The organism is Humitalea rosea (assembly GCF_003253705.1).
GTDB lineage: Bacteria > Pseudomonadota > Alphaproteobacteria > Acetobacterales > Acetobacteraceae > Humitalea > Humitalea rosea.
The window spans coordinates 167,929-224,675 of record NZ_QKYU01000001.1; the positions used below are offsets into that span (position 1 = coordinate 167,929).

Below are 56,747 nucleotides of genomic sequence, written 5' to 3' on the forward strand. Positions count from 1 at the left end.
CGGCACGCCAGTCATGCAGCGGGTCGCCGTCGCCCCAGCTTCCCTTCCAGGGTTCATTGTGCAGATCGGCACCGATGACGGTCGGATTGCCGGCATAGCGGCCGGCCAGCATCTGCCAATCGGAGATCCAGCGCGCTTCGTCATAGGCCGAGGAATACCAGAGGCCGGAGTCATCGGCGCCATTGCCCGCGATGCCGCGGTGCCGGTCCAGGATGATCCGGATCCCGAGCGTCGCGGCATAGCCCACGATCTTGTCGATCAGCGCGATGCCATAGACCCCGCGCAGGTCGGGGTTCAGGGCGTAGTTGATATTGGTGGGGGTCACCCGCCCATCCAGCAATTCGGTGGAGAAGGGCAGGCGGATGGCGTTGAAGCCGGTCTCCGCGATCTGGTCCATCATCTCCCGCCAGTTGCGGGTGTAGAGCCCGTCCGGGGCGAAGCTCCGGGTTTCCAGCCCGAACCAGTTGACGGCGGTGAGCCGCACCGCCTGGCCGGCGCTGTCGATGATGTCCCCGCCCCGGGTTGCGAAATAGCCGGGGGCGGCGCTGCCGGGCGGATGGTCGTCGTTGCGCAGGGTGCCGGTCGCCACCGTGTCGCCCTGCAAGGCGCCGCTCATGTCCGTCACGCGCAGGATCAGCGTCTCGGCGGGCTCGAAGCCGGCATCGCCATGCACGATGACCGTCACATCGGCGCTGCGGGCGCCGGCCGCGATGGTGCCGCTGCCGGAGGCCGGTTCGTAATCCGTGCCCGGGGTGGCGGTGCCGTCCTCGGTCCGCCAGGTGAAGCGGACGGGCACCGTGGTGGCATGGTCGAGGCTGATGGTGAAGACCATCGCCGTCAGCCCCTCCTGGCCCTCCAGCACCGTGGTATCGGCGATCGAGGCCACGGCCTCAGCCAACGCCGCCTGGCCATTGGCGGTGACGCTGGCGGGGGCGAGGGAGGCACCGACCCCGGTGAGCCCGAAGCTGACAGAGCCCCCGGCCGGGATGACGGCATTGTACCCGGCGTCGGTGAAGGTGAGCCCGCCGAGGCTCCGCGCCTCATACACAGCACCCAGGGTGAAGCCGGCGGCGAGGCCGAGCGTCCAGCCGGTGACGGCCTGCGTGCCATCGTTGAACAGCGTGACCCGGGCGCGAAAGCCGTTGGAATAGATGTCCTCGAAGGCGAAGCGGTAGCGGAAGCTCATGCCCCCGGCACCAGCCCTGGGGCGAGGCCGGCGACGTGGTCGAACACCTGCCCGGCGGTGCAGAGCCAGACCTCCTCCCGATGCCCGGCGACATGGGCCAGCGCCCGGCGCAGCGCCCGCATCCGGTAGGGCTGGCCGATGATGTAGGGATGCAGGGCGATGCCCATCACCTGGGGCAGGCCATCGCGCGTCTGGCGCAGGCGTTCGTCGAAATCATCCACGATCATGCGGGCGAACTGCTCCGCCCCGTCGCGTCGCACGGCGATGGCGGGGATGTCGTTCACCTCCTGCGGATAGGGGATGGCGAGGAGCGGGCCATGCGCGGTGCGGTGCCAGATCGGCGCGTCGTCGCTGCACCAGTTCAGCGTGTAGCGGTAGCCGGCCGCGGCCAGCAGGTCGGGCGTCGCATGGCTCTCGGCGATCCAGGGGGAGAGCCAGCCGCGCGGGGCGATGCCGTCATCGGCGGCCATCCGGGCGGTGGCCTCGGCGATCAGGGCTGCCTCCGCCTCGGGCGGCAGGGTGGACTGGCGTTCGCTGTTGGTGCGGCCATGGCCCGCCATCTCGTCGCCGCGCGCGCGATGGGCCGCGATCAGGCTGGGGGCGAGGTCGTACATCGCGCTATTGGCCAGCACGGTCGCGGCGAGGCCCAACTCATCCAGGGTCTCGACCAGCCGCCAGGCGCCGACCCGGTTGCCATAGTCGCGCCAGGCGAAATTCAGCACATCCGGCGCGGGGCCGCCGGGGGCGAGTTCCGCGCCCAGCCCCTCACCGAACGCGAAATCCTCAAGGTTCACGCCGAGATAGACCGCAAGCCGCGCCCCGCCGGGCCAGGAATAGGCGGGCCGCCCGCGCCAGGGGTGGTGGTCATAGCGCCCATGGCGTTTCAGCATCGGATGGTCCATCGAACGCGAGAGGCACTTTTGGCGTCTTGTGTGCGCTGCCGCAATGCGCGACGCCCCGGCGCATGGTGACGTCTCGACGAATGCGCTAACGGGGTTGGCATGAACCAAGCTTTGACGGAGCGCCCGGCCAAGCCGGCCCGGCGGCGGAGATCCGGGGCGAATGCGGCCCGTGGCCTGCTCGCCGCGACGGCGCGCGGACAGCGTCGCACGCTGTCGCTGGCGGTGGCGCTCGGCACCTGCGGCATCCTGGTGGCGCTGGCGCAGGCCTTGCTGACGGCGCGGCTGCTGGCCGCACTTCTCGGGCATGGGGCCGCGGAGTGGGGCGACCTTGCGGCCATCGCGGCGCTGGTGCTGGTGCAGGCGGGGCTCGCGATCGCGCAGGACCGGATGCAGACCGCGGCCGGGGCGGCGGCCCGCGCCGGGCTGCGGGGGCGGGCGATGGCCGCCCTCTTCGCCGCGGGGCCGGCGGATTCCCGCCAGATCGGTGAGAAGGCCTCCCTCGTCATCGACCGGATCGAGGCGCTGGATGGGCATTTCGCCCGCTGGCTGCCGGCGGCGGCGCTGGCGATCCTCGGCCCGTTGCTCGCGGTCGCGCTGGCCACCTGGGCCGATCCGCTGTCGGGGCTGATCCTCGCGGTCGCGGTGCTGCTGGTGCCGGTCGCCATGGCCTTCACCGGGATCGGCGCGGCGGTGGCCAGCCGAAGGCAGTTCGCCGCCCTTGAGGCGCTGTCGGGCCGCTTCCTGGACCGCATGCGCGGCCTGCCCGCCATCGTGCTGTTCCGCCGCGAGGCGGCCGAGGCCGGAGCGATGGCCGAGGCCGCCGATGATCTGCGCCGCCGCACCATGAAGGTGTTGCGCGTCGCCTTCCTCTCCGCCACGGCGCTGGAGGCTCTGTTCGCCGCCGCCTTGGCCTGCATGGCCTTCCGCCACGCCGCCTTGCTGACGGGCGGGCATCCCGATCCGGTCGCGGCGATCCTCTGCCTGCTGCTGGTGCCGGTGGCCTTCGCGCCGCTGCGGGCCTTCTCGGCGGCCTATCACGAACGCTCGGCGGCCGAGGGGGCCGCGACCGCGCTGGCGCCGTTGCTCGCGACCCCGGAGACGCATGGGCTGCTGCTGGAGGAGATTCCGCCCTCGGTGGTGGTCACCTTCGACCGGGTCGGGCTGCGCCATGATCCGGGCCTGCCGCCGGCGCTGGAGGATATCTCCTTCCGCGTGCTGCCCGGTGAATCGCTGGTGCTGGTGGGGCCTTCAGGGGCGGGGAAATCCTCGATCCTGCGGCTGCTGATGGGGTTTTCGGCGCCGAGTTCGGGGCGCATCGCGCTGAACGGGCGGGAGGCCGCCGCACTTCGCCCGGCCGAGGTGCGCAGGCTTTCGGCCTGGGTCGGCCAGCGCGCGCATCTGTTCCGCGCCACCATCGCCGAGAATATCGCCTTGGCCCGGCCGGGCGCGACCCGCGCCGCCGTCGAGGCCGCCGCCCGCGATGCCCGCGTCATCGATTTCGCCAAAGGGCTGCCGCGGGGGCTGGATACCATGGTGGGCGAGGGCGGCTTCGGCCTCTCCGGCGGGCAGGCGCAGCGCGTCGCGATCGCCCGCGCCTTCCTGCGCGACGCGCCGCTGCTGCTGCTGGACGAGCCGACCGCGCATCTGGACCCGGGCACCGAGGCGGAGGTGCTGGACAGCCTGCGCCGCCTCGCCGCCGGGCGGACCACGGTGATGGCCACACACTCCCCCGCCGTCGCCGCGCGCTTCGGCCGGGTGATGCGGCTGGAGGAAGGCCGCTTCGTGGAGCAGGCGAAATGGGCGTGATGGCGATGGGCACAATGCTGGCCGATCTGTGCCGGGTGCTGGGGCTGTGGCGCCGGCGCTGGCCGGTGCTGCTGCTCGCGGTGGGCGTCACCGTGGTTTCGGCGCTGGCGGGGCTGGCGCTGATGACGCTGGCCGGGCGGGCGGTGTCGCATGAGGTCGCGGCGCTGTCCGGGGCTGCGGCCGGCGGCGCCGGGCTGCTGCTGTTGCCCTGGCTGCGGCCGCTGCTGATCGGCCGCCCGGGCTTGCGCTGGGGCGAGCGCATGGCGACCCATGCCGCCGCCTTCCGGGCACTGGCCGATACAAGGGTCTGGTTCTTCTCGCGCCTGGCCGAGCGCCTGCCGGGCGGGATCGGCCACGGGCGGGCCGGCGACCTGCTTGGGCGGATCGTGGCGGATGTGGAGGCGCTGGACGGGCTCTATCTGCGCGCGCTGGTCCCACTCGCGGCGGGGGCCGCCGTGGTGGTGGCCGCGGCGCTGATCCTGGGCGCGATCTCGCCGCTGCTGGCGGTGCTGGTGACGCTGCCGCTCGCCTGCGCCTTGGCGCTGCCGCCGCTGCTGGCGCCGATCGCCGCACGCGCCGCCAAGGGCGCGGCCGCGGCCGAGGGGCGGCTGCGCGATGCCGTGGTCGATCCGTTGGCCGGGCTGGAGGACACGCTGGCCAACAATGCCGAAGCCACCGCGATCCTGCGGGTCGAGGCCGCCGCCGCACGCCTGACGGCCGCCCAGCGCGGCCTCGCCCGGCGCAACGCGCTGGCGGGGGCGGCCGGGGCGCTGCTGGGGCAGGGCGCGCTGCTGGGCGCGCTCGGCTTCGGCATCGCGGGGGGCGAGGGCGCGTTGTGGGGGGCGGTGCTCGGCGCCTTCCTCGCCCTGGCCGCGGCCGAGCCCTTTGCCGGGCTGCCGCGCGCGGGCATCGCCATCGCCACGGCCGGGGCCTCGGCGCGGCGGTTGTTTCTCGCCGCCGACCGGCCGGTGCCGGTGCCTGACCCGGTGGCGACGGTGGCGGCGCCCGCCGGCCATGCGCTGCGGATCGAGGGGGTGCGGTTCGCCTGGGCCGCGGATCGTGGCGAGGTCTTCGCGGGGCTGGATATGGAGGTGCCGGAAGGCGCGCATGTCGCCCTGCTCGGCCCCTCCGGCGCCGGCAAATCGAGCCTGATCGCGCTGCTGACCAAGCTCGCGGCCCCCAGCGCCGGGCGGATCCTGATCGGCGGGGTCGATATCGCGGGCCTGCCGGCCGCGGCGGTGCGGGGGAAATTCGCGGTGCTGAGCCAGGATGCGCGGCTGTTCGACGACAGCATTGCCGCCAACCTGCGCCTCGCGGCCCCCGATGCCGATGACGCCGCGCTGTTCGGGGCGCTGGACCGCGCCGGGATCGGCGATTTGATCCGCGCCTTGCCGGAAGGCTTGCAGACCCGCTGCGGTGAGGGCGGCGCGCGGTTCTCCGGCGGGCAGGTGCGGCGTATCGCGCTGGCGCGGGCGCTGGTCTGCGCCGCGCCCATCCTGCTGCTGGACGAGCCGGCGGCGGGGCTGGATGCGGCGGCGGAACTCGCCTTCCTCGCGACCTTGGAGACGGCGGCGGCGGGGCGGACGGTGCTGCTGCTGCAACACCGGCTGATCGGCCCGTTCCGGCCGCAGAAGCTGTTCCGGCTGGTGGCCGGGCGGGCCTTGCCGGGGCTGGGCTAGCCTCGGCAGCGCCCGCCGCTCACATCATCGGCGACCAGCGCGCGATCTCGATGAAGATGTCGCGCACCGCCGAGGACAGCGCGCGGTTCAGCTCCTCCAGATCCGCCACCTGGTCGATGCGCGGCTGGGCGCGGTCCAGCTCCTCCGGCGACAGGATCAGCCCGAACAGCCCGGCGGCGCGGCAGAGCCCGATCAGCAGCGCGTCATGCGGCTCGGGGATCTCATCGTCGAAGATCACGCCGAGCAGGCGGGCCTTCACCTCGCGCTCGGCCTTGTCGGAGACGACCGGATAGCGGCGCTCGCTGAAGAACCACAGGAACTTGCCATCCTCGACCCGCAGGATGCCGCGCGCGACCAGCCGGTCGAACAGGCTGGCGCGGTAGGATTCGGCGTTGCGCGCCAGGGTCTCGATCCACCAGCGGCTCGCTTCCTCGCGCGGGGAGCCCGCGATCTCGCTGAGCACGCCATCCAGCAGCGCATCGCCCGTGGGCGCGGGATCGGCGACGAAGAGGCGGGTGGTGTCGCTGTCCAGCCGGTTGCGCATGGCAAGCTCGGCCAGGATGGCGCCGGCCAGGGCATAGTCGCCGGCCGGGGCGGCGCGGACATGCAGCCGCCCCGTCGTGTCGTCCAGCATCAGCAGCAGGAGTTCCTCGGGGATCGTCAGCGCCATGGTGGTGTCTCTCGCGTCATTAATTGCGCTGAGAGTCCGCTGCGGCGTGGGGCGTGTCAACGCGCGCGTGGCACGATCATGCCGCAGCCATGAAGGCGGCCAGCCCCTGTTCCACCACGGCCCGGTCCAGGTCCCGCAGCACGAAGACCAGTGCCGAGCGGCGCGGCGTGCCGGCGGGCCAGGCGGCCAGCCGCACCGGCGGATGCCAGACATGCTGCACGCCATGCAGCACCAGCGGCAGCACCTCGCCGGCGACATCCAGCAGCCCCTTCACCCGCAGCAGGCTGGCGCCGCGCGTTGCGGTCAGCATCTCCAGGAAGGTCGCCATGCCCTGCCAGGCAACGGGTTGCTCCCAGGTCAGGCAGAAGGCGTGGATGCGGTCCGAATGGCGGTTGGCGTCATGGTGGTGGTCGTGGCGATGGGCATGGGCCTCGGCGGCCAGCCAGCGCACCACATCCTCGCCGCGCGCGGCGGGGTCGAAGGGGCCGGCGGCGAGCACCGCCTCCGGCGTCGCCCCGGCGGCCGGGATCGGCACCGCGGCGGGGTTCAGCGCGCGCAGCCGCGCCAGCAGGGCCGTGGTGTCGGGGGCGAGGTCGGTCTTGCTCAGCACGATGCGGTCGGCGACGGCGGCCTGCTTCACCGCCTCGGGCTGGCTGTCCAGCGTCGCCAGACCGTTCACCGCATCGACCAGCGTCACCACCCCATCCAGCACGAAACGCCGGGCGATCGCGGGGTCGGTCATCAGCGTGTGCAGGATCGGCGCGGGATCGGCGAGGCCGGTGGTCTCGATCACCACCCGCGCGACCGGCTGGCCCGCCGCGATGCGTGCCGCCAGATCGGTCAACGCCCGCACCAGGTCGCCGCGCACGGTGCAGCACAGGCAGCCGGCGTTCAGCAGCACCGTCTCCTCATCCAGCCGCTCGACCAGCAGATGGTCGAGGCCGATCTCGCCGAACTCGTTCACCAGCACGGCGGTGTCGCGCAGCCCCGGGTGCTTCAGCAGGGCGTTGAGCAAGGTGGTCTTGCCCGCCCCCAGGAAGCCGGTGAGCAAAGTGACCGGGATCATGGGCCCCGGGATCATTGGCCGTACAGCGCCTTGGGGTCGGCCAGCACCGGGGCGATGGAGGTGAGCTCGCCATCGCGCAGCGCCCAGGAGAAGCAGGACCGCCGCCCGGTGTGGCAGGCGACCCCGGCCTGGTCGACCAGCAGCAGCACGGCATCGCCGTCGCAATCCATCCGCAGGTCGATCAGCCGCTGGGTCTGGCCGGAGGTCTCGCCCTTGCGCCACAAGGCCTTGCGCGAGCGGCTGTAATAGACGGCGCGGCCGGTCGCGAGGCTCTCCTCGACCGCGGCGCGATCCATCCAGGCGAGCATCAGCACCTCGCCGGTGTCATGCTGCTGGGCGATGGCGGCGATGAGCCCATTGGCGTCGAAGCGCAGGGCATCGAGCAGTCTTTCCCGCGAGGGGGCAGAAATTGGTTCCATGGCAGGGACTCCGGCGGCCGGTTTCCGTTACCATATAACGTGCGGCATCGGGGATCGGCAGAGTGGGGCAGGACATGGCAGCTGCGACGGAACATGCGCTGGAGGCCGCCGAGGCCGCCTGCACCCTGCGCGGCGCGCGGCTGACGGAACTGCGGCGGGAGGTCTTGCGCCTGGTGCTGGAGGCGGGGCAGCCGGTCGGCGCCTATGCGTTGCTGGACCGGCTGCGGGCCGGGCGCGCGGGGGCGGCGCCGCCCACGGTCTATCGCGCGCTGGATTTCCTGCTGGAACAGGGGCTGATCCACAAGGTCGAGCGGCTGAACGCCTTCATCGCCTGCGCGGATGCGCATGACCACGCCCCGCATGCGGGCCATGGCCATGCGCATCCGCACCAGTTCTTCATCTGCGGCCGCTGCGGGGACGCGGCCGAGATCGCCGATGCCTCCATTGCCGCCGCGATCGCCGAGGCGGCGCGGAGGATCGGCTTTCGGCCGCGCGGCGCGACCGTGGAGGTCGAGGGCCTCTGCGCCGCCTGCGCCGAGGCCGGCTGACACAAGAGAGCACATCAACAACAGCGCCTCGGCCATCCAGAGCGACATCCCGGCGCAATACGGGGTCCTGTTCGCCTGGGCGGGGTGCGGGGCTACTCCACCACGATCATCGGCGCCGCGGGCTTGGGCGCCTGCGCCTTCTCCCAGATGCGGGCGGCCATGGCGCGATAGGCGCCGGCCTCCTCCGTCTCCGGCCGCGCCATCACGATCGGCGTGCCGGCATCGGCCAGCTCCCGGATCGCGAGCGTCAGCGGCAATTCGCCGAGGAATTCGACGCCGAGGCGCGCGGCCTCGGTCTTCGCGCCGCCATGGCCGAAGATGTTGCTGCGATGGCCGCAGTTCGGGCAGCAGAAGACCGACATGTTCTCGATCAGCCCGAGCACGGGCACGCCCACCTTCTCGAACATCCGCACCCCGCGCCGCGCGTCGATCAGTGCCACATCCTGCGGCGTGGAGACGATCACCGCACCGGCCAGCGGCACCCGCTGGCTGATGGTGAGCTGCGCGTCCCCGGTGCCGGGCGGCATGTCGATGATCATGATGTCGAGCGGGCCCCAATCGACCTGGCCCATCATCTGCTCCAGCGCGCCCATCACCATGGGGCCGCGCCAGACCATCGGCGTCTCCTCCTCGACCAGGAAGCCGATCGACATCGCCTTCAGCCCCCAGCGGGAGAGGGTCTGGATGCGTCCGTTCACCGCGCGCGGTTTTTCGCGGGTGCCCAGCATCTGGGGCAGGGAGGGGCCGTAGATGTCGGCATCCAGCAGCCCGACCTTGAGCCCCATCGCGGCCAGCGCCACGGCGATGTTCACCGCGGTGGTGGATTTGCCGACGCCGCCCTTGCCCGAGGCGATGGCGACGATCGCCGTCACCTCGGGCAGCAGCATCGCGCCCTGGCCGGCCGGCGCGCGGCGGCCATGGCCGTGCGGGGCGGGGGCAGGAGGGGCGGCAGCGGCGGGGGCCTCGCGATGCGCGGTCAGGATCACGGTCGCGGAGACCACGCCCCGCACCGCCGCCGCGGCCTTCTCGGCCTCGGCCCGCATCGGTTCCAGCGCGCGGGCACGTTCGCGGGGCACCTCCAGCGTCACCTGCACCAGCCCATCGCGGGCCGCGATATCGCCGATCCACCCCATGGATGCGAGGTCCCGCCCGCTTTCGGGGTCGCGTACCAGGGAGAGCGCCACGCGCACCGCTTCGGCCAAGGCTTCGCCCATAGCTTGAAAATCCTTCATGTCTGGCCGATATGCGCGGGGGACGCCGACCGGTTTACGGTCGCGATATGGCGCGGTCGGCGCCGGGCGGTAAGCCCATGCCGCCGTGTCTCTCTATTTGGCGCCAGTTCATCTGGTGCTGGGGGATCAGGATGCGCGGGCGGATCGCCTGGGCATCTGCAACAGGGAGGCCGGCCTCTTACATGGCGTGGAACAACAATGGCGGGCCCAGCCCGTGGGGCACACCGCGCCCCGGCGGGAGTGGTGGCGGTCCTGGCGGTCCCTGGGGCACGCCGCCCCAAGGCGGCCCTGGCGGCAATCGGGGTGGCCCCCCGGATCTGGATGACCTGATCCGTCAGGCGCAGGAGGCGGTGCGCCGCTTCCTGCCGCGCGGCGGCAGCGGCGGCGGCTTCGGCACCAAGGGCATCGGCTTGCTGGCCGTGCTGGTCGTCGGCGTCTGGGCCGCGAGCGGCTTCTTCCGCGTCCAGCCGGATGAGCAGGGCGTGGTCATGCGCTTCGGCGCCTTCAGCCGCACCACCCCGCCCGGGTTGAACTATCATCTGCCCTGGCCGGTCGAGGCGGTGACCACACCGCGCGTCACCCGCATCAACCGCGTCGATGTCGGCTTCCGCGCCAACCCCGAGCAGATCGCGCCCCGGCCCGTTCCCTCCAGGGATGTGCTTGAGGAATCGCTGATGCTGACCGGCGATGAAAACATCATCGACATCGATTTCGCCGTGTTCTGGCGCATCCGCGATGCCGGCGAGTTCCTGTTCAACACGCGCAACCCGGAAAGCACCGTGAAATCGGTCGCCGAGAGCACGATGCGCGAGATGATCGGCCGCACCCCGATCCAGCCCGCCCTCACCGAGGCGCGTGCCCAGATCGAGGCCGAGGTGCTGAGCACGACCCAGGCGATCATGGACCAGTACAAGTCCGGCATCGAGATCACCCAGGTGCAGTTGCAGAAGGTCGATCCGCCGGCGACGGTCATCGATGCCTTCCGCGACGTGCAGCGCGCCAATGCCGACCGCGAGCGCGTCCGCAACGAGGCGGAATCCTACCGCAACGACATCATCCCCCGGGCCCGTGGCGAGGCCGAGCGCGTTGTCCAGGAAGCCCAGGGCGTGCGCGAAAGCACCATCGCCCGCGCGGGTGGTGAGGCGGCACGCTTCCTCTCGGTGCTGGGCGCCTACGAGTTGGCCAAGGACGTGACCGTGCGGCGCATGTACCTCGAAACCATGGAGGAAATCCTGCGGCGCAACCCCAAGACCATCATCGATGACCGCCTGACCGGGATCGTGCCCTTCCTGCAACTGGGCGGGACGCAGGGTGAGGGGGCCGCGGCATCCGCGGCCGGTGCCACCCCGTCCTCCCAGGGCCAGGGCCAGGGCCAGGGCCAGGGCCAGGGCCAGGGCCGCACGGCGCCGCCGGCGGCCTTGTTGGCGCCGGGCGCGCTGCCCAGCCGAACCCAGACCCAGGGGGTGCCGCGATGACCCGCCTCAGCATTTTCATCGGCGCCGTCTTCGTCGCGATCGTCCTGGTCGCCTCCACCCTGTTCACCGTGCAGCAGACGCAGCAGGTGCTGATCACCCAGTTCGGCCAGCCGATCCGGGTCATCCGGGAGCCGGGGCTGCATTACAAGGTGCCGTTCATCCAGACCGTGATCCCCTTCGACCGCCGCCTGCTCGACTACGACATGGCGGGCGAGGAGGTGATCCTGGGCGACCAGCGCCGGCTGATCGTGGACAGCTTCACCCGCTTCCGCATCACCGACCCGCTGGTCTTCTTCCAGACCGCGGGCGCGGCCGAGACCGGCATCCGCGGGCGGCTCGGCTCCATCGTCAGCTCGGCGCTGCGCCGGGTGCTGGGCAATGAGCCGCTGCTGGCCGTGCTGTCCGCCGACCGCACCCGGGTCATGACCGGCATCCGCCGGCAGGTGAACGAGGAGGCGCGCCGCTTCGGCATCGAGGTCGAGGATGTCCGCATCCGCCGCGCCGACCTGCCGGAGGAGAACACCCAGGCGATTCTGGCCCGGATGCAGTCCGAACGCGAGCGCGTGGCCCGCGAGGCCCGCGCCGAGGGTGCGGAGGTGGCGGCCCGCGTCCGGGCCGGCGCCGATCGCGAGCGCACGGTGATCCTGGCGGAAGCCCAGGCGCAATCGGATGTGCTGCGTGGCCAGGGCGAGCAGGAATCCATCCGCGTCTTCGCCGATGCCTTCCAGCGCGACCCGCAGTTCTACCAGTTCTACCGGACCATGCAGGCCTATCGCGAGGCCTTCAGCGACGGTGACACCCGTCTGGTGCTCTCGCCGGACAGTGAGTTCTTCCGGTTCTTCCGGGAAAGTTCACCGGCGCCGCGTTAGGTCCGCCGGATGGCCGGCCGGGTGCGCGGGGGAGAAACCCCTTCGCGCACCCAGCCGTTACCGGGCGAAACCCACCGGGCCCTTTGCGACGGCCCGGTCGCGTGACCATCCTAAGATCATCGATCCGGAACCCTTGCCCATGCGCCTTGCTGCCCTCTTCCTGACCGGCTTCGTGGCCGCGGCCACGCCGGCCATCGTGCTTGCCCCGGCGCCCGCCCTGGCGCAGCGCGCCCCCGATACCTTCGCGCCGCTGGCCCGCCGGCTGCTCCCCGCCGTGGTGAACATCCAGACGACGCAGACGGTCCAGGCCCGCGCCGGCCGGCCGGATGCGCCGGATGTGCCGCAGGCCCCGCCCGGCAGCCCGTTCGAGGAATTCTTCCGTGACTTCCTGGAGCGCAACCGCCCCCAGGGTCCGGGGTCCCAGGGTCCGGGGTCCCAGGGTCCGGGGTCCCAGGGTCCGGGAGCCCAGCCGGGCCGCCCCGGCCAGCCCGCGCCGCCGCGCCGCGCCCAGTCGCTGGGCTCGGGCTTCATCATCGATGCCTCGGGGCTGATCGTCACCAACAACCACGTCATCGACGGCGCGGATGAGATCAATGTCGTGCTCGCCGACAACACCACCTTGCGCGCCGAGCTGGTCGGCGCCGACACGCGCACCGACATCGCCCTGCTGCGGGTGAAGACCGAGCACCCGCTTTCGGCGGCGGTCCAGTTCGGTGACAGCGATACCGCGGCGGTCGGCGACTGGGTGGTTGCGATCGGCAACCCCTTCGGCCTCGGCGGTTCCGTCACGGCGGGCATCGTCTCCGCCCGCGGCCGCGACATCCGCCAGGGCCTGTACGACGACTTCATCCAGACCGATGCCGCGATCAACCGCGGCAATTCGGGCGGCCCGCTGTTCAACCTGGCCGGCGAGGTCATCGGCATCAACACCGCGATCTACTCGCCCTCGGGCGGCTCGATCGGCATCGGCTTCTCCATCCCCTCGAACCTCGCCAAGACCATCGTCGCGCAGCTGCGCGACGGCGGGCGGGTGCGTCGCGGCTGGCTCGGCGTGAACATCCAGCAGGTTACGGAGGAGATCGCCGAGAGCCTGCGCCTGCTGGGCGGCGCCCGTGGCGCCCTGGTCGCGCGTGCGCAGGAGGGCGGCCCGGCCGCCACCGGCGGCATCCAGAACGGCGACATCGTGCTGAGCTTCAACGGCCAGGCGGTGGCGGAAATGCGCAACCTGCCGCGCATCGTCGCCGAAACCCCCGTCGGCACCAATGCCCCGGTGGTGGTCTGGCGGAATGGCGCGGAGGTCACCGTGCAGGTGATGGTCGCCGAACTGCCGACCGAGGCGCAGCAGGCCGCGACCTCTCCGAATGCGCCGCGTCCGCAGCCCAGCACCGTCGAGCTGACCGGTCTCGGCATGAAGGCCATGGCCATCACGCCGGAGGTGCGTGAGCGCTTCAGCCTCGGCGCCGAACGGCAGGGCGTCGTCATCACCGACGTGGATGCCAACAGCCCTGCCGCCGAGCGCGAACTGCACCCCGGCGATATCATCGTCGAAGTGCAGCAGGAGCGGGTGACCACGCCGAAGGAGGTCAATGACCGCCTGGAGGCGCTGCGTCGCCAGAACCGCGCCAGCGCCCTGTTCCTGGTCGAGAACGCCCAGGGCCAGCGTTGGGTGCCGCTGCGGCTGCGCGCCGAGCGCTGACACAACACCGATGGCCCGGGGCTGCGAAGCCCCGGGCCGTCAGCCCGGTTTGATGTCCTGCGCCGCATATCCCATGGCGAAGAGCAGCCCGCGCAGCCCGGCATGATCCAGCCGCGCCCGTGCCGCTGCCGCGACGATCGGCTTGGCGCGATAGGCGACCCCAAGCCCCGCCGCGCCCAGCATCGCCAGGTCATTGGCGCCATCCCCCACCGCCGCGGTCGCGGTCAGCGCCAGCCCGTTCTCGGCCGCGAGCCGCTTCAGGATCGCGAGCTTGGCGTCGCGATCCAGGATAGGCTCGGCGACACTGCCAAGCAGGGCATCCGCCTCGATCTCCAGGGTATTCGCGAAATGATGGGTGAAGCCGAGGCCCTGGGCCACGCGGCCGGTGAACCAGGTGAAGCCGCCCGACACCAGCGCCGTCACCGCGCCATCCGCGGCCAGGGTCGCGATCAGTTCGCGCGCGCCGGCGCTGTATTCGGTCGCCTCCCAGGTTTTTTGCAGGGCGGCGACGTCCAGCCCCTTCAGCAGCGCCACACGCTCCCGCAAGGCCGCCGAGAACTCGATCTCGCCATTCATGCTGCGGGCGGTGATGGCGGCGACCTCGGCCTTCAGCCCGGCATAGGCGGCGATCTCGTCCAGCGTCTCGCTGGTCACGATGGTGCTGTCCATGTCGGCCAGCAGCAGCCGCTTGCGCCGGCCCTCGGCCGGCTGGGCGATCGCGTCCACCGGCAGCGCGCCGATCGCGCCACGGGCGATGCTGACCGCCTGCTCGGGGGCGAGTTCCAGGAAGGGCAGGTCGCAGGCCTCGCCTTCGGCGAGCCATTCGGGCGTGCCCGGGATCGCCCCCATGTCGCCAAGGGCCGCGCGGATGCGCGCCGGCAGGGTTGCGGGCAGGGCGCCGGGTGCGGCGATGAGGGTCAGGACGAGGGGGGAGGTCATGGCGGCCGGACCCTGCCCAAGCCCGGGCCCAACCGCAAGCCATCGGGCCGCAAGCCATGAGGTCCGCGCTCATCATCATGGGCCCCACCGCCTCGGGCAAATCGGCGCTGGCGCTGGATCTGGCGCGGCGCTTTGGCGGCACCGTCATCAACGCCGATTCCATGCAGGTCTATCGCGAGCTGCGAATCCTCACCGCCCGCCCGACGCCGGAGGAGGAGGCGATGGCCCCGCATCTCCTCTACGGCGTGCGGCCGGCGGCCGAGCCCGGCAGCCTGGCCTGGTGGCGGGGTGAGGCGCTGGCGGCGATGGCGGCGGCGGAGTTCCCCATCATCTGTGGCGGGACCGGGCTCTATATCTCGGCGCTGACCCAGGGCTATGCCGATGTGCCGCCGATCCCCGAGGCGATCCGCGCCGAGGCCCGCGCGCTGCTGGCCGAGATCGGCCCCGCGGCCCTGCATGCGCGGCTGGACCCGGCGACCGCGGCCCGGCTGCGGCCCACCGACCCGCAGCGCATCGCCCGCGCCTATGAGGTTTTTCGCGCGACCGGCCGGGGCCTCGCGGAGTGGCAGGCGGGACCGGGCGCCGGCCCCGCGCCCTATCGCTTCTCCGCCATCCTGCTGGACCCGCCGCGCGATGCGCTGCGGGCGGCGATCGCCACCCGCTGGCAGGCGATGATGGCGGCGGGCGCGGTCGAGGAGGTCGAGGCGTTGCTGGCGCTCGGGCTGGACCCCGGCCTGCCGGCGATGCGGGCGCATGGCGTGCCCGAATTGCGCGCCATGCTGGCCGGGGAGATCGAGCCGGCCGAGGCGGCGCGGCGGGCCTGCCTTGCCATCGGGCAATACACCAAACGGCAGGCGACCTGGGCGCGGCACCATGATCTCGGCCCGACGCATAGGATACATGCGCGTATCGCGGGTCTTACGCAATTTTCCGAATGTGGAAGGTCGGAAATCTTCGCATTTATTCATTCCCGGCGTTGACGTGGCGCCGCGAGGGGTCTAACCCTCCGGCCTCGCAACCAGGGTGTTCTCACCATGTCCGCTACCCCCGATGCCAGGATCATGACCGGAGCCGAGGTCGTCCTCGAAGCCCTCAAGGATCAGGGCGTCGAGGTTATCTTCGGCTATCCCGGCGGCGCCGTGCTGCCGATCTACGACGCGCTGTTCCAGCAGAACCACATCCGCCACATCCTCGTCCGCCACGAGCAGGCCGCGGTGCATGCGGCCGAGGGCTATGCCCGCTCCACCGGCAAGGTGGGCTGCGTGCTGGTGACCTCCGGCCCGGGTGCGACCAATGCGGTGACCGGCCTCGTGGATGCGCTGATGGACAGCATTCCCCTCGTTTGCCTCACCGGGCAGGTGCCGACGCATCTGATCGGCAATGATGCCTTCCAGGAGGCCGATACCACCGGCATCACCCGCCCCGCGACCAAGCACAATTATTTGGTCAAGCGCCCGGGCGACCTCGCCAACGTCATGCATGACGCCTTCTATGTGGCGCGCAGCGGGCGGCCGGGGCCGGTGGTGGTGGACCTGCCCAAGGACATTCTCATTGGCAAGGCGCCGTATTTTCCGGCGCCGGTGGTGGAGCACCGCTCCTACCGCCCCGCGACCGAGCCCGATCCGCGCCGCATCGGCGAGGCGATCGCGCTGCTGAAGCGTTCGGCCCGCCCCATCGTCTATGCCGGCGGCGGCGTGATCAACGCAGGCCCCGAGGCCTCGCGGCTGCTGGTCGAATTCGTGCGGATGACGGGGTTTCCCTGCACCAACACGTTGATGGGCCTGGGCAGCTACCCGGCCAGTGACCCGCAGTTCCTCGGCATGCTCGGCATGCATGGGACCTATGAGGCGAACCTCGCCATGCATGACTGCGACGTTATGCTGAACATCGGCGCGCGTTTCGATGACCGGGTGACGGGGCGGCTGAACGCCTTCTCGCCGGGGTCGAAGAAGATCCATGCCGATATCGACCCGTCCTCGATCAACAAGAACGTGCGGGTGGATGTGCCGATCGTCGGCGATGCCGCGGCGGTGCTGCGTGCCCTGATCGCCGCCTGGAAGGCGGATGACGCCGAGCAGGACCGCGTGGTGCTGGCCGCCTGGTGGCGCCAGATCGCGACCTGGCGCGGGAAGGACTGCCTGTCCTATGTCCAGAGTGGAAAAATCATCAAGCCGCAGCATGCGGTGAAGCGCCTGTTCGAGATCACCCAGGCGACCAAACGGGAAACCTTCATCACCACCGAGGTCGGCCAGCACCAGATGTGGGCGGCGCAGTATTTCGGCTTCGACCAGCCGAACCATTGGATGACCTCGGGCGGGCTCGGCACCATGGGCTATGGGCTGCCGGCGGCGATGGGGGTGCAGATCGCCCATCCCGATGCGCTGGTGATCGACATCGCCGGCGAGGCCAGCATCCTGATGAACATCCAGGAGATGGGCACGCTGGCGCAGTACCGGCTCCCCGTAAAAATCTTCATCCTGAACAACCAGTACATGGGCATGGTGCGGCAGTGGCAGGAGTTGCTGCATGGCGCCCGCTACTCGGAGAGCTATTCCGAGGCGCTGCCCGATTTCGTGAAGCTGGCCGAGAGTTTTCACGCGGTCGGCATGCGCGCGACCGAGGCCGACCAGCTCGACGACGTCATCCATGCCATGCTCGCCAGCCCCAAGGCGGTGATCGCCGATATCTGCGTCGCCCAGGATGAGAACTGCTACCCCATGATCCCCTCCGGTGCCGCGCATAACCAGATGATCCTCGCCCCAGGCCAGGAGGGGGGCGTCGCCGGCGTCACCGATGAGGGCAAGGTGCTGGTCTAGACCATGTCCGACAGCATGCTGGAACGCACCGCGACCATCGCCGTGCTTGTGGAAAACGAGGCCGGTGTCCTGGCCCGGGTGATCGGATTGTTCTCCGGCCGGGGCTACAACATCGAGAGCCTGACCGTGGCGCCGGTGGATGAGACGCGGCGCATCAGCCGCATCACCATCGTCACCAGCGGCACCGAGATGATCATCGAGCAGATCAAGGCGCAGCTCGACCGGCTGGTGCCGGTGCATATGGTCAGCGACCTGACCCTGGAAGGGCCGCATCTGATCCGCGAACTCGCGCTGATCAAGGTGGTCGGCCGGGGCGAGAACCGGATGGAGGCGCTGCGCCTCGCCGATGCGTTTCGGGCCCGCGTCGTGGATGCGACGCCGGAGAGTGCGGTGTTCGAGATGACCGGCAGCGCCGAGAAGATCGAGGCTTTTTGCGCGCTGATGCGGCCGCTTGGCCTGTCTGAGGTGTCCCGCACTGGCGCCGTCGCTATCGCACGCGGGACGCGGGTGCTGGGATTGATTAGATGACCGCTAGTCTGCCCCGCATCTTCCTGATTACGTTCGATGCTAATAAGGCAGCGCGTGCTAAGCATGTGGAAGCGAGAAAAAAAATTGGTCGTATCTAGATGGGAAGCAAATTTCATCAAATTTCTACAAGCACATTGATAATGAGTTAAGAGATTTTGGAGTTGTTATGACGCCAGCCAACGGCGTGAGGCTTGTCTTATCTTGTCATGCTGCAGCAAGTATGTTTGATAGTGTAAAATGCTGGATTGGGGAAGAGCCCCTTTTCGTAACTGAAATTAATTCAAATGCATTGATTTATGTTCCAAGCGGAGAATTTTCCGACGCGATCCATCGGTGGTTACGCGGTGAGTTTAATGCGGACGAGTTGTTTAAGGCTGAATTCGGTAGCCCTACCATTTAGGAACGGAGAATAAGATGCGCGTTTATTACGACCGCGACGCCGATGTGAACCTGATCAAGGCCCGAAAAGTCGCGGTCATCGGTTTTGGCAGCCAGGGCCATGCCCATGCCATGAACCTGCGCGACAGCGGCGTGCCCGATGTCGTCGTCGGCCTGCGCCCCGGCCCCAGCGCCAAGAAGGCGGAGGCCGCGGGCTTCACCGTCATGTCCCCCGCCGATGCGGCGAAATGGGCCGATGTGGTGATGGTGCTGACGCCGGATGAGGGCCAGGGCGACCTGTACCGCGACCATCTGCATGCCAACATGAAGGAGGGCTCGGCCCTTGCCTTCGCGCATGGGCTGAACGTGCACTTCAACCTGCTCGACCCGCGCCCGGACCTGGACGTGTTCATGATCGCGCCCAAGGGCCCCGGCCACACGGTGCGATCCGAATACCAGAAGGGCGGCGGCGTGCCCTGCCTCGTGGCGCTGGCCCAGAACCCCTCGGGCAATGGGCTTGAGATCGCGCTGTCCTATGCCTCCGCCATCGGCGGCGGGCGTTCGGGCGTGATCGAGACGACCTTCAAGGAAGAATGCGAGACCGATCTGTTCGGCGAACAGGTCGTGCTCTGCGGCGGCCTGGTCGAGTTGATCAAGGCGGGCTTCGAGACGCTGGTCGAGGCCGGCTACGCCCCCGAGATGGCCTATTTCGAGTGCCTGCATGAAGTGAAGCTGATCGTGGACCTGATCTACGAGGGCGGCATCGCCAACATGAACTACTCGATCAGCAACACCGCCGAGTATGGCGAATACGTCACCGGCCCGCGCATCATCACCGCCGAGACCAAGGCCGAGATGAAGCGCGTGCTGAACGACATCCAGAGCGGCAGGTTCGCCCGCGACTGGATGCTGGAGAACAAGGTCAACCAGGCCTCGTTCAAGGCGACCCGTCGCCGTCTGGCCGAACACCAGATCGAGGATGTCGGCACCAAGCTGCGCGGCATGATGCCCTGGATCGGCAAGAACGCTCTGGTCGACAAGGCCAAGAACTAACAGCGTTGACCTCATGGGCGGGGCTCGTCAGGCTCCGCCCATGAGCAAATTGGCGACCGACAGCCCCTATCCCCGCGACTTCATCGGCTATGGGCCGACGCCGCCCGATCCGGCTTGGCCGAACGGGGCCAAGGTCGCGCTCTCCTTCGTGCTGAACTACGAGGAGGGCGGTGAGAACACCGTGCTGAACGGCGATGCCGGCAGCGAGATCTATCTGCATGAGGTCCCGGGCGGCACGCCCCGCCTCGGGGCCCGCAACGAGACGGTGGAAAGCCAGTTCGGCTACGGCGCCCGCGCCGGCGCCTGGCGCGTGCTGCGGCTGTTCGAGGAACGCGGCCTGCCGCTGACCGTCTATGGCGTCGGCCGCGCGCTGGAGCTGAACCCGCCGATCGCCCGCGCCTTCATCGAGAAGGGGCATGAGGTCGCCTGCCACGGCTGGCGCTGGATCGATTATGCCGAGGTCGATGAGGCGACCGAGCGCGAGCACATCGCCAAGACCATCGCCGCGGTAACCGAGCTATGCGGCGTGCGCCCGGTCGGCTGGTACACCGGGCGGATCTCGGCCCGCACCCGGGCGCTGGTGCAGGAGGCCGGGGGCTTCCTCTATGACAGTGATTCCTATGAGGATGACCTGCCGTTCTACGTGCCGGTCGGCGGGGGCACGCAGCTCGTGATCCCCTATACGCTCGATGCCAATGACATGAAGTTCGGCGTGGCCCCGGGCTTTGCCAGCAGCGATGCCTTCGCGGCCTATCTGCGCGACGGGCTGGACCTGCTGCGGGGTGAGGGCGGGCGGATGATGAGCGTCGGGCTGCATGCGCGGATGGTCGGCAGGCCGGGGCGCGCGGCGGCGCTGGCGCGGTTCCTGGACCATGTGGTGGCCTGCCAGGATGTCTGGGTCTGCCGGCGGATGGATATCGCGCGGCATTGGCGGGAGCGGTTTCCGCCGGAGTAAAGTTAATTCCGTGGAACTATTGCGACATCCAATCTAATATGCGACCTGCATAGCATTACCAGATCCTTCTGGCGGAGATTATGCTGTGGCTACCGTTCGCGCTTACATCGCCATTGATATGGAGAATCTCAGTACGTGGTATGGTGTGGTCACGGAGGCGAGTGGTAGTCGTATTATTGTAGAATCATACCCTTTCAAGGCTGTGTATGAGGGTAGTTTTTTCTATAATGATTTTGGCATATCTGACGGATCGCTGCAGAAATTCTCATCGTATTATGGAAATTCACTGGCGGTCGTCACTGAGGGATTTTCAGTGTCGGCCCTTACAGCTTTTGTGGCGATCAATACCTATCGCGCTTCGGAGCTTGCTCGTTTGATCCTGTCGGGGCCAGACAATATCCAAGGCTCATTCTTTGGCGATCGCTTGCTTGGCTACGACGGCGACGATCTGATTTTTGGCAACGACGGAAACGACACCCTTAAGGGCGGAGCCGGGCGCGACACGCTGTTCGGCGGAAATGGGGGCGACTGGCTTTCGGGCGATGCCGACGACGATACCCTCGACGGCGGCATCGGGAATGACACGCTGTACGGCGGGTCAGGTCGCGACCTGCTGCGTGGCGGGGAGGGCGCCGATCAGTTTTGGGGCGAAGCCGGCAACGATCTCCTCGACGGAGGGATCGGGGATGATTCGCTCTATGGCGGAGATGGCGACGACACCCTCTCAGGTGGAAGCGGCAACGACATCATCTCGGGTGGCCCGGGATTCGACACGGCGGCTATTCACGCCCTGCGCCGGCAGGAGGCCGTGACGGGCAACCCTGTCTTCTCTGCCCGGCTGAACGGGCTGGAGGGGAGCGACGCGCTGACCTCTGTCGAAGTGCTGCGTTTCACCGACGGCTGGCTCAGTTTCGACGCCACCGGCACTGCCGGCTCCGTGCAGCGCCTCTACGGTGCCACTCTTGGCCGCGCTCCCGACCCCACCGGGCTTGGTTCATGGATCAGTGCCATCGAGGACCATGGCCTCTCCTTGAGCGCCACGGCTCAGAGCTTCGTTGCCTCGTCGGAGTTCCAGCTCCGCTTCGGCGTCCCCGACAATGGCGGCTTTATCGGCTTGCTCTACACCAATGTGTTGGGGCGGCCGGCTGACTCTTCAGGGCAGGCCTATTGGACCAATCTTCTCCAATCCGGGCAGCTCAGCCGGGCGGGTGTCGTTCTTGGCTTCTCGGAGTCGTCCGAAATGATCGCTCAGACCAGCGCGCGATATCAGTCGGGCGTCTGGGCCCCCGACCCGGTGGCGGTGGATGTGGTGCGGTACTACCACACGGTGATCGACCGCCAGCCCGATGCCGGCGGCCTCTCCTATTGGATCGACCGGCGTGAGCAGGGGCTGAGCCTCACGCAGATGTCCGAAGCCTTCGTCACCTCCCCGGAGTTCCAGAACCGCTACGGCAGTCTCTCCAACGCGGGCTTCGTCGCGCAGCTCTACCTCAATGCGCTGGACCGGCCCGGCGATGCGGGCGGCATCGCCTATTGGGACGGACTCCTGGACGCCGGGGCCATCACCCGTGCGGATGTGGTCGCGGGCTTCGCCTTCTCGAACGAGATGACGGCCGCGATCACCCCCTATGTCACCGACGGCGTCTTCTTCGCCTGATCACGCCCCATGCGGCGGCGCGCCGGGCAGCACCGCGAGGTTCACCACCATCGCCGGGTCCGGCCGCCCATCCAGCGCATCCAGCATGTTCTGCGCCGAAATCGCCGCCATCCGCCCTAAGCCCTCATCGGTGCTGGCGGCGTTGTGCGGGCTGATGACCACGTTCGACAGGCCGAACAGCGGATTGTCCGGGGCAGGGGGCTCCTGTTCCAGCACATCCAGCCCGGCACCCAGCAGCCGGCCGGAGCGGAGTGCTGTGACCAGGGCGGCTTCCACCACCACTGGCCCGCGCGCGGTATTCACCAGGATCGCGCCCGGCTTCATCGCCGCGAAGGCGCGCCCATCCATCAGATGCCGCGTCTCCGGCCGCAGCGGGCAATGCAGGGTCACCACATCGGCCGCGGCCAGCCCCGCATGCAGGTCGCGCACCGCCAGAAACCCGTCGGCGGCGATGCGTTCGGGCCGGAAACCCGGGTCCATGACGGACACCTTCATCCCGAAGGCGGCGCAGTAGCGCGCGACCCGCGCCCCGATCCGGCCATAGCCGACAACCAGCACGGCCCGGCCGCCGAGATCGCCCATCAGCGGCCCCTGGGTGCTGGTCCAGATGCCGGATTTCACCGCGCGGTCATTGTCCACCGCCCGCCGCGCCACCGCGAGCATCAGCATCATCGCGTGCTCGGCGACCGACAGGTCATTGCTGCCATTGGCGACCATCACCGCCACATGCCGCGCGGTGCAGGCGGCAAGATCCACCGTGTCGAACCCCACGCCATAGCGCGCGACGCAGCGCATCGAGGGCGCCGCCTCCAGGAAGGCCGCATCCATCGGCTCCAGCCAGGCCAGCACCGCATGGGCATCGGCGCAGGCGGCATAGAGCGTCGCCTTGTCCGGCGCATCCAGCACGGTGACGCGCACATCCCCGCGCGCCTGCAGGATCGCCATGCCGGCGCGATGCAGGGGGCGGCACAGGACGATGTGATGCATGGCGGTTCCTCTCCGGGCTTTCCTGGGCCGCAGCACAACCTGCCCCGGGGCGCGGCACAACCGCCGGGCTTGCGATTTCTTCCGCCCTGCCGTTAGATGCCGGCGAGATGATGGCGCACTACTCCCGTTCCGCTTCCGATGCCGGCCTGTTGGCCGCCGGTCGCGCGCGCGCTCTTCTCCTTCGACTTATCCGCCCCTGAGCGCTCGGGCCGTCTCGGCCCATGCTGTTCGGGGGAAGCAAGAGGGGACCAGCGCCCCCGCGACACGCCACACGCACGGAAACGCACCCATGGCCATCAATCACCCGTCCTTCGGCACCCTGGCCGACGACCGCATCCTGATCTTCGACACGACGCTGCGCGACGGCGAGCAATCCCCCGGCTTCTCGATGAACCTGGAAGAGAAGCTGCGGATGGCCGAGGCGCTGTCCGAACTCGGCATCGATGTGATGGAGGCGGGCTTTCCCATCGCCAGCCCCGGCGATTTCGAGAGCGTGCAATCCATCGCCCGCAAATTCGCCAAGGACGGCCCGGTGGTCTGCGGCCTCGCCCGCACCTCGCCCGCCGATATCCTGAGTGCCGCCGAGGCGATCGCGCCCGCCGCGCGCAAGCGCATCCACACCTTCGTCTCCACGAGCCCGCTGCATATGCGGGTGAAGCTGCGGATGGAGCCGGATGCCGTGCTGGCGCTGGTCACCGCCAGCGTCACCTTGGCCCGCAACCACACCGATGACGTGGAATGGTCCGCCGAGGACGGCAGCCGCACGGAGGATGAGTTCCTCTGCCGCTGCGTCGAGGCCGCGATCAAGGCCGGCGCCACCACGATCAACATCCCCGACACGGTCGGCTACGCGGTGCCGGAGGATCTGTTCCGGATCTTCGACATGCTGCGGAGGCGGGTGCCGGGTGCCGATGGGGTCATCTTCTCCACCCATAACCACAACGACCTGGGCCTGGCCGTCGCCAATACCCTGGCCGCCATCCGCGCAGGCGCCCGGCAGGTGGAATGCACCGTCAACGGCATCGGCGAACGGGCGGGCAATGCGAGCCTGGAGGAGGTCGCGATGGCCATCCGCACCCGCGCGGATGTGATCGGCCAGAAGACCGGCATCGTCTGCGAGAACATCCTGCGGACCTCCAAGCTGCTGGTCGGCATCACCGGCTTCGATGTGCAGCCGAACAAGGCGATCGTCGGCCGCAACGCTTTCGCCCATGAATCCGGCATCCATCAGGATGGGATGCTGAAGGACGCCGGCACCTATGAGATCATGACCCCGGAGAGCGTCGGCTGGGCCAAGACCTCACTGGTCATGGGCAAGCATTCCGGCCGCGCCGCCTTCCGCGACAAGCTGAAGACCCTCGGCTACCAGATCGGCGACAATGCCCTGAACGACGCCTTCCGCCGCTTCAAGGATTTGGCCGACCGCAAGAAGATCGTCTACGACGAGGACATCTCGGCCCTGGTCGATGACGAGGTCCTGCGCGGGCATGACCGCATCAAGCTGGTGGACCTCTCGGTTTCGACCGGCATGACCACCCAGCCGACCGCGACGGTGGTGCTGGAGGTGGATGGCCAGCCGCGCCACGGGGTGGGCCGCGGCGATGGCGCTGTCGATGCGACCTTCGTCGCCCTGCGCGAGGCCTTCCCGCATGAGGTGGAGCTGAAGCTTTACGCCGTGCAGGCGGTGACCGATGGCACCGATGCCCAGGCGCGGGTGACGGTGCGCCTGGCCGAGGCCGGCAAGACGGTGGACGGGCAGGGGGCGGATACCGACACCATCATCGCCTCGGCCCGCGCCTATGTGCATGCGCTGAACAAGCTGCTGCTGAAGCGCGACCGCACCGCGCCGCCGGAGATGGCCCGCAGCGCCTGATCCAACTCCAGGCACCCGGTTTGCCGGGGGCCTGGACATGACAAAGCGGACACCTTGTTGCCCGGCTGCCCGGAACATGAAAAACCCGCCACCCGGTTTCCCAGGTGGCGGGCAGTTCATTTCAGCAGGTCAGGCCTTGGCTCAGCGCCAGGCAGGACGGCCGAGGTTCACGGTCCCCGGGCTGGTCAGCGCGCCGCCCGCGGCACCGGCGGCGCCGCCGATCAGGGCGCCGGCACCGGCATTGCCGCTCAGCGAGCCGATCACCGCGCCGCCACCAGCACCGAGCAGGCCACCGGACACAGCCCGATCGCCCGTGGTCTGCCCGCAAGCGGCAAGGCCGAGGCTGCCGAGGGCGAGGGTCGCGATCATCAACTTCCGCATGGTCTTGTTCCTTATCCAGGTTAATCCCGATGCAGGCGTAACGCTCCGATATGCGCGGGGTTGCAGCCACGCGGAGATAGCGGCTTGAGAATGGGGCGGTGGGGGGCTAACCACACCCCGGCGACCGCCACGACCCTCCCCCCCTGCTTCCGTTCTCTCCGAAAAGGTTCCGTTCATGTTCTCTCGCCTGTTCGGCTTCCTCTCCGCCGACATGGCCATCGATCTCGGCACCGCGAACACGCTGGTTTACGTGAAGGGTCGTGGGATCGTGCTCAATGAGCCGAGCGTTGTTGCCATTTCCGACATCCGCGGCCGCAAACAGGTGCTGGCGGTGGGTGAGGAGGCCAAGCTCATGCTCGGCCGCACCCCCGGCAACATCGCCGCCATCCGCCCGCTGCGGGACGGGGTGATCGCCGATTTCGAGGTCGCGGAGGAGATGATCAAGCATTTCATCCGCAAGGTTCACAATCGGCGGAGCTTTGCCTCGCCGATGATCATCGTCTGCGTCCCCTCCGGCTCCACCGCCGTCGAGCGCCGCGCGATCCAGGAAAGCGCGGAGAGCGCCGGCGCGCGGAAGGTCCTGCTGATCGAGGAGCCCATGGCCGCCGCGATCGGCGCGGGGCTGCCGGTGACCGAGCCCTCCGGCTCCATGGTCGTCGATATAGGCGGTGGCACCACCGAGGTCGCGGTGATCAGCCTGGGCGGCATCGTCTATGCCCGCAGCGTCCGCGTCGGCGGCGACAAGCTGGATGAGGCGATCATCAGCTACATCCGCCGCCAGTTCAATCTGCTGATCGGCGAGAGCACCGCCGAGCGCATCAAGATGACCATCGGCTCCGCCGCCCCCCCGGAAGAGGGCGAGGAGGGCCCGCTGACCGAGGTCAAGGGCCGCGACCTGATGAATGGCGTCCCCCGCGAGGTGCTGGTCAGCCAGCGCCAGATCGCCGAGAGCCTGGCCGAGCCGATCAACCAGATCGTCGAGGCCGTGAAGGTCGCCCTGGAGAACACGCCGCCGGAACTGGCCGCGGATATCGTGGACAAGGGGATCGTGCTGACCGGCGGTGGCGCTTTGTTGCAGCGCCTGGATCTGGTGCTGCGGGATGCGACAGGCCTGCCTGTTTCGGTGGCGGAGGATGCGCTCTCCTGCGTCGCCCTCGGCACCGGACGGGCGCTGGAGGACATCAAGCGCCTTCGCGGTGTCCTCTCGTCGATGTATTAATGTAAAAAGGTGACGGGGGGCGCGCGTGATCAGGCTCAGCATTCCGCTGCGGCAGGCATTGTCCCGGCTCTCGCTGCCGGTGCTGATCGCTGTCGCCTTCGGCACCATGCTGCTGGGCAAGGCTGACACGCTGCTGGTCGAACGCTCGCGCATGGCTTTGGCCGATGTGCTCTCGCCGATCTATGCCGCCCTGGCCGAGCCTGTGGGGGCCGCGCGCGACATGATGCAGGAGGTGCGGGAATTGATCGCGCTGCGTGCCGACAATGTCGCTCTGCGTGAGGAAAATGAGCGCCTGCGCCGTTGGCAGGCCGCCGCTTTGGCGCTGGAGGGCGAGGTGACCCTGTTGCGCCGCCAGCTTTCCTTCACGCCGGATTCCGAACCCAGCTTCCGCACCGCCCGCGTCGTCGCCGATGGCGGCGGCACCTATGCCCGCGCCGTGCTGCTGGCGATCGGGCCGCATATGCAGGTCCGCAAGGGCCAGGTCGCGCTGGATGAGCGCGGCCTCGCCGGCCGTGTCACCGAGATCGGCAGCCGCTCCGCCCGCGTGCTGCTGGTCACCGACATCAACAGCCGCATGCCGGTGACGCTGGAGGGCAGCCGCGCCCGGGCCATCATGGCCGGCAACAACACCGACCGCCCGCGGTTGCAGCACTGGCCCGAGGGCGTGCTGCCGGTCGAGGGCGAGCGCGTCATCACCTCCTCTGACCAGTCCCAGGCCTTCGGCGGCCTGCCCTCCGGCCTGCCGGTGGGGGAGGTCCGCTGGAGCGCCTCCGGGGCGGCCGAGGTCGAGCTTTATGCCCGGCTGGACCGGCTGGACCTGTTGCGTATCTTCGATTTCGGCTTGGCTGGCATCCTCCCACCCGAGGCCGTGGCCCGCCCCGAGCCCCGGCGCGGCCGCTAGATGTTTGGCCGCCGGGAGCCGGCGCCGGGGCTGATGCGCCGCCTGGACGCGCTGGCGCGCGCGGCCATGCCCACGGTGATCGCCGCCGTGCTGATGATGCTGGCCGCGGCCCCGGTCGGCGTGCCCTCCGGGGTGCCGGCGGTGGCGCTGCCTTGCGTGTTCTTCTGGAGCGTGTTCCGCCCCGCGGCGATGCCGCCGCCGGCGGTGTTCGGGCTGGGGCTGTTGCAGGATCTGCTCACCTTCGCCCCGCTCGGGGTCGGGGTGTTCATCCTGCTGCTGGTGCATGGGCTGGCGCTGAGCTGGCGCCGGCATCTTGCCCGGCAATCCTTCCTGGTGGTCTGGCTCGCCTTTTCCGGCTTCGCCGCGATGGCGGCGGGGCTCGGCTTCGCCTTGCAGGCGCTGCTCGGCTGGGTGCTGCCACCGATCGCGCCGGCCCTGCACCTGCTCGGGCTGACAATGGGGATCTACCCGCTGCTTTCCTTCCTGCTGACACGCACCCATGGCGCCATCCGCGCCGCGGAGGAAGTCGCGTGAGCAAGCCGCGATGAGCAAGCCGCCATGAGCAAGAAGGAGGAGGAACGCAGGCGCGGCGCCTTCACCCGGCGCGCGGTGCTGCTGGCCACCGGGCAGGTCGGGCTGTTCGGCTTCCTCGGCTGGCGGCTGCACCGCCTGCAGGTGCAGGAGGGCGACCGCTATGCCACCCTGGCCGAGGAGAACCGCATCTCCGCGCGGCTGATCGCCCCGCCGCGCGGCCGGGTGATGGACCGTACCGGCCATGTCGTGGCGGCCAACCGGCTGAACTGGCGGGCGCTGCTCGTCGCCGAGCAGACCCAGGATGTGAACGCGACGCTGGAGACCTTCTCCCGCATCGTGCCGCTCGCCGAGCATGAGCGCACGCGCATCGAGCGCGAGGTCCGCCGCCGCCGCCGCTTCGTTCCCGCCGTGGTGCGCGAGTTCCTGACCTGGGACGAGATGGCGCGGATCGAGATGAACGCGCCGGACCTGCCGGGCATCAGCATCGATGTCGGCACCACGCGGCTCTACCCCGAGGCCGAGCACCTCGCCCATATCGTGGGCTATGTCGCGCCCCCGGCCGAATCCGACATCGACGGCGATCCGCTGCTGGAACTGCCGGGCATCCGCGTCGGCCGCGCCGGGATCGAGCGCCACCACGACCGGCTGCTGCGCGGCCGCGCGGGCGCCGTTCAGCTCGAGGTCAATGCCGTCGGCCGCGTCATCCGCGAGTTGGACCGGCGCGAGGGCGTGCCTGGCCAGGATGTGCAGATCAGCATCGACACCGGGCTGCAGAAGGCGGTTCGCGAGCGGATCGAGGAAGGCACCAGCGTCGTCGTCATGGACGTCCGCAATGGCGAGGTGCTGGCCATGGCGAGCCAGCCCTCCTTCGACCCCAATTTGTTCAATTCCGGCGTCTCCAACGCGCAATGGCGCGCCTGGACCGCCAATCGCGCGACGCCGCTGATCAACAAGGCGACCAACGGGCTCTACGCCCCGGGCAGCACCTTCAAGATGGTGGTGGCCTCGGCGGCGCTGGAGGCCAAGGTCTGCACCCCGGGCGAGCGGGTGACCTGCCCCGGCTACTACGACCTTGGCGATACCCGCTTCCACTGCTGGTCGCGCTACGGCCATGGCGGGGTGGACATGCGGTCGGCGCTGAAGCTGTCCTGCGACGTCTATTTCTACGAGATGGCCAAGCGCACCGGCATGGACCGCATGGCCGCCATGGCCAATCGCTACGGGCTCGGGGTCGAGCTCGACATCGAACTGCCCGGCAGCCGCCGCGGTTTCGTGCCCACCCGGGCCTGGCGCATGGCGCAGGGCAAGGCCTGGAACCTCGGCGATACCGTGGTGCATGGCATCGGGCAGGGCTTCTACCAGCTCACCCCGCTCAGCCTCTGCACCATGGTCTCGCGTGTCGCCTCGGGCCGGGCCGTCCAGCCGCATCTGACGCGCGCCGTCGGCGGCCGCCCGATCCGCGGCGTCCGCCCCGAGGATTGGCCGAGCATGGGCCTGCCCGACCGCGACCTCCGGCTCATGCGGGAGGGCATGTGGGCGGTGGTGAACGAGGAGGGCGGCACCGCCCGCATCGCACGCCTGCCGGCGGGGCTCGGCCAGATGGCGGGCAAGACCGGCACCACCCAGGTCCGCCGCGTCAGCCGCGAACAGCGCGAGCGCGGCTTCCGGGTCGAGACCATGCCGCGCGAATGGCGCCCGCATGCGCTCTTCGTCGGCTTCGCGCCGCATGACAATCCGCAATACGCCGTCAGCGTGGTGGTGGAGCATGGCACCAGCGGCTCGGCCGCCGCCGCCCCCCTGGCACGGGATGTGATGGCCGAGACCCTGACCCGGATGCGCGGCGGCTCCGGCCCCGGGCAGCGGGTGGCCGATGCGGTGCCGGGCGGCCCGGTGCCGACGCCGCGGCGGGATGGCGGCTGATGGCCTTCGAACGCCGCCTGCTGATGCGCGAACGTGGGACGGGGGTGCTGGAGAAGCTCTGGCTGATCCCCTGGACCTTCGTGATGCTGCTCTCGGCGGTGGCCGCGGTCGGCTATGTCGCGCTGTATTCGGCCGGCGGCGGCTCGGCCGAGCCCTATGCCAGCAAGCATCTGCTGCGCTTCGGCTTCGGGCTGGTGATGATGCTGTCGCTCGCCCTGGTGGACATCAGGGTGATCGCCCGATTCGCCTGGGTCGGCTGGCTCGGGGGCGTGGCGCTGCTGGTGCTGGTGGCGCTGCATGGCAATGTCGGCAAGGGCGCGCAGCGCTGGATCGATATCGGCCCGATCCAGCTGCAACCCTCCGAACTCATGAAGATCATGCTGGTGCTGGGGCTGGCCGCCTGGTTCCACCGCGCCTCCTGGGAGCGGGTGGGCAATCTGCTGTTTTTGATCCCGCCGGTGCTGATGGTGCTGATCCCGGTCGGGCTGATCCTGAAGCAGCCCAATCTCGGCACCGGGCTGATCACCGCTTTGGTCGGCGGCGGCATGTTCTTCGCGGCCGGGGTGCGCTGGTGGAAATTTGCCGTGGTGGCGGGAATCGCCGGGGTCATCGCCCCCATCGCCTATGACCGGCTGCACGATTACCAGCGGGCGCGAATCACCACCTTCCTCGACCCGGAAAGCGACCCGCTCGGCGCCGGCTACAACATCATCCAGAGCAAGATCGCGCTCGGCTCGGGCGGAGTCTGGGGCAAGGGGTTCCTGCAAGGCACCCAGGGCCATCTGAATTTCCTGCCGGAAAAACAGACCGATTTCATCTTCACCATGATCGCCGAGGAATTCGGTTTCGCCGGGGCGATCTCGGTGCTGGCGCTGCTGGCGCTGGTGGTGGTCTTCGGCTTCCTGGTCGCGCTGCGCTGCCGGAACCAGTTCGGGCGGCTGCTGGCGATCGGGCTCGCCACCAACTTCTTCCTTTACGTCTTCGTCAATGTCGCGATGGTCACCGGCTCGATCCCCGTGGGCGGCGTGCCGCTGCCGCTGATCAGCCACGGCGGCTCGGCCATGCTCACGGTGATGCTGGGCTTCGGGCTGCTGATGTCGGTCCACGTCCATCGGGACGTGGAATTCGGCGGCAGCCGCGATTGAGACGGACAGATGTCGCCCAGATGTCGCCAGGGGGGGTGGACATCCAGGCGTGACGTTGTAGAAGGCCGCTCGGCGGGCGCTTAGCTCAGTTGGTAGAGCAGATGACTCTTAATCATCGGGTCCACGGTTCGAGCCCGTGAGCGCCCACCAAGCCTTTCCCGCCCGGCCTCGCGCCGGGCGGATCAGGCTTCCGCCAGATAGGCCATGGCCGCACCCACGCCACCCGGCGCATGCGGCACCCCCTCGATCCGCAGCGCCATCTCCACCGCACCCAGGGTGCCCAGGATCATCGGCTCGTTCAGATCCCCCAGATGGCCGATGCGGAACACCTTGCCCGACAGCGGGCCGAGGCCGCCGCCGATCGACACGTTGAACCGCTGCAACGCCGTGCGCCGCACCGCCTCGGCATTGTGGCCCTCCGGCATCAGCACCGCGGTCACGCTGTCCGACAGCCGGTCCCGCGATTCGCAGAACAGCGCCGGTCCCTTGTTGCCCGACCAGTGGCGCACGCAGCGCCGCACCCCCTCGGCCAAGCGGCTGTGGCGAGCAAAAACCTGCTCCAGCCCCTCCTCCTCGATCAGCCGCAGCGCTTCGGCCAGGCCGTAGAACAGCGTCACCGGCACGGTGCCGACGAAGCTGCGGTGCCGGCGCCCGAGCATGTTGGTCCAGGAGAAGTAGTGCTTGGGCAGCTTGGAGCCCGCATGCGCCGCCATCGCCTTGGCCGAGACCCCGGTGAAGGACATGCCGACCGGCAGCATCAGGCCTTTCTGGCTGCCGCCGACCGCGGCATCCACACCCCATTCATCCATGCGGAAGTCCATGGAGCCGAGCGAGGAGATCGTATCGGCCAGGAACAGCGCCGGATGGCCGGTCGCATCCAGTGCGGCGCGGATCTGCGCCAGCGGCAGCACCGCGCCGGTCGCGGTCTCATTGTGCACGGCGCAGACGGCCTTGATCGCATGGCCGGTATCGGCCGCCAGTGCGGCCTGCACCGCCGCGATCTCGGCCCCGCGCCGCCAGTCGGCGGCCACCACCTGGACCTCGATGCCGAGGTCGATCGCCATCCGCGCCCAGGATTGGGAGAAATGCCCGCTCTCGATGATCAGCACCCGGTCCCCGGCGGAGAGCAGGTTGACCAGGCAGGCCTCCCAGGCCGCATGGCCGGAGCCGGTGTAGAGGAACACCTCCTGCGTGGTCTTCAACACGCGCTTCAGCCCGGCCACGCAGCCCTCGTAGAGCGTGAGGAAGCCCCCATCCATGAAATCCACGGAGGCATGGGACAATGCGTGCTGGATGCTGTCGGGGATGTTGGTCGGGCCCGGGTTGGCAAAGAAATGCCGCCCCCGGGGCAGGCGGGTGAGATCGGCCATGCGTGTCTGCTCCCTCTTCGGCGACAGTCTCATCCCGGTGGCGGTGCCCGTCGAGGGGAGCGGCCGCCACGCACGGCGCTGTGTTCATCCCTGGATTGCAGATCGGGTAAAATCATTGTCGCGCAAAGGAAGAACAGGCTACCCAGCCCGTTCCATCGGATGCGTCTGGCCCTCAGGACCCGGCATTCGCCACGCCGCTGCTCCTGAGAGGAAAGCCCGTCGCCCCCATGACCGGTGTACCGCCCAAAGCGTTGACGCCCGGTGCCTCGCTGCCACCGGTCGCAGGGCCCGCGCGTCCTGATGTGCTGCGCCTGATGCTGGCCCACATGCAGCATGGCATCGCCCTCTATGATTCCGAGCATCGGCTGGTGATGGCCAATGCGCTGGCTGAGAGCCTCGCGGGCCTGGCCCCTGGCACCATGATACCGGGACGCAGGCTCGACGAATTCTTCCGGCAGCAGGCGGAACAGGGTGTGTTCGGCCCGGGGTCCGAAGGTGAGGCCGGGCTGCGGATGCGGCTGCAGATCGACCGCTCCCGACCCAGCCGCACCCTGCGGCGCCGGGCGGACGGGCGGGTGATGGAAGCCGTCTCCGAGCCGACGCCGGAGGGCGGCTTCGTGATCACGATCACCGATGTGACGGACCGCATCCGTGCCGAGGAGGCCGTCGCGGCCAAGGCGGCGATGCTGGAGGCGATGGTCGCCAACCTGCGCCACGGCATCGCGCTGTTCGGCCCCGACCGCCGGTTGATCGTCGCGAACCGGCTGATCGAACGATTCGGCCATCTGGCGGAGGGCAGCCTCCAGCCGGGTCTCGGCCTGGATACGATCATCGCCATGCAGGTCGCGGCCATGGCGAGCGGGGATCCGGCCAAGGATGCCGATCTGGCCCGCGCCGCGATCGAGGCCGACCGCTCCAAGCCGATGCGCTACACCCGCTCCACCGCCGCGGGGCTGGTGCTGGACGTCGCCTCCGACCCGATGCCGGACGGCGGCTTCGTGATCACCATGAGCGACATCAGCCGGCTTTCGGCCGCCGAGAACGAGGCGCGGGCCCAGGCCAACCTGCTCGGCATCACGCTGCAGAACATGCGGCATGGCATCGCCCTGTTCGGGGAGGACAGGCGGCTGCTCATGCTCAACCAGGATGCCCGGCTGAACTTCGGCGTGTCCGAGACGACGGGGCGCGTCGGCATGAAGTTCGACGACCTGCTGCAAAATCAGTTCGAGATGGGGGCCTATGGCACCGGGCCAGAGGCCGCGCTGCGCCTGGCTGCCCTGAAGGAGCATGACCGCCGCCTGCCGCTCCGCAGCCGCCGCAGGGACCGCGAGGGGCGCACGCTCGACGTCATATCCAGCCCGATCGAGGGCGGGGGCTTCGTCATCAGCGCGACCGATGTCAGCGAGTTGGAAGGCGCGCGGGCGACCGCCGCCGCCCATGCCATGACCCTGCAGGCGACGCTCGACAACATCCGCCATGGCATCACGCTGTTCGATGCGAAGGGCGATGTCCTGGCCTTCAACACCGTCTTCACCCGCGTGCTCGACATTCCGCCCGGGGCGGTGCGCGCCGGCATGAGCATCAACAGCCTCGTCGACCTGCTGGAGGCGCAGGGGGATTACGGCGAGGGCGAGGTCGGCCGGGCCTATGCCACGCGTCTGCGCGCCCTGGACCGCTCTCAGTCGCTGCGGGCCACGCGGGTGCGGCCCAATGGCATGGTGCTGACGATGGTTTCCGACCCGGTGCCAGGCGGTGGCTTCGTGGTGACCTTCACCGATGTAACCGAGGACCGCCGCATCCGCGCCGAGCTGGAAAGCGCCCGCAACGCGGCCGAGGCGGCCAATTCCGCCAAATCCCGCTTCCTCGCCACCATGACGCATGAGCTGCGAACCCCGCTGCATGCCGTGATCGGCTTCTCCGAGGCGCTGATGCCCGAGCCGCCGCCGGCACGCGCAAAGGAATTCATCGCCAGCATCCATGAGGCCGGCCAGCATCTGCTGTCGCTGATCGACAACATCCTGGACGTCACCCGCGCCGAGACGGCGGGGCTGGTGATGGCCGATTACGACGTGCATGTCGGCGCGCTGATCGACAGCGCGGTGCGGGTGATACGCGCCGCGGCCGATAGCGGCGGCATCACCGTGGTGACGAATGTGCCGAGCAGCCTGCCGCGGCTGCGCGCCGATGAGTTGCGGCTGCGCCAGATCCTGCTGAACCTGCTTGCCAATGCGGTGAAATTCACGCCCGCGGGCGGCATGGTGACCGTGCGGGCGGCGGTGCGGGACAGCGGGGAGCTCTGCATCTCCGTCACCGACACCGGCATCGGCATGTCGGAGGAGGAGACGCCGCTGATCTTCCAGCCCTTCAGCCAGATCGACAGCTCACTCTCGCGGCGCTTTCCGGGCTCGGGCCTCGGCCTCTACCTGTCCCGCGTGCTGGCCGAGGCCCATGGCGGCAGCCTCACCGTCTCCAGCACCGCAGGGGTCGGCACCACCATGATGGTGCTGCTGCCGGCCGCCCGGCTGCGGCCCCAGGGCGATGACGCGGGCGGCGCCGCGTCGTAGCATCCGGCCCCAGCAGCAAGAGGCACCCCCCAGGATGATCGACGCAAACCCCGAGGATGTGGGCCTTTGCCCGACACGGCTCGCCAGGGTCGGCGCATGGGCCGATCGGCTGGTGGCCGATGGCAAGCTCGCGGGGGTGACCACGATGGTCGCGCGGCGCGGCAAGGTCGTGCATCTGCACTGCACCGGGCTCGCGGATCTGGAGCGCGGCACCGCGATGGCGCCGGACACCATCTTCCGCATCTATTCGATGACCAAGCCGCTCACCAGCGTCGCGATGCTGATGCTGTATGAGGAAGGGCGCTTCCAGCTCGACGATCCGATCTCCCGCTTCCTGCCGTATTTCGCCAATATGCGGGTGATGAGCGGCGGCCAGCGCGGCAAGATCGAGACGGTGCCGGCCACGCGCGACATCACCTTCCGCGACCTGATGACCCATACCTCGGGGCTGACCTACGGCTTCATGGAATCCACCTTGGTGGATGCGATGTACCGCGAGCAGAAGATCGGCTTCCAGGGCATGCCCGGCACCCTTGGCGAGATGGTGGAGCGGCTGGCGGGGATCCCGCTGATCGCCCAGCCCGGCACCGCCTGGAACTACAGCCATTCGACCGACGTCCTCGGGCATCTGGTCGCCGTGGTCTCGGGGCAGTCGCTGGAGAGCTTCCTGGCCGAGCGCGTGCTCGGCCCGCTCGGCATGGTCGATACCGGCTTCCACGTGCCGGAGGCGAGCCAGCCGCGCTTCGCCGCCAATTACAGCCGGGGCAAGGATGGCAAGCTGCTGCTGATCGACGACCCCCAGGCCAGCCCCTATCTGGCGGAGCGCCAGATGGCCTCGGGCGGCGGCGGGCTCGTGTCCACGGCGGCCGATTACATGCGCTTCTGCCAGTTCATGCTGAACATGGGCGAGCTGGATGGTACGCGGCTGTTGGGCGTGAAGACGGTGGAGCTGATGACCTCCAACCACTTGGGCGGCGACATGGCCTCGATGGGGCAGGCCAGGTTCAGCGAGTCGACCTATGAGGGGATCGGCTTCGGCCTCGGCTTCTCGGTCATGCTCGATCCGGCACGGGCGCAGATCATCGGCACCCCGGGCGAATATGCCTGGGGCGGGGCCGCCAGCACCGCCTTCTGGGTGGACCCGGAGGAGGAGATGGCGGTGATCCTGCTCACGCAGCTCATGCCGTCATCGACCTATCCGATCCGGCGTGAGCTGCGAGTGCTGACCTATCAGGCGATCGTGGAGTAGCTCGCCAAAGCGGCGGCGAAGGCCTCCACGGTATAGGCGACGTCCTCAGGCGTATGGGCCAGCGAGATGTAGTACTTGCTGTCCCCCTTGAGGATGCCGGCGGCGCGCAGGCATTTGTTCACATGCGCCTGCATCCGCGCGTCATTGCGCAGCCCGGCGCGGTAGTCGGGCAGGTCGCCATCGGCGAAGACTACATCGAACAGCGGCGGCTCGCCCACCACCTGGGCGGGGACGCCGGCCTTGCGGGCGGCCTCGGTCAGCCCGTCCATCAGGCTGCGGCCGGTTGCGAACAACGCCTCGTAAGTCCCTGGACGGCGCAGGATTTCCAAGGTCGCCAGCCCTGCCACGGCCGCCACCGGATTGCCGGAGAGCGTGCCGACCTGCATGAGAAAACCGTCGTCACCGACCTTGGCGCGGTCGAAATGCGCCATGATGTCGGCCCGCCCGGCCACGGCCGAAAGCGGGAAGCCGCCGCCCAGCACCTTGCCCAAGGTGCAGAGGTCCGGCGTCACCCCATAGTATTCCTGCGCCCCGCCATAGGCGAAGCGGAAGCCGGTCACGACCTCGTCGAAGATCAGCGGGATGCCGAAGCGGGCGGTGACCTCGCGCAGCGCCTCCAAAAAACCGGCGCGGGGCGGGATCAGCCGCTGCAGGGGCTCGACGATGACGCCGCCGATCTCGTCGTGATGCGCCTCGATCAGCGCGACAGCGGTCGCGGCATCGTTGAAGGGGGCGATCAGCATGTCATCGGTGACGCGCGCCGGGATGCCGGCGGAATCGGAGATCGCCTGCGGGAAATTGCCCGGTCGCTTCGGCGCCATGCTCATCAGCGCATGGTCGCTCATGCCATGGAAGCCGCCCTCGAACTTGAGGATTTTTTCGCGGCCGCGGAAGGCGCGGGCGACGCGCATCGCATACATGTCGGCCTCGGTGCCGCTGCTGAGGAAGCGAACCTGCTCGGCGCAGGGCACGGCCTCGACGATGGCGGCGGCAAGCTCGATCCCGGCGGCGTTGTTGGCGAAGAAGGTGGTGCCGCGCGGGATTTGCGCCATCACCGCCGCCGTCACCTCCGGATGGGCATGGCCGACCAGCATCGGGCCGCTGCCGAGCAGATAGTCGATGTAGTCGCGGCCCTCACTGTCGCGGACATGGCCGCCGATTCCCTCGGCGATGACGATGTCGCTGGCGAGATTGCCGAAATTCCCGGCGGGCAGGACGCGATGGGCGGTGGCAAGCAGGAGTTCGTTCATGAGGCGGCGCGGATCCATACGGCTGTGTCGTGAAAGACCGCGCCCCCGGCCGGGGGCGCGGGGTCGTCGCTGGTCAGGGCATTCACGCCGATCCCGGTCTCGAAGGCTTCGCTCGGCCAGATGCCCTCCACCACCACCACGCCCGGCTGCTGGCCGCCCGTGGCGATGCGGGCATGGACGATGATCTGGCCTCGGAGATTGCCGAGTTGGACGCGGTCGCCCTCGGCGAGGCCGAGGCGGGCGGCGTCCTCGGCATTCAGCAGCACCGAGGGGCGGCCCTCGCGCTGCTGGCCGGTGGGCGTCTCGGTGAAGCTGGTGTTGAGGAACTGCCGTGCCGGCGCCGTGACCATGCGGAAGGGGTGCTCGGCCGTCGCCACATCGATCGTCGCCATATGGTCCGGCAGCTTTGGCATCGTCTCGTGCCGGGGGCCGAGCGCGGCCCAGTCCGGGGCGAAGCGGAAGCGGCCGTCCGGATGGCCGAAGCCATCCAGGAAGTGGGACGTCTCCCTCTCCGGCTGCACATCCAGCCAATGCTGCGCCAGCACCGTCTCGGCGCCGGGCCAGCCCGACTCGCGCAAGGTGGCGTCCACCATCTCCATCGCCGTCATCTCGAAGCCGCGGTGCCGCGCGCCCAGGCGCCGCGCCAGGCCCTGGATGACCTCGTGGTTGGAGCGGCAGCCGGGGGGCGGCTCCACCAGCTTGGCGCCGATCTGGATGTGGCTGTGCCCGCCCGCCTGGTAGAGGTCGTCGTGCTCCAGGAACATCGTCGCCGGCAGCACGATATCGGCCTGCCGGGCCGTCTCGGTCATGAACTGCTCATGCACGCAGACGAAGAGGTTTTCCCGTGCGAAGCCGGCGCGGACGCGGTTGCTGTCGGGCGCCACGGTCATCGGGTTCACGTTCTGGATCAGCATGGCATGGACCTGCGGCCCATCGCCCAATTCGGCGCGGTCCCCGGTCAGCACGGCGCCGATGCGGGACATGTCCATGCTGCGGGTCGAGGTATCGCGGAGGTCCAGCCCCTCGATGAGGGTCTTGTCCCATTTGTAGATCGAGCGGTTGTTCCAGAAGGCGCCGCCGCCCTCATGCCGCCAATGGCCGGTCACCGTCGGCATGCAGGTCACCGCATGCAGCGCCGCGGCGCCGTTGCGGGAGCGGGCAAAGCCGTAGCCCGCGCGGATATAGGCGCGGGGGGTGCCGTTGTAGAGCGCGGCGAAGGCCTCGATCTCGGCGATCGAGAGGCCGGTGATGGCCGCGGCCCAGGCCGGGTCGCGGGTCTTGAGATGCGCCTCAAGTGCGGCCGGATCATCGGCGTATTTGGCCATATAGGCGCGGTCGGCCTGCCCATCGCGGAAGGCGACATGCATCACCGCGCAGGCCAGCGCGCCATCGGTGCCGGGGCGGGGGGCGAGATGCAGGTCGGCGACGGCGGCGGTGCCGGTGCGGTAGGGGTCGATCACCACGAATTTCGCGCCCCGAGATTTCCGGGCACGCGAGACATGGGTCATCACATTGACCTGGGTCGCGACCGGATTGCCGCCCCACACCACGATGAGGTCCGAGACCGCCATCTCGCGCGGGTCCGGGCCGGTGATGCGGCCGACCCCGGCGGTCCAGCCGGATTCGCTGATCGAGGTGCAGATGGTGTTGGTCTGGCGCGAATAGCGCATGGCATGGCGCAAGCGGTGGATGCCGTCCCGCTGCACCAGCCCCATGGTGCCGGCGAAGTAATAGGGCCACACCGCCTCCGACCCATGTTTTTGCGTGGCCTCGGTGAAGGCCCCGGCGACGCGGTCCAGCGCCTCATCCCAGCCGATCGGCGCGTATTGGCCGGAGCCGCGCGGCCCGGTCCGGGCCAGCGGCTGGGTCAGCCGGTCGGGGTGGTGGATGCGCTCGGCATAGCGCTGAACCTTCGAGCAGATCACGCCCGCGGTGTAGCTGTTGTCCTTGGCGCCGCGGACGCTGCCGATGCGCCTGCCCTCCAGCACCTCCACCTCCAGCGCGCAGGTGGAGGGGCAGTCATGCGGGCAGACGCTGTGCTCGAAGCGGCGCTGGTGGGTCATCCGGGCAGGCTACATCTTTCTCCCGTCCAGGAAATCCCGCGTGGCCGCCGCGTAACCATCTTCGCGCATCAACTGTCGCATCAGCGGAGGCGGGGCGATGCCGGTGAGGGCAGCCGGTGCCGTTCCGGCGCGCAAGGCGGAGAGCGTCGCATGGATCGCCTGCACCGCCGCCTGGAAGGGCTGGTGGCCCTGCAAGGCGATCCGCACGCCACGCGCGGCGAGGTAGTCGCGGTCGTTCAGCACCGGGCTCAGCGTGCCGAGCACCAGCGGGATGGTGGCGGCCTCGGCGATCGCATCCAGCTCCGCCCGCGTGGTGACGCCGGTCAGGAACAGCGCATCGGCGCCGGTCGCGGAATAGGCGCGGGCGCGTTCGACGCCATCCGCGAGGCCGTTGATCCCGACCGCCCCGGTGCGGGCGAAGATGCAGGTCGTGGCATCCTCGCGCGCGGCCAAAGCGGCGCGGATCTTGTCCAGGCCCTCGGCCAGCGGGATCAGCCGCGGCTTGGGGGCAGCATAGGGGCGGGGGAGGTCGGTGTCCTCGATCGACATGGCGGCGACGCCGGCATGCTCCAGCTCCTGCACCGTGCGCATCACATTCAACGCATTGCCGTAGCCGTGGTCGGCATCCACCACCAGCGGCGGCGCGCCCGCGCGGCAGATGCGGCGGGCCTGTTCGGCGAATTCGGTCAGGGTCAGCACGATCAGGTCGGGCGCGCCCAGCACGGCGAGGGAGCCGGTGGAGCCCGCGAACATGCCAAGCTCGAAGCCGAGATCGGCGGCGATGCGGCCCGAGACCGGGTCATGCACCGAGGCGGGGTGGACGCAGTCGGAGCCGTCCAGCACCGCCCTGCATCGGCGTCGTCGTTCCGTGGCGTTCATCGCTGATCCCCTCCCTGGTGCCGCGAGTGTGGCGCGGGGTGCGGCCCTGGGCGAGGGGTGCGTTGACCGGTTTGTGACGCGCTCCTAGCGTCGGGCGAAAGCCTTGAGGAAACCAGCGGCATGCCCAACGCGCCCGAAGAACGCTTCCTGACCCTGCATGAGATGATCAAATTCGCCCGTAACCGGGTGACGCCGAATGTCTGGGACTATCTGACCGGCGCGACGGAGACGGAAACCACCCTGGCCCGCAACCGCATGGCGCTGGATACCGTGGCGCTGCGGCCGCGGGTGCTGCGGGATGTCTCCAACGTTGATGCCTCGGTCGATTTCTTCGGCCATCGCATCCGCCTGCCGCTGGTGCTGGCCCCGGTCGGCTCGCTGGAATCCTTCGAGGCGGGCGGTGGCGCCTCGGTCGCGCGCGGGGCGGGCGAGTTCGGCGTGCCCTTCATGCTGAGCTCGGTCAGCCAGCCGGGGATCGAGGAGACGGCCGCCGCGGCGACGGGGCCGAAGACCTTCCAGCTCTATGTGCGTGGCGACCATGACTGGCAGGATGCGATCGCCGGGCGGGTGATCGCGGCGGGCTATGACGCCTTCTGCATCACCGTGGACACGGCGCATTACAGCCGGCGGGAGCGCGACATTTCCAAGCGCTTCGTAAAGACCTGGCGGGCGGCGAATACGGGCATGGATATCCAGGCCGCGCTGTCCTGGGACGACATCAAGCGCTTTCGCGACAAGCACAAGATTCCGCTGATCCTGAAAGGCATCGGCACCGGGGAGGATGCGGAGATCGCGGCCTCGATCGGGGTGGATGTGGTCTATGTGTCGAACCACGGCGGGCGGCAACTGGACCACGGCCGCGGCTCGCTGGATGTGCTGCCAGAGGTGGTGGCCGCGGTCGCGGGGCGGAGCAAGATCATGGTCGATGGCAGCGTCAGCCGCGGCACGGATCTGGTGAAGGCAATCGCGCTCGGGGCGGACTGGGTCGGGGTGGGGCGGCTCTACCTCTACGGGCTGGCGGCGGATGGCGCGGATGGCGTGCGCCGGCTGCTGGAGATCCTGGAGGATGAGACGATCAAGGCGCTCGGCCTCTGCGGCGTGACGGGCTTCGGGCAGTTGGACAAGAGCTACACCCATGCGGGGGCGCCCCCGGTGGCGGTCCCGCATGTGCATAGCGCCTTCCCGCTGCTGAACCTCGGGGATCGCGGGTACTAGCAGGGGGGGCGGCTTGGCCGCCATCTCCCGCCCGGGCCGTTTCCCATCCCCTGCGGCGCGAAAATCGGTCCGCCCGGGGGGGGGGCGGCCGATTTGTCCATGCGGTTAGGTGTCCCATCGCCGCGCCGCGGAGCCGCCAATGGTGGCACCCATTGTCCGCAAGTTTCCGCTTGAAAAATACGTATTATATGTATTACATGAACTATATAAATTTTTGAGCGCCCGACATGATCCGCGTTTCATCCGCTGAATTTCAGCGGCATCTGGCGACTTATCATGATGCTGCCCTCACGCAGGGTGTGGCCATCCTCCATCATGGCCGCGAACGGACCGTGCTGATCTCCGCCGAGGAATATCATCGTCTTAAGCGACGCGACCGGCAGGTACTGGAACTGGGTGACTTTACCCAGGCAGACGTCGCCGCGGTGGAGGCGACCCGCGCTCCCGAGGCCACCAAGGCATTCGACGACGAAATAGCCTCTTAGCTCGGCCAGCAATTACGGGACGTACACCTCCCCCGCCATCAGCAGCCGCGCCGTGCGCAAGGTGCCGCCGCCCTCGATCGTCATCGCCCCGTCCGCATCGGTGCCGGTGGTGATGACGGCCTCCATGCTGCCGGTCGGGTGCTCGATCACCACCATCTCCCGCGCGCCCCCCTTGATCCGGGCCAGCCCCCCGGCGACCGTGCCCGGCAGCACGCAGGCCGAGCCGATGCAGATCCCGCCCGTCACCGCCATCGCCTCATGGCAGGCCAGCGGGGTGAAGTAGCGCGCGGCGATGGTGCCGTCCGGGGAAGCGGGTGCCGCCAGCATCGCGAATTTCGGCATCACCTTGCCCGCCGCATCGCCCATGCCCATCGCCAGGCTGGCGGCGCGGCGCACCACCTCGATCCGCGCCATGAAGTCGCGGTCGGCGTCCAACTCCTTGGCGCTCTCACGCCCCGTCTTGCCGAAATCGGCGGCGCGCGCGATCACCACCGGCATCGCCACATCCAGGCAGGTGACGGCCACGCCCTCGATCATGTCCATGGGCTTGCCGGTCGGCATCAACCTGCCCGTGGCGCCGCCCACCGCATCGGCGAAGTTCAGCACGATGGGCGCGGCGGTGCCGGGCACGCCGGCGATGGCGGTCTCCCCGGCATAGGTCACCCGCCCGCCCGGGGTCTGCACCACCGCCTCGACCAGGGCGCCGGTGTTCACCGCGCGGATGCGGACCTTGGTCTCGCCCGCCTCGGCGGGGACCAGCCCGGTCTCGATCGCGAAGGGGCCGATGCCGGAGAGCATATTGCCGCAGGTCGGGCCGAAATCGACCACGGCCGTGTCCACCGAGACCTGGGCGAAGAGGTAGTCCACCTGCTGCGCCTCACCCGGCTTGGCCAGGGAGATGATGGCGACCTTGCTGGTCAGCGTGGTCGCACCCCCGATGCCATTGATCTGCCGTGCGTCCGGCGAGCCCATGACCGCCAGCAGCACCCGGGACATTCCCTCCCGGTCCGGCGGCAGGTCGCTGGCCAGGAAGAAGGGGCCACGGCTGGTGCCGCCGCGCATGAAGCGGACGGGGATGGCGGTCTGGTCGGTCACGAGGTCAGGCTCCGGTGGTTTGGGCGATCGGGGGGCGCGCCGGGACCCCTGTAAAGAAGCGCAGGAACCAGTCCAGCACCGCCTCGGGCGCGTGCTCCGGCACGTAATGGCCGGAATCCAGCGCGGCGCCGACGACGTCCTCGGCGTAGTCGCGCCAGACCGCGAGCACATTGTCGAAGACCGCCGCGGTATGGCTGCGGCCGCCGTTCAGGACCAGGGTCGGGCAGGCGATCTTGCGGTCCGCATCGGCATCGTCGATCACGCGGTCCAGCGTCGCGGTCGCGCGGTAATCGGCGCAGGAGGCGCGGATGGTCTTCTCGGTGAAGCAGCGGATGTATTCCTCCACCGCCTCGGGCGCGAAGATCGACATGCCCATGCCAGGCTTGCCGATCTTGCGCTCCATGTAGAAGCGGGCAGGGACGCCCATCATCATCTGCTCGGGCAGGTCACCCTCCTGCGCCATGAACACCCAGTGCCAGGATTTCATCGCCCAGGAGGCGTTGACGTTCCGCCAGATGTGCCGCGTCGGCAGGATGTCGAGCAGTGCCAGGCGCGTGACCCGCTCCGGGTGGTCCAGCGCCATGCGATGGGCGGTGCGGGCGCCGCGATCATGGCCCGCGACCATGAACTGCTCGTAGCCGAGGGCCTGCATCACCTCGACCTGGTCCTGCGCCATGGCGCGGAAGGTGTAGTTGGCGAGGTTGGCGGTATCGGGCGCCGAGCTGTCGCCATAGCCGCGCAGGTCGGTGGCGACGACATGGAAGTGCTCGGCCAGCCGCTCGGCGATCAGGTGCCAGATCACATGGCTCTGCGGATTGCCGTGCAGCAGCAGCAGCGGCGGGCCCTTGCCGCCGTGGCGCAGATGGATGCGGGCGCCGCCGCTGGTCTCGATCTGGGTGGTCACGAAGCCCGAAAACATTGGTTGTTTCCCGGCGGGGTGCTTACGCGGCCATTCGGCCTGTTCCCTGTTTCCCCGCGCCGTGCAGTCTTGCGCGGGGCGGGGCGCTGCGCAATTGCCTCTCCCAGCCCAGGAGCCGCCCCGCATGTCCCGCTTCCGCAATGCCCCCGCCATCCGCGCGCCGCGCGGCCTGATCCGCAGCGCGCTGTCCTGGACCACCGAGGCGCCGCTGCGGATGCTGATGAACAACCTGGACGACGAGGTGGCCGAGGACCCCGGCTCGCTGACCGTCTATGGCGGCATCGGCCGGGCGGCGCGGGACTGGGAGTGCTACGAGACCATCATCGCCACCCTGCGCCGGCTGACCGAGACCCAGACCCTGCTGATCCAGTCCGGGAAGCCGGTGGGGGTGTTCGAGACCCATGCCGACGCGCCCCGCGTGCTGATCGCCAATTCCAACCTCGTGCCGGCCTGGGCGAATTGGGAGCATTTCAACCATCTCGATCGGCTGGGGCTGATGATGTACGGCCAGATGACGGCGGGGTCCTGGATCTACATCGGCAGCCAGGGGATCATCCAGGGCACCTACGAGACCTTTGCCGAGGCCGGGCGCCAGCATTTTGGCGGCGATCTGTCGGGGCGCTGGATCCTGACGGCGGGGCTTGGCGGCATGGGCGGGGCGCAGCCGCTGGCGGGGGTTTTTGCGGGAGCCTCGGTGCTGGCCGTCGAATGCCAGGAATCGCGCATCCAGAAACGGCTGGAGACGCGCTACCTCGATCACCGCGCCGATGACCTCGATACCGCGCTGGCGATGATCCGAGGGGCCACAAAACCGATCTCGGTCGGGCTGCTGGGCAATGCGGCGGAGGTGTTTCCCGAACTCGTCCGCCGCGGCGTGGTGCCGGATATCGTGACCGACCAGACCTCGGCGCATGATCCCGGCAATGGCTATCTGCCCGCCGGCTGGACCGTCGATGAATGGCTGGCCAGGCGCGAGAGCGACCCCAAATCCGTCGCCGCCGCCGCGCGCCGCAGCATGGTCGGCCACGTCCAGGCGATGCTCGACTTCAAGCGCATGGGCAGCGTTGTCATGGATTACGGCAACAACATCCGCCAGATGGCCAAGGATGAGGGGCTGGCCGATGCCTTCGGCTTCCCGGGCTTCGTGCCGGCCTATATCCGCCCGCTGTTCTGCCGCGGCATCGGGCCCTTCCGCTGGGCCGCGCTCTCGGGCGACCCCGAGGATATCCGCAAGACCGATCAGCGCGTCCGCGAACTGATCCCCGACGATCCGCATCTGCACCGCTGGCTCGACATGGCGCGGGACCGCATCGCGTTTCAGGGCCTGCCGGCGCGCATCTGCTGGGTGGGCCTGGGGCAGCGGGATCGCCTGGGTCTCGCCTTCAACGAGATGGTGGCGGCGGGCGAGATCGGCCCCATCGTCATCGGCCGCGACCATCTGGACAGCGGCAGCGTCGCCTCGCCCAACCGGGAGACGGAGGCGATGCGGGATGGCTCGGATGCCGTCTCGGACTGGCCGCTGCTGAACGCGCTGCTCAATACCGCCTCGGGCGCGACCTGGGTCTCGCTGCACCACGGCGGCGGGGTGGGGATGGGCTACAGCCAGCATGCGGGCATGGTGATCGTCGCCGATGGCACGCCCGATGCGGCGCGGCGGCTGAAGCGGGTGCTGTGGAACGACCCCGCGACCGGCGTCATGCGCCATGCCGATGCGGGCTACGACATCGCCATCGATTGCGCCCGCGAACAGGGCCTGGACCTGCCGATGCTGAACGGCCGCTGAGTGCGGGCCGCACCCCTCGCCGAGATCCCGCCCGGGGGCGCGATCCCGGCGCTGGATGGGCTGCGCGCGCTCTCCATCCTGGTGGTGATGGTGGCCCATGCCGGGCTTGGCCACATTGTGCCGGGCGGGCTCGGGGTGACGCTGTTCTTCGGCATCAGCGGCTTCATCATCACCCGACTGCTGCTGGCCGAACATGCGGCGCGGGGCCGGATCGCGCTCGGCGCCTTCTATCTGCGGCGGGTGCTGCGGCTGCTGCCGGCGCTGCTGCTCTATGCCGCATTGGTCGTGGCCGTGCTGGCGCGGCTGGGGGCGCCGCCGTCATGGGCCGAGCTGGTCTCGGCGCTGTTCTATGGCGCGAATTACTGGGCGCTCTGGATCGGCTATCCGGCCGCCGAGGGGCTGGCGCCGCATCCCTTCAGCATCCTGTGGTCGCTGGCGGTCGAGGAGCATTTCTACCTCGTCTTTCCGCTGCTGCTGGGTGCGGTGCTGCGGCGCCGGGCGTTCGTGCCGGTGATCGTCCTCGGCGTGGCGCTGAGCCTGGGGTGGCGGCTCGTCATCCATGCAGCCTGCCAGGATGGCGGGAGCCTCGCGCTCTGCACCGCCGATCCGGCGCAGCGGATCTACATGGCCACGGACACGCGGCTGGATGCGATCCTCTACGGCTGCCTGCTGGCCTGGGCCTGCCGCGGGCCGATCCCGCGCTGGCTGGCGCATCCGGCGGTGCTCGCGCTGGCGCTGGCGGTGCTGCTCGGCAGCCTGGTGTGGCGGGAGCCGGGTTTCCGCGACACCTGGCGCTATGCGGTGCAAAGCCTGGCCATCGCCGCCGGCATGGGCAGCCTGCTGGCGGCGCCGGCCCTGGGCTGGCTGCGGCGGGGGCTGTCGCTGGCGCCGCTGCTGCTGATCGGGCGCATGGCCTATGTGCTCTACCTGTTCCATTGGCTGGCGGTCGGGCTCGCCTGCCGCTGGACCGGGATCGCCATGCGCGACGGGCTGTATCCGCCGGCATGGTATGCGGTGTTCCTGACGCTGACCCTGGTGCCGAGCCTGGCCGTGCATTTCGGCGTGGAACGGCCGCTGCTCGGCCTGCGCCACCGCTTTCGGCGGGTGGCGCCCAGGGCGTGATCGCTACGCGATAACGCTCCAGAGTCGTATTTTATCGAGCAGTTTCATCGCTTTATGAGTCGCTTCGCGCTTCAATCTGAAGCGATACCGCTCTAGTTCCACAGCCCCCGCGCCACGAGCCAATCCTGCAGGATCTGCGCGACCACATCTCCATTCCGGTCCATCATGACCATGTGGCTGTTGCCGTGGATGCCGCGCGCCGGCAGGTCCACTTCCTCGACCTGCCCACCGGCCTCCCGCACCAGCCCCACGAAGCGGCGGGCATTGGCGCGGATCGCGCCCCAGCGCGCGTCCACATCCAGATAATCGCCATAGAGGAACAGCTGCGGCACATCCTTCAGCCGCGCCGCCTCGGCGGGCACGCCGGTGCCGGCGGGCTCGATCAGGATCAGCGCGCGGAAGAGGTCGGGGCGCATCTGCGCCACCTGCCAGGCGAAGGCGCCGCCCTGGCTATGGGCGATGACGACGCTGGGCCCCACCCGCTCCAGCAGCGCGATGTAGCCCGCCTTCACAGCCTCATCCGTGCTGAGGAAGCGCGGCACCACCTGGCGCATGAAATTGCCGTAGCTCGCGGCGTCGGAGGGGAATTGCCCGCCCTCCCGCGTGGTGCCGCGGGCGTAGGAGCCGGCGCCATCGCCGATCCGGAAGCGCTCCCAGGGGTTCTGCATCGGCAGGAACACCGGCTCGCGGAAGATCTCGGGCACCATGGCCCAGCCGGCGCGGCCACGCTCGACGGCATCGCTGACATAGGTCGCCCAGCCGCGGCGCAGGAAGAACTGGTCCCAGCCGGGGCGGCCATCTGGCGTCGTCTCATAGGTCACGCCGGTCAGATAGGCGCCGTGCCAGAGCAGCAGCGGCACCGTGCCACGCTGCTGCGCCGGGATCATGTATTGGGCGTACATCTGGCCGACGAGGTAGGCGCCGTTCGGGTCGATCCGGTTCAACTGCCCGCCGGTCGTCGGCATGTATTCGCGGATCGGCTGGCCGGAAATCTCGACCATGCGGCCGCCGACGTGGAAGGAACCGAAGCGCTCCAGGCTGATCGGCCCGGCCTCCTGCGCCATGGCGGCGGGGGCGGCGAGGGCGAGCGCCATGGCAAGCCAGGCGCGCGGCGCAAGGCTGCGCGGAAAGCGGGTGGGGTTCGGCATCGTATCCTCCGGCTCATGGCAGGATCGGCCGGCTGTTTTCGCCCGGACCTCGCCCCGCCTTGGCGCCAGAGTGGCGCAGCCTGGAAGCGGCGGAAAGAGCCGGTGCGAAGGATTGCAGGCGCCCTGGTCAGCCTGCTCGCCGGCGATGCAGCGCGGCGCGGATACGGTGCGGCACCAAGCGGCGCCACAGCCCCCGCAGCCCATCTCCGATCCACCCGCCCGGCCCGCGTCGCGCGGCCAGCGCCGCCAGCCGCGTGTCGATCCGCGCGACCTCGGCCTGGAGCGCCGGCCAGGACGGGGGATCCTCGGCCCCCCGTGCGGCCAGCCCATCCAGCCGCCAGCGGAGATCCGCGACCTCGGCCCGGAGCGCGGGCCAGGAGGGCGGGTCCTCGCCGGGCCGCCGCGCCAGGGCCTCCAGCCGGTCCCCGATCCTGGCGAGGGCGGCGCCCAGCGCCTCCTGGTCCCGCGCCCGGGCCGCCGCCTCCTCTGTGCCGAGCCTGGCCAGATCCTGCCGCAACGCCGCGACCTCGGGCGGCAGCCCCGCTTGCGCCCGCGTCAGGCCGGCGATCGCGCCACCGAGGTCCCCGGCCAGCGCCTCGACCAGCGCCTCGATCCGCGGCGGGGGTGCGGGCGCGCGGGGGGCCACGGCCTCCACCAGCGGATACCAGGGCAGGGCCGGGTTGAAGCTCGGCACCCAGCCGGAGAGGAAGCGGCCGAGGGCTGCCGCCTCCGCCGCCGGATCCACCGGGACAGGGGTGGCCAGCATCTCGTCATAGATCGCCTCCAGCCGGTCGAGCATCGTCTCGATCCCCGATTCGGCCCGCACCAGCGCGGCGGCCGCCTCCGCCTCGCCGGCCGAGTACTCCGCGATGGCGGCGGCCAGCACCGCGACCTCCGACGGGTCCTTCAGCACCCCGGCGCCGAGGTTCCAGGGCAGCCAGGCCTCGGCCCGGGCCCGGGTCAGGAAGCCGGCACAGCCACGCGCGTCGCAGACGATGACCCCGGCGCCGGCCGCCGCCGCCTCCAGCGCGGTGCGCGCGGTGGCGAAGACGAGGTCGGCCTCGGCGAAGCCGGCCTCGGGTGTGTCGGTCATCCGGCCGGGGCCGGAACCGGCCTCCTCCAAGCTGATCCCGGCCGCGGCGCAGGCGGCGCGCAGGGCGGGCAGATGCGCCGCATGCTTGGTCATCGCCAGCGCGCGCCGTGGGCGATCGGGCAGGGGCGCCGGGCGGGGCGGGATGCGTGCCAGTTCCACGGCATTGGGCAGCAGGCCGATGCTGGCAGGGGCGGCGCCCTCGGCCACCAGCCGGGCGCGGCAGCGCTCATCCACGGCGAAGAGCCGCCGCAGGCGCGGATGCGGCGGGGCGGCATCGAAGGGGGCGGTGGCGTCGTGGCAGACGAACAGCGCCGGCACGCCCGGATGCGCCGCCAGCGCCGCCATGGCGGGGCCGGTGTGGTGCGCGTGGATCAGATCCGGCGGCTTCGGCAAGGCGGCGGGGTCGGAGATCACCAGATGGCCGCGCCAGCGCAGATGCTCGGCCAAGGCGCCCGGATGCGGCGTGTAGAGCACCGGCCGGTGGCCACGGCGGCGCAGCCCTTCGGCCAGTTGCTCGGTGACGACCTCGGTGCCGCTGCGCCCGGTGAGCATGATGTTGGTGAACAAGATGGTGCGGGGCACGCGCGACCTCCGGTCGTGACAGCGAAGAAGCGGGGCAGGGGCGCTATCCCTACCCCGGCGATGTCCTTAGAGCATGCCGACCCAGCCGGATCGGCCTCCCTCCCAGGCGTAGCCGACTCTGGCGCCGGACGCCCCTTTGAGCGATTTCGCCTGAAGGGACATTGCTCTAGGTGCCACCATGCCCCAGCCGATCGCGATCCTCGCCCACCCCGGGCATGAATTGCGCCTGTTTGCCTGGATGGAGCGGGAACGCCCGCTGGTCTGCATCCTGACCGATGGCTCCGGTGGCTCGGCGGCCTCCCGTACGGGCTATTCCGAAGGGCTGCTGCGGGGCTGTGGCGCCTCGGCCGGGCAGGTGATGGGGATGCTGCCCGATCGTGCCTGGTATGCCGCGATCCTGGCCGGCGATGCCGAACCCTTTTTGCGCGCGGCCGAGAGCATCGCGGGCGCCGCCGAAGCCGGCGCGCTGGTCGTCGCCGATCCGGTCGAGGGCTATAATCCGATGCACGACCTCTGCGCCGCCGTGGCCGACCGGGTGGCGGCGCTGATCGGCGGGCGCCGCGCGACCTATCCGCTGATGCGCCCGCGGCACGAGGGCGAAATGCTGCGGCTCGACCCCGCCACCGCGCAGCGCAAGCGCGCCGCCGTCACCGGCTATGCGCCACTGGCCGAGGAGGCGGCGGCCCTGCTCGCCGCCGACCCGCGGGCGCTCCGCGAGGAGTGGATACTGGCCGACCCCTTCGACTGGCCCGAGGCCATGCTGCCGCCCCCTGCCTATGAGGGGATCGGCGCCGCGCGGCAGGCCGCCGGGGTCTATGGCGAGACCATCGGCTACGGGCGCCATGTCCGGCCGATGGCGCTGCGCCTCCGCCAGTCTTCCAGGCAGCCGTGAGGCGCCTCAGCCCATGTTCACCATGATCGTCTTCTTGTGGGTGAAGTGCTCCAGCATCGCCTCCAGCGAGGCTTCCTTGCCGAGCCCGCTCGACTTCACCCCGCCATAGGAGAGGTTGGCCTGCACCACGAGGTTCTGGTTGATCTGCACCAGACCCGCCTCCAGCCGATGCGCCAGATCGAGCCCGACCTTGAGGTTGTTGGTCCAGAGCGAGGCCGCCAAGCCATATTCGCTGTCATTGGCCTCGGCCAGCACCGCCTCGGCATCGTCGAAGGGCTGCACCACGGTGACCGGCCCGAAGATCTCCTCCCGCACCAGGCGCGAGGTCGCGTCCAGCCCGGTGAAGATCACGGGGCGCAGGAACAGCCCCTTCTTCAGCGCGGGATCGGTCGGCATCGCCGAGCATTCCAACGTGGTCGCCCCCGGGGTCGCGCGGCCTTCCTCGATGAAGCCTTGCACCTTGTCGAACTGGCCCTGGCTGATGATGGTGCCGATGTCGGTCTTCTCATCCAGCGGGTCGCCCATCACCATGGCATCCACGCGGGTCTTCATCTCGGTGACAAAACGGTCGAAGATCGGGCGCTCGACGTAGATGCGGCTGGCCGCGGTGCAGGACTGGCCCTGCCGGGTGAAGCGCATCGAGGTGAGCGCGCCGGCCACCGTCTTCTCGAAGTCGCAGTCCTGGAACACGATCATGGGCGACTTGCCGCCGAGTTCCAGCGTCACCGGGATCAGCTTTTCGGCCGCGGCGCGGGCGACGATCTTGCCGGTCTCGACACTGCCCGTGAAGGTCACCTTCTTCACCAGCGGATGCGCCACCAGGGGTGCCCCGCACTCCGGCCCCTGGCCCGAGAGCATGTTGAAGCAGCCGGCCGGCAGGATGCGGTTCAGCAGCTCGCAGATGCGCAGCACGGCGAGGGGCGCCTCCTCGGCCGATTTCACCACCACGGTGTTGCCGGCCACCAGCGCGGGCGCGATCTTCAGCGCCATCAGCAGCATCGGCACGTTCCAGGGGATGATCGCGCCGACCACGCCGAGCGGCTCGCGAATCGTCACCGACAGCACATCCGGGGCGAAGGGGACGGTCTCGCCCTTCAGCTCGCCGCCGAGGCCGCCGAAGAATTCGAAGATATCGGCCACGACCCCGGCCTCGACCCGGCTTTCGGTACGCAGCGCCTTGCCGGTCTCCAGCGCGATCAGCCGGCCCAACTCGTCCTGATGCGTGCGCAGCAAAGCGGCGCAGGCATAGACCATGGCGCCACGTTTCCGCGCCGGGGTCTTGGCCCAGCCCTTCTGGGCGCGGGCGGCGTCCTGCACGGCGGCGTCCACATCCGCGGCATCGCCCTCGGCGGCGGTCCCGACCTGTTCGCCGGTCGCGGGGTTCACCACCGGGAAGGTTTTCCCCGACCGCGCCGCGACATAGCGGCCGCCGATGAAATGCAGCCCGCTCATGGATTTGGCCAAGGCGAAGGGATCGGTGCTGGGGGCCTCGGGGGTGGGGTGACGGGGCTGGTCGAGCATGGCGGTTCCTGTCTCGCTGGGCGCGGTTCGCCGCGCCGGTTTCCCTCAATCGCGGGCCCGGCGCGGGGCCCGTCTAGCTCCGCACCTTTCACAAGGTGGCGGTGGAGGCTATCAGCCGATCACATGAACCGGGCGGCACGGCCCGGCAAGAGCATGAGGCACAAGCATGACCAAAACCGCCCCGGGCCCCCTGACCGGCATCCGCGTCCTCGATCTGACGCGCGTCCTTGCCGGGCCGACCTGCACGCAGATGCTGGGGGACCTCGGTGCCGAGGTCATCAAGATCGAGCGGCCGGGGGCCGGTGACGACACCCGCGGCTTCGCCCCCCCTTACGTGCCGAACACGCGGGAGAGCGCCTATTTCGTCGGCGTCAACCGCAACAAGAAGTCGCTGACCGTCGATATCGCCCAGGAAGCCGGCCAGAAGATCATCCATACCCTGCTCGCCTCCTGCGACATGCTGGTGGAGAACTTCAAGGTCGGCGCGCTGGCCAAATACGGCCTGTCCTGGGAAGATCTGAAGGCGGCGCATCCCCGCCTGATCTATTGCTCGATCACCGGCTTCGGCCAGACCGGCCCCTATGCGGCCCGGCCCGGCTACGACAGCCTGATCCAGGCGATGGGCGGGGTGATGTCGCTGACCGGCGAGCCGGACGGGCTGCCCCAGAAGGTCGGCATTCCCGTCGCGGATCTCTTCGCCGGGCTCTACGGCTGCATCGGCATCCTCGCCGCCCTCCAGCACCGCAACGCGACGGGGGAAGGGCAGCGGATCGACATCGGGATGCTGGACACCCATGTCGCCTGGCTGGCGAACCAGGGGATGAACTACCTCGCGACCGGCGAGAACCCGCCGCGCCTCGGCAACCAGCATCCCAACATCGTGCCCTACCAGGTCTTCGCCACCGAGGATGGCTACATCGTCCTCTCGGTCGGCAATGACCCGACCTTCAAGCGGTTCTGTGACGTGACCGGGCAGCAGGCGCTGCTCGACGATCCCCGCTTCGCGACCAATGCCGCGCGGGTCGAGAATCGCGCGCTGGTCACCGATACCTTGGCGCCGGTGCTGAAATCCCGCACCACCACCGATTGGGTGGCGGCGCTGGAGGCCGCCAGCATCGGCTGCGGCCCGATCAACACCTTGGCCCAGGTCTTCGCCGATCCGCATGTCCAGGCGCGCGGCGTGGTCGTGGACATGCCGCATGCCTCGGGCGAGACGGTCCAGGTCATCGCCAATCCGGTGCGGCTTTCGGCGACGCCGCCGACCTATCGCAGCGCGGCCCCCTTGCTCGGCCAGCACACGGATGAGGTGCTGCGCGAGCACCTCGGCCTGACCATCGATGAGATCGCGACGCTGCGGGCCGCGCGCATCGTCTGAACCGGACCAGGGGCGCACCTGTTTTGGGGCGCAACTCTCTCCGGGCAGGAATGCTTTTCAATCTACGGAGGCTTCTCTTAGCGTCCGTGCCAATGCGGGGCAGGCGGAGCCATGGCTGGACTACTGGCATTCCTCACTGAACCGAATGGGCTGACGCCGCATGGCTTCTGCCTGGCCTGGGAACCGGGGCTGCTGTGGTTGCACGCGGCCTCCGGCCTCATCATCGCCGCGTCCTATTATGTGATTCCGCTGGCGCTCGCCTGCTTCGTGCGCCGGCGCAGCGATCTGGCGTTTCCCTGGGTGTTCCGGCTGTTCGCGGTCTTCATCCTGGCCTGCGGCACCACCCATCTGCTGGGCGTGATCACGCTCTGGCTGCCGTTCTACTGGCTGGACGGGTTGGCGATGGTGGTGACGGCCGGGGTCTCCCTGGTCGCTGCGATCGTGGTCTGGCCGCTGCTGCCGCGGGCGCTCGCGCTGCCGGCGCCTTCCGCGCTGCGCGAAGCCAATGCGGCGCTGGAGGCCAAGATCGCCGAGAGCGAGGCCCTGGCCGCCCGCCTCCGCGACAGCGAGGCACGGCTGCGGGTGTTCTTCGAACATGTGCCCGACCTGCTGTTCATCCTCGGCCAGCGGCCGGATGGGGCGCTGGTGGTGGAGGCGCTGAACCCCGCCCTCGCCGGACTGATCGGGCAGGAGGCTACGGCGGCCCAGGGCCGCCCTCTCGACAGCCTGCTGCCGGGGCCGGAGGGCGCGGCCTTCGCGCGGCGGTGCGAGGCCTGTGCCGGCGCCGGCACCCCGAGCCAGTTCGAGGCGGTCCTGTCCGGGGCGCGGGGCGAGACGGCGACGGTGGAAAGCGTGCTGGTGCCGCTGACCGATCCCGCGACCGGGCAGCTCCGGGTGCTGGGCAGCCTGCGCGATCTGACCGAGCGGCGGGCGCTGGAGCGGCGCGTGTCGCAGGCACAGAAGATGCAGACGCTCGGGCAGATGACCGGGGGCATCGCCCATGACTTCAACAATATCCTGATGGGGATCTCAGGCGTGATCGAACTGCTTGCCTCGCCCCGCCCGCATCCGCGCCGGCTCGAACTGCTGGGGCAGGCGGGGCGTTCGGTGGAGCGGGGCGGGCGGCTGGTACGGCAATTGCTGGCCTTCTCCGGGCGGCAGCCGCTGCGCACCACCTGTCTCGACGTCAACCAGGTCATTCTCGCCATGACCAATGATCTCATCACGCCCAGCCTTGGCGGGGCCATTTCGGTGCAGCTCCTGTTGGAGCCCGGGCTCTGGCCGCTGCTGGCTGACCAGACCGAGTTCGAGGCGGGGCTGCTGAACCTGGCCGTCAATGCCCGGGACGCGATGCCCGAAGGCGGCAGCCTGGTCATTTCCACCGCCAACCTGACCTTGGAGACAGGGCCGGCGGAGGGGATGCCGCCCGGTGATTATGTTCTGCTCAGCGTCGCCGATAACGGGGAGGGCATGCCCGCCGAGGTCATGGCCCGGGCCTTCGACCCCTTCTTCACGACGAAGGGGGTGGGGGTGGGCACCGGGCTCGGCCTGTCCCAGGTCTATGGCTTCGCGCGGCAATCCGGCGGCACGGCGCAGATCCGCTCCGCCCCCGGCCTGGGCACCACGGTGATGCTGTTCCTGCCCCGAGGGCGGCCCGATTCTGAGGGCGAGCGGACTGTCACGGCGGTGGCGGGGGATGCTAAGCCTGCGCCCGTAACTGACGCAGGCGTGTAGCTCCGTGTCGAATTCTCTCCCGGTCCGTCGAGCCCTGGTCGTCGATGACGAGATCCTCGTCGCCATGGCGGTCGCCGAGCATTGCCGGAGCCTCGGGATGGAGGTGGAGGAATGCTACGATTCCACCGATGCCCTGCTGCGGGTGCTGCAGGATCCCGAGATCGCGGCCCTGCTCACGGATGTGCGGATGCCGCGGATGTCGGGCACCGAACTCGCCACCCGCGCCTTGCGGGCGCGGCCGGGCCTGCTGGTGGTGTTCCTGACCGGCTATGCCGATCCCGGGGATGAGGGCCATTTCGGTAGCTGGCCGGTGCTGCGAAAGCCCTTCGCGTTCAAGGAAATCCAGGAGGCGCTGGGTCGCGCGGCGGACGTCCGCGGGATGAAGACGCGCGGCGACGACTGACGCCACGCGAGACCAGAAAGGCGAGAGGAGATTATCCCCCCCCGACATTCCGGAGTCTCAAATCAAATCAGATGATTGACGGCGGCCACAGGGCCACCCGCGGTGTCAGCGCCCCTGGCCGCTCGCCGACTGCCCCGGCACGCCCGGTCCAAGCCGCCCGAGGTTGCCGAACAGTTGCTGCAGCAGGGTCCGGTCGGTGCCGGGCACCGGGGTCTGGCGCTCCACGATCTGCACGTCGCGCCCGGCGGCGCGGTCAAGCTCGCTGACCTCCCGCGCCACGCCGCGGTCGTCGAAGCGGACCACGACGACGCGCTGGTCCTCCAGCGACAGCGTCCGCAGCGGCTGCAGCCGGGTCTGGCCGCTGATGTAATACCACTGGTTGTCGTCGAAGGTGCCGGTGGCGGTGGGGCTGCCCAGGATCGCCTGCACATCGGCCTTGGTATGGGTGCCGACCACGACCTCGCGGATCTGCTCGGCATCGACCTGATGGCCGCGGACCTGCAGCGGCGAGCCGAAGGGGGAGCCTGCGCCGCAGCCGGGCAGCGCCGCGGTCGCAAGCAGCGCCACCATCAGCACGACGGCCCGGGCGGGAAGCCGGGGGGGAAACACGTTGACGCGGATCGGGGCTCGGACCATTTGCGGTGCGTGCCACCACCCCGGCGCTTGGTCAACCGACACTCGCCATCGCGCGTGCCAAATCGCCGGCTTCCATGCCGGCCGGAGATCGCCTGACGTGTTTGGCCTGCTGCGCCGCCGCCCGCATGAGCGGACCGGATTTGAGTTGTATTCCGCCGCCGTGGCCGCCGCCCGCGAGCCCTGGGCCTTCGCCGTCCTCGGGGTGCCGGACAGCCTCGCCGGGCGCTTCGACCTGATCTCGATGCATGTCGCGCTGCTGATCCGCCGGCTGCGGGCCGATCCCGATCCGCGCGGCGCCCTGCTTGGCCAGGCGGTGTTCGATGCGATGTTCGCCGATATGGATGTGAACCTGCGTGAGATGGGCGTCGGCGACATGTCCATCGGCAAACGGGTGAAGGGCCTGTGGGAGGCCTGGCACGGCCGCACCCTCGCCTATGAGGCGGCACTCGATGCCGGCGACAGCCCGGCCCTGGCCGCGGCGATCAGCCGCAACATCTTCGCCGGCCACGCCGCAGCCGATGCGGCGGGGCCACAG

General features: G+C 69.5%; 48 protein-coding genes and 1 tRNA gene (2 of these 49 only partly in view). 30 read left to right on the plus strand and 19 right to left on the minus strand.

Annotated elements, in window-relative coordinates; all coding sequences use genetic code 11:
• Window positions 1-1,186, minus strand: the start of a protein-coding gene (locus tag C8P66_RS00760) for a DUF4214 domain-containing protein (protein WP_111396223.1). 1,610 nt of this gene lie to the left of the window's left edge; only the first 1,186 of its 2,796 coding nucleotides appear in the window; its start codon is at window positions 1,184-1,186; its stop codon lies off the left edge, out of view.
• Window positions 1,183-2,076 (minus strand): polysaccharide deacetylase family protein, encoded by an 894-nt coding sequence (locus C8P66_RS00765; protein ID WP_111396465.1) that lies wholly within the window; start codon window positions 2,074-2,076, stop codon window positions 1,183-1,185. The genes C8P66_RS00760 and C8P66_RS00765 overlap by 4 nt, the downstream gene beginning before the upstream one ends.
• A gap of 111 nt (window positions 2,077-2,187) precedes the next feature.
• Here C8P66_RS00765 and cydD point away from each other — a divergent pair, with 111 nt between their 5' ends.
• Entirely contained in the window at window positions 2,188-3,894 is a 1,707-nt protein-coding gene (cydD, locus tag C8P66_RS00770) for a thiol reductant ABC exporter subunit CydD (protein WP_111396224.1), read from the plus strand.
• Window positions 3,894-5,573, plus strand: coding sequence for a thiol reductant ABC exporter subunit CydC (cydC, locus tag C8P66_RS00775; protein WP_158537048.1), 1,680 nt, complete (start codon window positions 3,894-3,896; stop codon window positions 5,571-5,573). Before cydD ends, cydC begins: the two co-directional genes overlap by 1 nt.
• A 19-nt stretch (window positions 5,574-5,592) precedes the next feature.
• On the opposite strand, the gene C8P66_RS00780 is transcribed toward cydC, so the two are convergent.
• From C8P66_RS00780 to hisI, 3 genes are all read right to left on the minus strand, one after another.
• Window positions 5,593-6,243, minus strand: coding sequence for a GOLPH3/VPS74 family protein (locus C8P66_RS00780; RefSeq protein ID WP_111396226.1), 651 nt, complete (start codon window positions 6,241-6,243; stop codon window positions 5,593-5,595).
• Window positions 6,244-6,319: 76 nt separating this feature from the next.
• Window positions 6,320-7,309, minus strand: coding sequence for a CobW family GTP-binding protein (locus tag C8P66_RS00785; RefSeq protein WP_170141537.1), 990 nt, complete (start codon window positions 7,307-7,309; stop codon window positions 6,320-6,322).
• An 11-nt stretch (window positions 7,310-7,320) separates the two neighbouring features.
• Complete coding sequence (hisI, locus tag C8P66_RS00790) at window positions 7,321-7,728, minus strand: phosphoribosyl-AMP cyclohydrolase (protein ID WP_111396228.1); 408 nt, start codon at window positions 7,726-7,728, stop codon at window positions 7,321-7,323.
• Window positions 7,729-7,802: 74 nt separating this feature from the next.
• Between hisI and C8P66_RS00795 the strand changes: the two genes are divergently transcribed.
• Complete coding sequence (locus C8P66_RS00795) at window positions 7,803-8,276, plus strand: transcriptional repressor (RefSeq protein ID WP_111396229.1); 474 nt, start codon at window positions 7,803-7,805, stop codon at window positions 8,274-8,276.
• Window positions 8,277-8,368: 92 nt separating this feature from the next.
• On the opposite strand, the gene C8P66_RS00800 is transcribed toward C8P66_RS00795, so the two are convergent.
• The gene (locus C8P66_RS00800) at window positions 8,369-9,490 is read right to left on the minus strand and encodes an Mrp/NBP35 family ATP-binding protein (protein ID WP_111396230.1); all 1,122 of its coding nucleotides are present in this window, start codon (window positions 9,488-9,490) and stop codon (window positions 8,369-8,371) included.
• A 368-nt stretch (window positions 9,491-9,858) separates the two neighbouring features.
• Here C8P66_RS00800 and hflK point away from each other — a divergent pair, with 368 nt between their 5' ends.
• The 3 genes from hflK to C8P66_RS00815 all read left to right on the plus strand — a co-directional run bounded on the left by hflK (window position 9,859) and on the right by C8P66_RS00815 (window position 13,548).
• Window positions 9,859-10,983, plus strand: a complete 1,125-nt coding sequence (gene hflK / locus C8P66_RS00805) for an FtsH protease activity modulator HflK (protein WP_342767994.1) — start codon at window positions 9,859-9,861, stop codon at window positions 10,981-10,983.
• Complete coding sequence (hflC, locus tag C8P66_RS00810) at window positions 10,980-11,852, plus strand: protease modulator HflC (protein WP_111396232.1); 873 nt, start codon at window positions 10,980-10,982, stop codon at window positions 11,850-11,852. Before hflK ends, hflC begins: the two co-directional genes overlap by 4 nt.
• A 139-nt stretch (window positions 11,853-11,991) precedes the next feature.
• Complete coding sequence (locus C8P66_RS00815) at window positions 11,992-13,548, plus strand: DegQ family serine endoprotease (protein ID WP_111396233.1); 1,557 nt, start codon at window positions 11,992-11,994, stop codon at window positions 13,546-13,548.
• A 39-nt stretch (window positions 13,549-13,587) separates the two neighbouring features.
• Here the strand turns inward: C8P66_RS00815 and serB are convergent, their stop codons facing one another.
• Window positions 13,588-14,487 (minus strand): phosphoserine phosphatase SerB, encoded by a 900-nt coding sequence (serB, locus tag C8P66_RS00820; protein WP_111396234.1) that lies wholly within the window; start codon window positions 14,485-14,487, stop codon window positions 13,588-13,590.
• Window positions 14,488-14,543: 56 nt separating this feature from the next.
• On the opposite strand from serB, the gene miaA reads away from it, so the two are divergent.
• The 6 genes from miaA (at window position 14,544) to C8P66_RS24650 (ending at window position 21,874) form a co-directional block, all read left to right on the plus strand.
• Window positions 14,544-15,467: a tRNA (adenosine(37)-N6)-dimethylallyltransferase MiaA gene (miaA, locus tag C8P66_RS00825; protein WP_111396235.1), complete on the plus strand. Its 924-nt coding sequence runs from the start codon at window positions 14,544-14,546 to the stop codon at window positions 15,465-15,467.
• Between the two features lie 81 nt (window positions 15,468-15,548).
• Complete coding sequence (locus C8P66_RS00830) at window positions 15,549-17,303, plus strand: acetolactate synthase 3 large subunit (RefSeq protein WP_456303626.1); 1,755 nt, start codon at window positions 15,549-15,551, stop codon at window positions 17,301-17,303.
• Window positions 17,304-17,306: 3 nt separating this feature from the next.
• Complete coding sequence (gene ilvN / locus C8P66_RS00835; RefSeq protein ID WP_111396237.1) at window positions 17,307-17,831, plus strand: acetolactate synthase small subunit; 525 nt, start codon at window positions 17,307-17,309, stop codon at window positions 17,829-17,831.
• Window positions 17,832-18,245: 414 nt separating this feature from the next.
• Window positions 18,246-19,262 (plus strand): ketol-acid reductoisomerase, encoded by a 1,017-nt coding sequence (ilvC, locus tag C8P66_RS00840; RefSeq protein ID WP_111396238.1) that lies wholly within the window; start codon window positions 18,246-18,248, stop codon window positions 19,260-19,262.
• 40 nt (window positions 19,263-19,302) lie between these two features.
• Window positions 19,303-20,217: an allantoinase PuuE gene (gene puuE / locus C8P66_RS00845; RefSeq protein ID WP_111396239.1), complete on the plus strand. Its 915-nt coding sequence runs from the start codon at window positions 19,303-19,305 to the stop codon at window positions 20,215-20,217.
• Window positions 20,218-20,302: 85 nt separating this feature from the next.
• Window positions 20,303-21,874 carry a DUF4214 domain-containing protein gene (locus tag C8P66_RS24650; protein WP_111396240.1) on the plus strand — a complete coding sequence of 524 codons (1,572 nt, stop codon included), beginning with the start codon at window positions 20,303-20,305 and terminating at the stop codon, window positions 21,872-21,874.
• Here the strand turns inward: C8P66_RS24650 and C8P66_RS00855 are convergent, their stop codons facing one another.
• Complete coding sequence (locus C8P66_RS00855) at window positions 21,875-22,861, minus strand: hydroxyacid dehydrogenase (RefSeq protein WP_111396241.1); 987 nt, start codon at window positions 22,859-22,861, stop codon at window positions 21,875-21,877.
• A 289-nt stretch (window positions 22,862-23,150) separates the two neighbouring features.
• On the opposite strand from C8P66_RS00855, the gene C8P66_RS00860 reads away from it, so the two are divergent.
• Complete coding sequence (locus tag C8P66_RS00860; RefSeq protein ID WP_111396242.1) at window positions 23,151-24,734, plus strand: 2-isopropylmalate synthase; 1,584 nt, start codon at window positions 23,151-23,153, stop codon at window positions 24,732-24,734.
• 141 nt (window positions 24,735-24,875) lie between these two features.
• Here C8P66_RS00860 and C8P66_RS00865 read toward each other — a convergent pair whose 3' ends face one another.
• Window positions 24,876-25,115, minus strand: coding sequence for a YMGG-like glycine zipper-containing protein (locus tag C8P66_RS00865; protein ID WP_111396243.1), 240 nt, complete (start codon window positions 25,113-25,115; stop codon window positions 24,876-24,878).
• 175 nt (window positions 25,116-25,290) lie between these two features.
• On the opposite strand from C8P66_RS00865, the gene C8P66_RS00870 reads away from it, so the two are divergent.
• The 6 genes from C8P66_RS00870 to C8P66_RS00895 all read left to right on the plus strand — a co-directional run bounded on the left by C8P66_RS00870 (window position 25,291) and on the right by C8P66_RS00895 (window position 30,984).
• Window positions 25,291-26,334 (plus strand): rod shape-determining protein, encoded by a 1,044-nt coding sequence (locus tag C8P66_RS00870; protein WP_111396244.1) that lies wholly within the window; start codon window positions 25,291-25,293, stop codon window positions 26,332-26,334.
• Between the two features lie 25 nt (window positions 26,335-26,359).
• Complete coding sequence (gene mreC / locus C8P66_RS00875; protein WP_111396245.1) at window positions 26,360-27,235, plus strand: rod shape-determining protein MreC; 876 nt, start codon at window positions 26,360-26,362, stop codon at window positions 27,233-27,235.
• Window positions 27,236-27,268: 33 nt separating this feature from the next.
• Window positions 27,269-27,769 (plus strand): rod shape-determining protein MreD, encoded by a 501-nt coding sequence (gene mreD, locus C8P66_RS00880; RefSeq protein WP_245903139.1) that lies wholly within the window; start codon window positions 27,269-27,271, stop codon window positions 27,767-27,769.
• Window positions 27,770-27,793: 24 nt separating this feature from the next.
• Window positions 27,794-29,689 carry a penicillin-binding protein 2 gene (gene mrdA / locus C8P66_RS00885; RefSeq protein ID WP_111396247.1) on the plus strand — a complete coding sequence of 632 codons (1,896 nt, stop codon included), beginning with the start codon at window positions 27,794-27,796 and terminating at the stop codon, window positions 29,687-29,689.
• Window positions 29,689-30,834 carry a rod shape-determining protein RodA gene (gene rodA / locus C8P66_RS00890; protein ID WP_111396248.1) on the plus strand — a complete coding sequence of 382 codons (1,146 nt, stop codon included), beginning with the start codon at window positions 29,689-29,691 and terminating at the stop codon, window positions 30,832-30,834. The genes mrdA and rodA overlap by 1 nt, the downstream gene beginning before the upstream one ends.
• 74 nt (window positions 30,835-30,908) lie before the next feature.
• A tRNA-Lys gene (locus tag C8P66_RS00895) sits at window positions 30,909-30,984 on the plus strand.
• A gap of 32 nt (window positions 30,985-31,016) precedes the next feature.
• Here C8P66_RS00895 and C8P66_RS00900 read toward each other — a convergent pair.
• Window positions 31,017-32,204, minus strand: coding sequence for a pyridoxal-phosphate-dependent aminotransferase family protein (locus tag C8P66_RS00900; protein WP_111396249.1), 1,188 nt, complete (start codon window positions 32,202-32,204; stop codon window positions 31,017-31,019).
• A 227-nt stretch (window positions 32,205-32,431) separates the two neighbouring features.
• Between C8P66_RS00900 and C8P66_RS00905 the strand changes: the two genes are divergently transcribed.
• Both C8P66_RS00905 and C8P66_RS00910 read left to right on the plus strand, forming a co-directional pair.
• The gene (locus C8P66_RS00905) at window positions 32,432-34,768 is read left to right on the plus strand and encodes a PAS-domain containing protein (protein WP_111396250.1); all 2,337 of its coding nucleotides are present in this window, start codon (window positions 32,432-32,434) and stop codon (window positions 34,766-34,768) included.
• A gap of 34 nt (window positions 34,769-34,802) precedes the next feature.
• The gene (locus tag C8P66_RS00910) at window positions 34,803-36,017 is read left to right on the plus strand and encodes a serine hydrolase domain-containing protein (protein WP_111396251.1); all 1,215 of its coding nucleotides are present in this window, start codon (window positions 34,803-34,805) and stop codon (window positions 36,015-36,017) included.
• Here the strand turns inward: C8P66_RS00910 and C8P66_RS00915 are convergent.
• The 3 genes from C8P66_RS00915 to C8P66_RS00925 are packed head-to-tail and all read right to left on the minus strand — an operon-like array spanning window position 35,999 to window position 40,173.
• Window positions 35,999-37,267, minus strand: coding sequence for an aspartate aminotransferase family protein (locus C8P66_RS00915; protein WP_111396466.1), 1,269 nt, complete (start codon window positions 37,265-37,267; stop codon window positions 35,999-36,001). The two genes, C8P66_RS00910 and C8P66_RS00915, sit on opposite strands and share 19 nt — an antisense overlap.
• Window positions 37,264-39,330 carry a molybdopterin-containing oxidoreductase family protein gene (locus tag C8P66_RS00920; RefSeq protein WP_111396252.1) on the minus strand — a complete coding sequence of 689 codons (2,067 nt, stop codon included), beginning with the start codon at window positions 39,328-39,330 and terminating at the stop codon, window positions 37,264-37,266. Before C8P66_RS00920 ends, C8P66_RS00915 begins: the two co-directional genes overlap by 4 nt.
• 9 nt (window positions 39,331-39,339) lie before the next feature.
• Window positions 39,340-40,173 (minus strand): isocitrate lyase/PEP mutase family protein, encoded by an 834-nt coding sequence (locus C8P66_RS00925; protein WP_211313989.1) that lies wholly within the window; start codon window positions 40,171-40,173, stop codon window positions 39,340-39,342.
• Between the two features lie 156 nt (window positions 40,174-40,329).
• Between C8P66_RS00925 and C8P66_RS00930 the strand changes: the two genes are divergently transcribed.
• Both C8P66_RS00930 and C8P66_RS00935 read left to right on the plus strand, forming a co-directional pair.
• Entirely contained in the window at window positions 40,330-41,424 is a 1,095-nt protein-coding gene (locus C8P66_RS00930) for an alpha-hydroxy acid oxidase (RefSeq protein ID WP_111396254.1), read from the plus strand.
• 227 nt (window positions 41,425-41,651) lie between these two features.
• On the plus strand, window positions 41,652-41,909 hold the full coding sequence (locus C8P66_RS00935) for a type II toxin-antitoxin system Phd/YefM family antitoxin (protein ID WP_111396255.1): 258 nt from the start codon (window positions 41,652-41,654) through the stop codon (window positions 41,907-41,909).
• A 12-nt stretch (window positions 41,910-41,921) separates the two neighbouring features.
• On the opposite strand, the gene C8P66_RS00940 is transcribed toward C8P66_RS00935, so the two are convergent.
• Together C8P66_RS00940 and C8P66_RS00945 are read right to left on the minus strand one after the other, a co-directional pair.
• Window positions 41,922-43,004, minus strand: a complete 1,083-nt coding sequence (locus C8P66_RS00940; protein ID WP_111396256.1) for a 4-oxalomesaconate tautomerase — start codon at window positions 43,002-43,004, stop codon at window positions 41,922-41,924.
• 4 nt (window positions 43,005-43,008) lie between these two features.
• Entirely contained in the window at window positions 43,009-43,923 is a 915-nt protein-coding gene (locus C8P66_RS00945) for an alpha/beta fold hydrolase (protein WP_111396257.1), read from the minus strand.
• 124 nt (window positions 43,924-44,047) lie between these two features.
• Between C8P66_RS00945 and hutU the strand changes: the two genes are divergently transcribed.
• Window positions 44,048-45,706: a urocanate hydratase gene (gene hutU, locus C8P66_RS00950; protein WP_111396258.1), complete on the plus strand. Its 1,659-nt coding sequence runs from the start codon at window positions 44,048-44,050 to the stop codon at window positions 45,704-45,706.
• The gene (locus tag C8P66_RS00955; protein WP_111396259.1) at window positions 45,707-46,828 is read left to right on the plus strand and encodes an acyltransferase family protein; all 1,122 of its coding nucleotides are present in this window, start codon (window positions 45,707-45,709) and stop codon (window positions 46,826-46,828) included.
• 92 nt (window positions 46,829-46,920) lie between these two features.
• Here C8P66_RS00955 and C8P66_RS00960 read toward each other — a convergent pair whose 3' ends face one another.
• On the minus strand, window positions 46,921-47,976 hold the full coding sequence (locus C8P66_RS00960) for an alpha/beta fold hydrolase (RefSeq protein ID WP_245903140.1): 1,056 nt from the start codon (window positions 47,974-47,976) through the stop codon (window positions 46,921-46,923).
• Between the two features lie 127 nt (window positions 47,977-48,103).
• Window positions 48,104-49,651: a glycosyltransferase family 4 protein gene (locus C8P66_RS00965; protein WP_111396260.1), complete on the minus strand. Its 1,548-nt coding sequence runs from the start codon at window positions 49,649-49,651 to the stop codon at window positions 48,104-48,106.
• 178 nt (window positions 49,652-49,829) lie between these two features.
• On the opposite strand from C8P66_RS00965, the gene C8P66_RS00970 reads away from it, so the two are divergent.
• Window positions 49,830-50,543 (plus strand): hypothetical protein, encoded by a 714-nt coding sequence (locus tag C8P66_RS00970; protein WP_111396261.1) that lies wholly within the window; start codon window positions 49,830-49,832, stop codon window positions 50,541-50,543.
• Window positions 50,544-50,549: 6 nt separating this feature from the next.
• On the opposite strand, the gene C8P66_RS00975 is transcribed toward C8P66_RS00970, so the two are convergent.
• Entirely contained in the window at window positions 50,550-52,064 is a 1,515-nt protein-coding gene (locus C8P66_RS00975; protein WP_111396262.1) for an aldehyde dehydrogenase family protein, read from the minus strand.
• 166 nt (window positions 52,065-52,230) lie between these two features.
• Between C8P66_RS00975 and C8P66_RS00980 the strand changes: the two genes are divergently transcribed.
• The 3 genes from C8P66_RS00980 to C8P66_RS00990 all read left to right on the plus strand — a co-directional run bounded on the left by C8P66_RS00980 (window position 52,231) and on the right by C8P66_RS00990 (window position 55,576).
• Window positions 52,231-53,439 carry a CaiB/BaiF CoA transferase family protein gene (locus tag C8P66_RS00980; protein WP_111396263.1) on the plus strand — a complete coding sequence of 403 codons (1,209 nt, stop codon included), beginning with the start codon at window positions 52,231-52,233 and terminating at the stop codon, window positions 53,437-53,439.
• Window positions 53,440-53,550: 111 nt separating this feature from the next.
• Window positions 53,551-55,173, plus strand: a complete 1,623-nt coding sequence (locus C8P66_RS00985; protein ID WP_111396264.1) for a two-component system sensor histidine kinase NtrB — start codon at window positions 53,551-53,553, stop codon at window positions 55,171-55,173.
• Window positions 55,174-55,177: 4 nt separating this feature from the next.
• On the plus strand, window positions 55,178-55,576 hold the full coding sequence (locus C8P66_RS00990) for a response regulator (protein ID WP_146422640.1): 399 nt from the start codon (window positions 55,178-55,180) through the stop codon (window positions 55,574-55,576).
• 105 nt (window positions 55,577-55,681) lie between these two features.
• Here C8P66_RS00990 and C8P66_RS00995 read toward each other — a convergent pair whose 3' ends face one another.
• Window positions 55,682-56,212 (minus strand): outer membrane protein assembly factor BamE, encoded by a 531-nt coding sequence (locus C8P66_RS00995; protein ID WP_111396266.1) that lies wholly within the window; start codon window positions 56,210-56,212, stop codon window positions 55,682-55,684.
• Window positions 56,213-56,309: 97 nt separating this feature from the next.
• Between C8P66_RS00995 and C8P66_RS01000 the strand changes: the two genes are divergently transcribed.
• Window positions 56,310-56,747, plus strand: partial view of a ubiquinol-cytochrome C chaperone family protein gene (locus tag C8P66_RS01000; RefSeq protein WP_111396267.1) — the 5' portion only. The gene runs 114 nt beyond the window's last position; 438 of the gene's 552 nt are visible here — the first part of the coding sequence; the start codon lies at window positions 56,310-56,312; its stop codon lies beyond the right edge, outside the window.

Bases quoted from the DNA above. Each gene is read 5' to 3' on its own strand.
- C8P66_RS00970 (WP_111396261.1), top strand. From the start codon at position 49,830: ATGCCCCAGCCGATCGCGATCCTCGCCCACCCCGGGCATGAATTGCGC.
- C8P66_RS00870 (WP_111396244.1), top strand. From the start codon at position 25,291: ATGTTCTCTCGCCTGTTCGGCTTCCTCTCCGCCGACATGGCCATCGAT.
- C8P66_RS00865 (WP_111396243.1), bottom strand. From the start codon at position 25,115: ATGCGGAAGTTGATGATCGCGACCCTCGCCCTCGGCAGCCTCGGCCTT.
- C8P66_RS00945 (WP_111396257.1), bottom strand. From the start codon at position 43,923: ATGTTTTCGGGCTTCGTGACCACCCAGATCGAGACCAGCGGCGGCGCC.
- serB (WP_111396234.1), bottom strand. From the start codon at position 14,487: ATGACCTCCCCCCTCGTCCTGACCCTCATCGCCGCACCCGGCGCCCTG.
- C8P66_RS00910 (WP_111396251.1), top strand. From the start codon at position 34,803: ATGATCGACGCAAACCCCGAGGATGTGGGCCTTTGCCCGACACGGCTC.
- C8P66_RS00830 (WP_456303626.1), top strand. From the start codon at position 15,549: ATGACCGGAGCCGAGGTCGTCCTCGAAGCCCTCAAGGATCAGGGCGTC.
- C8P66_RS00960 (WP_245903140.1), bottom strand. From the start codon at position 47,976: ATGCCGAACCCCACCCGCTTTCCGCGCAGCCTTGCGCCGCGCGCCTGG.
- C8P66_RS00780 (WP_111396226.1), bottom strand. From the start codon at position 6,243: ATGGCGCTGACGATCCCCGAGGAACTCCTGCTGCTGATGCTGGACGAC.
- hutU (WP_111396258.1), top strand. From the start codon at position 44,048: ATGTCCCGCTTCCGCAATGCCCCCGCCATCCGCGCGCCGCGCGGCCTG.
- miaA (WP_111396235.1), top strand. From the start codon at position 14,544: ATGAGGTCCGCGCTCATCATCATGGGCCCCACCGCCTCGGGCAAATCG.
- puuE (WP_111396239.1), top strand. From the start codon at position 19,303: ATGAGCAAATTGGCGACCGACAGCCCCTATCCCCGCGACTTCATCGGC.
- C8P66_RS00975 (WP_111396262.1), bottom strand. From the start codon at position 52,064: ATGCTCGACCAGCCCCGTCACCCCACCCCCGAGGCCCCCAGCACCGAT.
- cydD (WP_111396224.1), top strand. From the start codon at position 2,188: ATGAACCAAGCTTTGACGGAGCGCCCGGCCAAGCCGGCCCGGCGGCGG.
- C8P66_RS00920 (WP_111396252.1), bottom strand. From the start codon at position 39,330: ATGACCCACCAGCGCCGCTTCGAGCACAGCGTCTGCCCGCATGACTGC.
- mrdA (WP_111396247.1), top strand. From the start codon at position 27,794: ATGAGCAAGAAGGAGGAGGAACGCAGGCGCGGCGCCTTCACCCGGCGC.
- C8P66_RS00815 (WP_111396233.1), top strand. From the start codon at position 11,992: ATGCGCCTTGCTGCCCTCTTCCTGACCGGCTTCGTGGCCGCGGCCACG.
- C8P66_RS00855 (WP_111396241.1), bottom strand. From the start codon at position 22,861: ATGCATCACATCGTCCTGTGCCGCCCCCTGCATCGCGCCGGCATGGCG.
- ilvC (WP_111396238.1), top strand. From the start codon at position 18,246: ATGCGCGTTTATTACGACCGCGACGCCGATGTGAACCTGATCAAGGCC.
- C8P66_RS00795 (WP_111396229.1), top strand. From the start codon at position 7,803: ATGGCAGCTGCGACGGAACATGCGCTGGAGGCCGCCGAGGCCGCCTGC.
- C8P66_RS00905 (WP_111396250.1), top strand. From the start codon at position 32,432: ATGACCGGTGTACCGCCCAAAGCGTTGACGCCCGGTGCCTCGCTGCCA.
- C8P66_RS00765 (WP_111396465.1), bottom strand. From the start codon at position 2,076: ATGCTGAAACGCCATGGGCGCTATGACCACCACCCCTGGCGCGGGCGG.
- C8P66_RS00985 (WP_111396264.1), top strand. From the start codon at position 53,551: ATGGCTGGACTACTGGCATTCCTCACTGAACCGAATGGGCTGACGCCG.
- C8P66_RS00900 (WP_111396249.1), bottom strand. From the start codon at position 32,204: ATGGCCGATCTCACCCGCCTGCCCCGGGGGCGGCATTTCTTTGCCAAC.
- C8P66_RS00935 (WP_111396255.1), top strand. From the start codon at position 41,652: ATGATCCGCGTTTCATCCGCTGAATTTCAGCGGCATCTGGCGACTTAT.
- hisI (WP_111396228.1), bottom strand. From the start codon at position 7,728: ATGGAACCAATTTCTGCCCCCTCGCGGGAAAGACTGCTCGATGCCCTG.
- C8P66_RS00860 (WP_111396242.1), top strand. From the start codon at position 23,151: ATGGCCATCAATCACCCGTCCTTCGGCACCCTGGCCGACGACCGCATC.
- C8P66_RS00995 (WP_111396266.1), bottom strand. From the start codon at position 56,212: ATGGTCCGAGCCCCGATCCGCGTCAACGTGTTTCCCCCCCGGCTTCCC.
- cydC (WP_158537048.1), top strand. From the start codon at position 3,894: ATGGCGATGGGCACAATGCTGGCCGATCTGTGCCGGGTGCTGGGGCTG.
- mreD (WP_245903139.1), top strand. From the start codon at position 27,269: ATGCGCCGCCTGGACGCGCTGGCGCGCGCGGCCATGCCCACGGTGATC.
- C8P66_RS00980 (WP_111396263.1), top strand. From the start codon at position 52,231: ATGACCAAAACCGCCCCGGGCCCCCTGACCGGCATCCGCGTCCTCGAT.
- C8P66_RS00930 (WP_111396254.1), top strand. From the start codon at position 40,330: ATGCCCAACGCGCCCGAAGAACGCTTCCTGACCCTGCATGAGATGATC.
- rodA (WP_111396248.1), top strand. From the start codon at position 29,689: ATGGCCTTCGAACGCCGCCTGCTGATGCGCGAACGTGGGACGGGGGTG.
- ilvN (WP_111396237.1), top strand. From the start codon at position 17,307: ATGTCCGACAGCATGCTGGAACGCACCGCGACCATCGCCGTGCTTGTG.
- hflC (WP_111396232.1), top strand. From the start codon at position 10,980: ATGACCCGCCTCAGCATTTTCATCGGCGCCGTCTTCGTCGCGATCGTC.
- C8P66_RS00785 (WP_170141537.1), bottom strand. From the start codon at position 7,309: ATGATCCCGGTCACTTTGCTCACCGGCTTCCTGGGGGCGGGCAAGACC.
- C8P66_RS00800 (WP_111396230.1), bottom strand. From the start codon at position 9,490: ATGGGCGAAGCCTTGGCCGAAGCGGTGCGCGTGGCGCTCTCCCTGGTA.
- C8P66_RS00915 (WP_111396466.1), bottom strand. From the start codon at position 37,267: ATGAACGAACTCCTGCTTGCCACCGCCCATCGCGTCCTGCCCGCCGGG.